Raw genomic sequence first — 57,671 nt, 5'->3', positions numbered from 1 at the left:
GCCCAGCTCAGTCAGCTCAACGTCGACCTCGAGTCGGCTCGGCGGACGGCCCAGACGGCCGATGAGGACTACCTCGTCGCCGCCAACGACCTCAAAAACGCGACCTCGGACGCGGAGACGGCGCAGCAGGCCGTCACCGACGCCGCGGCGGATGTCGCCACGGCGCGTCAGGACCTGAGCGGTGTCGTCGCTCAGACGTACGAGGAGGGCAATACGGGGCCGCTCGACGCCCTGACCCCGTTCCTGACGAGTCAGTCGGTCGGGGACCTCTCCGATGCCACCGTCGCCATGGAGTACATCGGGGCCGGCGTCGACTCCCGCATGCAGACCGTCGAGACGTGCCTGGCCGCGGCTAACACCGCGCAGACGGAGGCCGATCAGAAGGTCGCCGACAAGCAGACGGCGGCCACGCAGGCCGAGGAGGCCAGGAGCACCGCCGAAACCGCTGCGACGAACGCTCAGACGGCCGTCACGAACGCCAGGACGCAGCGGTCCAACCTCATCACGCAGCTGGCCGAGCAGCGCAACACGACCTACGAGCTGGAGGTCAAGCACCAGGATCAGGTCGAGACCGATCGCAAGGCTCGCGAGGAGGCCGCCGCCAGGGCGGCGGTCGGGGCCGCTCCGGCTCCTTCCTCGGCTCCTCAGGATCCGGCCAGCGCTGTGCCGACGGCGTCCGCCTCTCCCACTGCCGAGCCCACGCCGACCGCCGCGCCCTCCGCCGAGCCCACGCGGCCCGCGACGCCGACTGCCGAGCCGCCGACTGCCGAGCCGCCGACCGCCCAGCCCACGCCGACGGCCGAGCCCTCGCAGTCCGCGACGCCGGAGCCCGCGCCCTCCGCGACGCCGACGGCTGAGCCGCCGACGGCTGAGCCGCCGACTGCCGAGCCCACGCCGACGGCCGAGCCCACGCAGACCCCGACGCCCGAGCCCGAGCCGGCTCCTGCCGAGGAGGAGCCCGCGCCCGAGCCGGAGCCGGAGCCTGAGCCGGCTCCTGCCGAGGAGGAGCCCGCGCCCGAGCCGGAGCCGGAGCCCGCGCCCTCCCATGGTGCGGGCGCCGAGGCCGCGATCTCCGCCGCTCAGAGCTATCTCGGCGTGCCCTATGTGTGGGCCGGAGAATCCTACGACGGCGTCGACTGCTCCGGTCTGACGATGCTCGCCTACCAGGCCGCCGGGATCGAGCTGACGCACTCCTCGCGCGTGCAGTACGGAGAGGGGGAGCAAGTCGACCTGGACGACGCTCAGCCCGGCGACCTCATCTTCTGGTCCTCCGACGGCACTCAGGAGGGCATCTACCACGTCGCCATGTACCTGGGCGACGATGAGATGATCGAGGCGCCGACCTTCGGCGTCCCCGTTCAGATCACCTCGGTGCGCTACTCCGACATCATGCCCTACGCCGTGCGTCCCTGACGGGCTCCGGCGGTTCCGACCACTCAGACGGCGGTCGGAACCGCCGGGATCGCATCGAGGGATCGATTGCGAGAGACGTCGCCCCCGGCCTCCGCGCGAGGCCGGGGGCGACGACGCGGGCGCACGAACCGGCTAAAGCCGGCGATCGTCCTCCGCGCGAGGCCGAGGGCGAGGGCGGGACTCCCGCCGGATCAGCGGCCCTCGCGGGCGGCCCGCTCGGCCTCGCGCTCGTAGGAGCGGCGGATCTCCTCCTCGGCCTCCTCGCGGCCGACCCAGTGGGCCCCCTCGACGCTCTTGCCGGGCTCCAGGTCCTTGTAGACCTCGAAGAAGTGCTGGATCTCCAGGCGGTGGAACTCGGAGACGTCCTCGATGTCGGTGCGCCAGGAGGCGCGCTGATCGGCCGACGGCACGCACAGGACCTTGTCATCGCCGCCCTTCTCGTCGCGCATGCGGAACATGCCCAGGGCGCGGCAGCGGATGAGGCATCCGGGGAAGGTGGGCTCCTCCAGGAGCACGAGGGCGTCGAGCGGATCCCCGTCCTCGCCGAGGGTGCCCTCGACGAAGCCGTAGTCGTCCGGGTAGCGCGTCGAGGTGAACAGCATGCGATCCAGCATGATGCGGCCCGTGGCATGATCCACCTCGTACTTGTTGCGGTTGCCCTTGGGGATCTCGATCGTGACGTCGAACTCCACGGGTGTCTCCTTTATCAGTGTCGCAGTGTCGTCGGTGCAGTGTGTCGGCGGCGTTGCTGACGCCGACGTTGTTCGGTCTCGTCCTGGTCGGCCTCAACCGCCCCAATGGCACTAGTGTGGCCCACGACGGCGCTCCCGGCGGGACATCCTGCGGCCCGGTTCCCCGACGGGGCCCGGCCGCTCCCCCCGCGGGCCGTCCAATCACCGGCCGACTCATTGGAGGAGATGTGCGCAAGGCTCAGATCGCGGCGCTCACCGTCGCCACGCTCGCCGTCGCGAGTGCCTACTACGGGCTCGCCGATTCCCTCGACCTCGTTCCGGGGCCGCTGAGCGCAGCCTCGAGCTCCTACCGGCCGCAGCCCTACCCGACGCCGTCGGCCCCGGACGAGGACTCGGGCGTGCCATCGGGGCTCGACGCCGACGCCCCGGCTCCCACGACCTCCGCCCTGAGCTCCTTGGCCACCACCCTCTCCTCGGACCCCATGGTCGGCAAGGCGACCACCACCGTGACCGTGATCGACACCGCCACCGGTGAGACCCTGCTCGATACGGGCGGCGGGAATGCGCTCACGCCCGCCTCCTCCAACAAGGTCCTCACCGCCTGGGCGGCGCTGTCGCAGCTCGGGCCCGAGCACACCCTGACCACCAAGGCGGTCGTGTCGGGCAGCACCGTCACGCTGGTCGGCGGCGGAGACGTGCTGCTGGCGGCCGATGCCGGGGACCCGAACGCCACCGTGGGACGCGCGGGCCTGGGTGACCTCGCCCGCTCCGCCGCCGTCGCCCTGCAGGCCAAGGGCGTCACCAGCGTCAGTGTCGCCCTGGACGACACCCTGTTCACCGGCCCCACCTGGAACAGCGGCTGGGAGGAGGGCAACGAGGCGTGGGTCGCCCCGATCCAGCCGATCATGCTCGACGTGACCGCGCACTCCCACAGCGGCACCTACCCGGCAGACCCCGCCATGGAGGCCGCGAAGGCGTTCTCCGACCAGCTCACGGCCGCGGGCATCGCGGTGACGGGGGACGTCTCCCGGGGCGCCGCCCCCTCCGACTCGACAGAGCTGGCCTCCGTCGAGTCCGCGCCCCTGGCCGACGTGCTGTCGGTGTCCCTGAAGGCCTCCGACAACACCATGACCGAGGTCGAGGGGCGCCTCGTCGCCGCCGATGCGGGGCAGCAGACCTCCTTCGAGGGCGCCACCGCGGCCGTGCTGGCCCGGCTGAGGGATGATGGCTTCGACACCTCGGGCGTCACCGTGCTCGACTGCTCGGGTCTGGCCCTGGGCGACAAGGTTCCCGGCCGGCTGCTCGCGCAGATCATCGCCCGGGCCGCCGGCGCGGACGGCGGCGCCGTCGGACGGACCCTGCTCACCGACCTGCCCGTGGGCGCCCTGGACGGGACCATGGAGGAGCGATTCGTGGGTGTCGGGGGCGCCGGGACCGTGCGCGCCAAGACCGGCTCCCTGGGCACCGTCGCCTCGCTGACGGGCACGGTCGTGACCAAGGACGGGCGGCAGCTGGCCTTCGCGGTGATCGTCGATGGCTTCGAGGACGGCGGCCTGACCTCGGCGCGCACGGCGATCGACAACGACCTCATGACCCCGTTGGCCGACTGCGGCTGCCACGGCTGAGGCTCCGCCCACCGGCTCTCCAGCGGTTCTCCGCCGGCCGCCGCCGACTGTCGTCTCGCCGGCCGTTGGCGGTCGACTGCTGGTCCTCCGCGGCTGCCGCCCGCCTTCTGCTGGCTGCCTTCCGTCTTCCGCCGGCCGACGCCGATGCTCCGGCTCGGTGCCCGCGACGCGGCCGGCCTCGGCTGTCGTGATCGGCGAGTCCGCCCTGGGACAATGAGGCCGTGAGACCGAGCCCCGTTCCCGTATCGACCGCCGCCGATCTCATCGACTGGGACGTTGCCGTGCGCTTGGCGCGCGCCGTCGTCCCCGCCGGCCCGCGCGTGCCGGCCGCGACCCGTCGTGCGACCGTCGCCCTGCTGCGCCGCAGCATTGCCGGCGCCCTGCCCTGGGCCGGTCGTATCTCCGGACTGCCCGACGCCGCCCGGTCCGCGAGTGCGACCGCCGAGATCCTGGTGGTGGACCGGGCGGGCCTCATCACCGCTTCGGCGGCGTGGCTGCGCGAGCTCATGGATGGGTGCGCCGCGCCCGACGGCGGGCTCGGCGCGCGCACGCTCGCCACCGCTCAGGTGGGCGCCGTCCTGGGGTGGTCGTCCGCACGGCTCCTCGGCCAGGTCCTGCCCCGGCTCGATGCCCGCGCCCCTGCCGGTGCCCCGTTCGACGCAGCGGCCCGGCCCGGCGCCCGTCCCGCCGTCGGCGACATCCGGCCCGACGCCCGTGCCGGCGCCTTTCTCAGCAGAGGGTCCCGGCCCGGCGCCCGTCCCGCCGTCGGCGACGCCCGCACCGGAGTACATGCCGAGGCCGACTCCCGCACCGGAGCCCGTCTCCTGCTGGTGGCCCCCAATGTCCTGGAGATCCGGCAGCGCCTCGATCTCGATGTGCTCGACCTGCCCGCCTGGGTCGCCCTCCACGAGGCCACGCACCTGATCCAGTTGAACGCCGCGCCGTGGCTGGCGGGGCACCTGGCCGATCAGTTGCGCGTCGTCGTGGGCGGGCTCGTGGCCGCGAGCCGGAGCGCGGCCGCCGGTGGCCCGGGCCCGTACGCCGGGATCGCCCGAGCCGTCGCGCTGGCGCGGAGCGCGGATGCGAGCCCGACCGAGCCGGTCGAGCTCCTGCTCAACGGATTTCTCGGAGCGCCCGAGCGAGAGCATCTGGCGCGCCTCTCCGCGATCCTGGCGCTCCTCGAGGGGCACGCCGAGGCGGTTCTCGACGCCGTCGATCCCAGCCGGATGCCCTCGGTCCACCGGTTACGGGCTGTGCTGGACCGCACGCGCCGCGCGTCCGGCGGCTCCGGGCCGGGGGCGGGCGCGGGCCCGCTGCTGAATCGCCTGATCGGCATGGAGACCAAGGAGGCCCAGTACGCCGATGGCGCCGCGTTCGTGCGCGCGGTCGTCGAGCGAGTGGGGTGCACCGGCCTCAACACGGTGTGGGGCGGGCCCGCCAACCTGCCGCTGCCGGAGGAGATCCCCCGGCCCGACCGGTGGATCGAGCGCTGCGGACTGTGACGTGATCGGACCGTGAGGGGCGGAGCCGATGACATTGTGGCAGGCTTAGTGGCAGGCTTGGGGCTACCGGCAGTCGTCCATGCGCATGAGAGGAGCTCATATGGATGCCGCGGACATGGGGTCCGACCTCGCACAGGTCCTCATCACCGAGGAGCAGATCGCTCAGCGCCTCGATGAGATGGCCTCCCGGATCGACGCCGACTACGAGGGGCGTGACCTGCTGCTGGTCGGCGTGCTCAAGGGGGCGGTCTACGTGATGGCGGACCTATCACGGCGCCTGCACCGCAGCGCGCCCATGGACTGGATGGCGGTGTCCTCATACGGCTCGGGGACCAAGTCCAGTGGCGTGGTGCGCATTCTGAAGGACCTCGACACCGATCTGATCGGTCGTCATGTGCTCATCGTGGAGGACATCATCGACTCCGGTCTGACGCTCTCGTGGCTGGCGGGCAATCTGTCGAGCCGGGGGGCGGCCAGCGTGGAGATCGCGACGCTTCTGCGCAAGCCGGAGGCGGCCAAGGTGGAGGTGGGCGTGAAGTACGTCGGCTTCGACATCCCCACCGAGTTCGTCGTGGGCTACGGACTGGACTATGCCGAGGACTACCGCAATCTGTCCTTCATCGGCACGCTGCGCCCCGAGGTGTACGGCGGCTGACGCCTCCCCTCGCCGAGATCGGTCGTAATCCGCGTCGAGATCGGTCGAGTCCCGGCTCGAGATCGGTCCAGGGCCGGGCCTGCTGCGTGGGCGGCGCCTTGCGGCGTGGGCGGGGATCTTCGCCGGGCGATGATGGGCGCCGGACGACCCCGGGCGATGACGAGTCCCGAGCAATTCCGGATAGTTCTGCCCAGGTCGCGGTCGCCGTTCGACCGATGGCCTGGAACTGATGAACTCGCACCGTCTTTGATGCGGAGGCACTCTCAGGCGCAGCCCCATTGTCGATCATGTCCACCGCACGCTTGCTCCTCCAGCTCGAGGGCGACGCCATCACCGTGAGCACGCGCTCCCCGCTCGCCTTCGATGCGATCCTCGACGACGACATCCGGCTCGTCGGCAATGCCGGCCTTCTCGCGGGCGGCCTGTTCAACCTCCTGGTCCAGGGTCAGGGGACGGTCGCCGTGTCCTCCGATGGCGCGCCGATGCTCCCCGACTGCTCCCGGCGGCCCACGTTCGTCGACTCGCAGGCCGCGATCTGCTGGTCCGCGAACCTTCGGCCGCAGGTCGAGAGCCCCCTCAGGATCGGCTCCTTCGTCGGCCGCGGCTCGGAGGAGTCCTTCCGGCTGGGCTTCCACGGCGCCGGCTTCGTCGTCGTCCGGCCGAGCGAGGGCCAACCGGTTGTCGGCGCCTCGTCCTGAGGTCGGATGGGTCCCGGGCCGGGCCTCGGCAGAGGGCGCTGGTCGGGGCGGGCGGATGACGATGCCGGATGCGGGGCGACCACCCCGGAGGGGCCCTCGGCGCTCTGCTGAGGCGAATTGCATTGTGATGTTCTTGCGACCTCGGGTAAGGTTGCCCGTGCATGTGGTCCCACCATGGCGTCCCCGAGCGTGATATATGGCGACCGCGACTTCCCGTCCCCGGGCGTTCCCGCTACTGCCTGGAACAACCACGACCGCAAAGGAGAGGCTCTATGATTCGTCATCGCGCTTCCTTCGCTGCGGTACTGGCTGCCCTCGCGCTCATCGGCATCCCCGCGCAGGCCCTCGCCGCCGGGGACGTGCGGGCCGCGGACGCCGACTCCGCGCCGACTGGGGACGTGCAGGCGGCGGGCCCCGGGTCCGCGCAGGGCGACATCGACTCCGCCCAGCCCCCTGCGCAGGCCCCTGCGCAGGCCTCCGTGCGGACCGCGGACGCATGGTCCGCCGATGCGGAGTCCGCGCGCGCCGACTCCGCGCAGGCTGTGCGGGTCGTCGCCGCGGAGGACGACGCGGACGCATTCACCACGTCCTACTCTTACTTCCACCTCGTGCAGGAATTCGATCCGTCCGATTCCGATTCCGGTTCCGGCGCCGATGACGACGGGGCCTCCGAGGCCGACGCCCCCGAGCACCCCGAGGAGACGCCGGATCCCGAGGTGCCGGATCGTCCAGAACCGCAGGAGCCCGCTGAGCCGGAACCGGAGCCGAGTGCGCCGCCGGCGACAGTCGTCCAGCCCCCCCTCGAGTCCCCGAGCGAGCCGATGCCCCTGTCGGGCACCCCCGCGCCGGCTTCGACGACGAACGCCCCCGCGTCCGAGTCTCCTCCGCTTTCGGCCTCCTCCGGTCAGACGTCGTCGGTCGGAGGCTCCTCCGCCTCCTACACCGAGACCCGCGGGTCGGGTTCGCGCAGCGAGAGCGTGTCCTCCTCCGACGACGGCGAGCCCGATCGCACCGCGTCGGCCAGTGCGGCGGTCGTCGCCGCGGAGGACTCCCCGACCCGCACCATTGGCGGTCTGCTGGCCTTCACTGGTGCGGGTGCGGCGCTCATCCTGGCCGCGCTGACCCTCCTGGCTCTCGGGCTGCTCATGCTGTGGCGCAGTCGAGTCGAGGAGCAGTCGTCGCTCTTCTGAGATTCTTCCGCGGGTCGGGGCGCCGCAGCGGCGGTTAAAAGTTCAGTCGTTATCGTTTCGTGATCTGCGGTAGACTAGCCTTGCGTGCAGCCCCCCAACGCCCCGCACGCACGGCGGACGCGACCGACGCCCGCCGTCCTTGCGCTGAAGAGAAGAACTGCTGTGATCACTCGTCATGTTCCCGTCGCCACTGGGCTGACAGCCCTGGCTCTGGTTCTGACGCTCGGCACCCCGGCCGTGGCTCAGGACGTCGGAGTCGCGGCGGTGCAGCCGGTGGTCGCCACGCCGGGAAACGCCTCTCGGCTCGCGACCGTCGACGAGCTCATGGCCGCCTCCGGACTGGAGCAGACGGTGACCACGAGCGGGCACGTCGTCGACGGCGACGGGGCCGGGATGACCTACACCGTCCAGAGTGAGAATGCCTCCGGCATCCTCGGCAATGTCTCGGTGCCCACGGCCGATGGCCGGTGGGCCGTGCCGACCGGTTTCGCCGAGCACCCCTCCACCCAGCCCGATGCGACCGCCGTCGAGGATGAGATCGCTCGCGCCCAGTCCTTCGTCAACGCGGGTACCGGCCTCGTGAGGAGCGAGGAGCGCCCGTCCCCGCTGACCAGTCCCGGGGTCGTGCACGCCGCTCAGGCGGCCCCGTACCCGATCACGGGGGCCTCCTTCGTGGGCATGACCCTTCTGGGCTGGGACTACTCGCACACCACGTACGTCGCGGACGAGAACACGCGCGTCGGCACCTGGGTCGATATCGGGCGGACCCCCGAGTCCGAGCTGGCGCGGGCCCACCAGATCGCGCGCTGGTTCTACGTCCACGGGGACCTGTGGCTCAACACCGGCGACGAGTACCAGCGCGGCGACGTCCTCTTCTTCTCCAGGCAGTCCCCGGAGGGCGCGGGGACCACCGGCGACTACTTCGCGAACGTCTACCACACGGCGATCTACCTGGGCGGCGGCATGATCGCCCACTCCTGGGGCGGTTCCGGGGCCGGCGTCGTCATCGAGCCGCTGCCGGACTCCCTCAGGCAGGATCTCTCCCTGGTCGCGCGCCCGGCCTGGCAGAGCGCCCCGGCCCCGAACGCCTCCGGGACGCCGGCCCCCGAGGCGGACGCGCCCGGCGCCGAGGCGTCCGAGCCGGCGCCGGCGGGCCCGGCGCCCCGTCGTGCCGAGACGCCCGCCGCGCCGGCTCCGGGAAAGGACTCGGGGGACGCGACCGTCGCGATCGAGGACAGTGACCCCGAGGAGTCCGCGTCCTCCGAGTCGAAGGACGTCATCGTCGTGGCGGACCCGCCGCACCGTCGCCATGACGGGCTGCTGGCCTCCACCGGAGCCGGGGGCGTGCTCGGCCTGGTCGCGGTCGCCCTCCTGGGGGCGGGGGCGCTGCTGAGGCTGCACCGTCGCCGCTGCGGCGAGCGCGGATTCTGACGCGGGCCTGCACGCCGGTCGCGAACGGTGATGGTCCTCGCGGCGGAAACCCGCCCTCGTCGGCTAACGTCGGGGGAGTCGGACGCGCGAAAGGGACCAACGCCGATGAAGATACCCGGTCAGACCGGACAGATCCGCCCGAGCAACCGGCCCGAGAAGAGGGGCGACAAGGGCGGCTCCAAGCAGGGGGACAGGAAGCGCCGCAATACGCTCGGCAATCCCCTGCTGTGGGTTGCACCCGTCATCCTGATCGCGCTGCTGGTCTGGGCGCTCGTGTCGGGGCTGGGCGGCTACCGCAGTATCGACACCTCCGAGGGCCTGGCGATCCTCAGGGACAACGCCTCGACCGTCAAGTCGGTCACCGTGATCGACGGGAACCAGCGGGTCGAGCTGGACCTGACCGAGGGGTACACCACGGTGCCCTCTGAGCCCGGCGAGACCGGCAAGCCCGTGGGCAAGAAGGTTCAGTTCAACTACACCGAGGCCCAGGCGAAGCAGGTCGATGACCTCGTCCAGGCGGCCGCCCCGTCGGGCGGCTTCAACTCCGTCGTCCCGACGGCGAGCTGGTGGTCCTCCATGCTCCAGCTGATGCTGCCGATGGCGCTCTTCCTGGGCGTCATGTGGTGGCTGGTGGGCCGCATGAGCGGCGGTCGCGGCGGCGCCATGGGCTTCGGCAGGTCCAAGGCGAAGGTCGGCTCCAAGGAGATGCCCGACGTCACCTTCGACGACGTCGCCGGGGAGGACGAGGCGGTCGAGGAGCTGGAGGAGATCCGCGAGTTCCTCTCCGAGCCCGAGAAGTTCCAGGCCGTCGGCGCCAAGATCCCCAAGGGCGTCCTGCTGTACGGCCCGCCCGGAACCGGCAAGACGCTGCTGGCCAGGGCCGTGGCCGGCGAGGCGGGCGTGCCCTTCTTCTCCATGTCGGGCTCGGAGTTCGTCGAGATGTTCGTCGGCGTGGGCGCCTCGCGCGTGCGCGACCTGTTCGAGCAGGCCAAGGAGAACGCCCCCGCCATCATCTTCGTCGATGAGATCGACGCCGTCGGCCGTCACCGCGGGTCCGGCATGGGCGGAGGGCACGACGAGCGCGAGCAGACCCTCAACCAGCTGCTGGTCGAGATGGACGGATTCGACGCGACGACCAATGTCATCCTCATCGCGGCCACCAACCGCCCCGACGTCCTGGACCCCGCCCTGCTGCGCCCCGGCCGCTTCGACCGGCAGGTGAGCGTCGAGGCCCCCGACATGGTCGGCCGCGCCGCCATCCTGCGCGTGCACGCCAAGGGCAAGCCCATGACCCGCGACGTCGACCTCGACCTGGTCGCCAAGCGCACCCCGGGCTTCACCGGGGCGGACCTCGCCAACGTCCTGAACGAGGCGGCGCTGCTCACCGCCCGCTCCAACGCGCAGCTCATCGACAACCGCGCCCTGGACGAGGCGATCGACCGCGTCATCGCCGGCCCCCAGAAGCGCACTCGGGTCATGAACGACCACGAGAAGGCCGTCACCGCCTACCACGAGGCGGGTCACGCCCTGTGCGCCGCCGCCGGCGCCTACTCCGATCCGGTCACCAAGGTGACGATCCTGCCGCGCGGCAAGGCCCTGGGGTACACCATGGTCATGCCCAGCGACGACAAGTACTCCACGACTCGCAATGAGCTGCTCGACCAGCTCGTCTACGCCATGGGCGGGCGGGCCGCCGAGGAGCTCGTCTTCCGCGACCCCACCACCGGGGCCTCCAACGACATCGAGAAGGCCACGGGCACCGCCCGCAAGATGGTGACCGACTTCGGCATGACCCGCACGGTCGGCGCCGTCAAGCTCGGCACCACCGAGAACGAGACCGTCCTGGGGCTGTCCGCCACCAACCGCGATTTCTCCGAGGACGTCGCCGCGACCGTCGATGCGGAGGTGCGCGCCCTCATGGACGCCGCCCACCGCGAGGCATGGGAGATCCTCACCCGCAACCGGCACGTTCTGGAGGATCTGGCCAGCCAGCTGCTCGAGAAGGAGACGCTGCTGGAGAAGGACCTCGAGCGCATCTTCGCGCCCGTCGTCAAGCAGCCCGAGCGACCACTGTGGCGGGCCGACGACACCCTCGTGGTGGAGGAGGCGGTGGCCGCCTCCGACTTCCCCGCGGCCGCCCAGGCGCTCTCCCGCAACGACGAGGAGCGGGAAGGTGACGAGGAGCGCGCGGCCGAGGGCGGCGTCGCCGATAGCGCCGATAGTGCCGACGGCGCGGATGATGCTGAGGGCCGGGTCGTGACCGGCGGCGACGATGCCGACGACGGCGACAACGCCCGCGGCGCCCGCGACGAGGGCTCCGACGGTGCCGGGGGCTCCGAGGACCGGAATGACTCCGGGGACCCGGCCGGTGCCGGGGGCTCCGAGGACCCGGCCGACGCCGGGGGCTCCGAGGACCCGGCCGACGCCGGGGGCTCCGAGGACCGGAATGACTCCGGGGACCCGGCCGGTGCCGGGGGCTCCGAGGACCGGAATGACTCCGAGGACCCGGCCGACGCCGGGGGCTCCGAGGGCTCCGATGATGCCGGGGATCGGGATGATGCCGCGGGGGACTCCGAGTCGTGACCTACGACGCCGATGCCGTGCGCCGGGCGGTGCGCGACCTGCTGGTCGCCGTGGGGGAGGACCCCGACCGCGAGGGCCTGCGCGAGACGCCGGAGCGGATGGCCCGCGCTTACGCGGAGATGTTCTCCGGGCTCGGCGAGGACCCCGGCACGCACGTCGAGAGGAACTTCGACCTCGGGCACTCCGAGATGGTGCTCGTGCGGGACATCCCCCTGTACTCGGTGTGCGAGCATCATCTCCTGCCCTTTCACGGGTCCGCGCACGTCGCCTACATCCCGGACGAGGACGGACGGGTGACGGGGCTGAGCAAGGTGGCGCGACTCGTGGACGGCTACGCCCGGCGCCCCCAGGTACAGGAGCGGCTGACGGCGCAGGTGGCCGATGCGATGGTCGAGCGCCTGGGCTGCGGGGGAGTGCTCGTCGTGGTCGAGGCCGAGCACCTGTGCATGTCGATGCGCGGTGTGCACAAGCCCGGTGCGAACACCGTGACGAGCGCGGTGCGCGGCATTATGCGCAACGCCGCCACCCGCAGCGAGGCCATGAGCCTCATCCTGGGGCGGAGGCCCTGAGCGGTACGGACAGGACCGCGGTGAATCGCTCGGCATTGGGCCGACCGAGCCGGACTGACCACCGAGTCGCCCGTCACCACGGTCCATGGACCGGTGAACCTGAGCGGCGGCGTCGGCGCCGCCGCACCTCGCTTCAGCGGCGCCGACGACGGCGGTGAATCTCCGGAACATCCGGCTCTGGTACCGCGCGGAGCATGAACGTGTCGAAGTCCGGCACGGTGAAGGCCGCGTATCCGTGCTGAGGCGTGTACAGGAGCCCCATGTCGATCAGTTGCGAGCGGATTGGTGCCACTTGGGACGATTCCCGGCCCATGCGGGCGGCGACGTCGGCGGCTTTCTGGGGCTCGGATCCGAGTTCCGCCATCGCGCGCATGTACGCCGTCTGCAATGGTGTGGCGCGGTCGAGTCGGACTCTGAAGAACGAACTGTCCAGCTTCGCCTCGTAGGCCTCGCGTGCGGCACCGACGTCGTCGCTGTCGATGAGGACTACGATGCCGGTAGTCCTCTCCTTGGCCACCTCGCCGACGGCGAGGAAGACGTCCGTGAGGTCCAGCCCCAGGTCGCCGTGGTCGGCATAGCCTTCCGATGGGGCGACGTCCCATGTGACGGAGAAGGTTCCCTCCCGGTCGACGGACAGGACGAAGGAGCTCAGAACCTCGGCCGCGTGACGAGCTCTCTTACTCCAACGACGCCGGGGGACAGGTGCAGGAGCGCGGCGCGGAACTTGGAGAAAATCGACTGGCGGAAGGCGGTCTCATCATGTTTGGAGGCCTCCAGCTCGACGACCTCCCATCCGATCCGCTCCGCCAGTTCGGCGAACTTGTTGAGCAGAACGGTCTTGCCGACACCGCGAAGACCCGTGATGATCATGGATTGCTCAGTGCGTCCCCTCTTGAGGCGTTCGAGCAGCACCGAGAAGGCCTCGGTCTGTCCGTCACGCCCGATGAGAGCCTCGGGGGTCGCTTCCGCATTGGGTGTGTACGGGTTGTTGATGTTGTCCACGGGACGGGGTTAGAAGTCTTATCCCGTTTTATCCATACGCAATAAAGTCCGGCGTGATCCCGGGCGTTCGCAACGCCGCCACCCGCAGCGAGGCCATGAGCCTCATCCTGGGGCGGCGGCCCTGAGCGGTACGGACAGGACCGCGGTGAATCGCTCGGTCGTACGGGTGACGTCGAAGGTTCCGCTCAGGGCCTCCACCCGTCGCTGCGCGCCCGCCAGGCCGAGCCCGGATGAGATCACGGCGCTGCGCCCCTGCCACTCACCGCGCCGTTCATCCCGATGCTCCGGTCCGGCGGCGTTGGAGGCCATGGCCTCCAGGCTCCGGCCATCGGCCTCGATGAGGAGCCGTGCACTGCCGGGCGCTGCGTGCTTGACCATATTGCTCACCAGCTCGCCGAGCACCCGTACCAGCTGCTGGTGCACTCCAGGCGGTACGGCGGCCGACTCCAGTGCGTCCAGCCCCTCGGTCTCCAGGGTGACCCGGCGGGATGCCAGAACGGCGCGCGCCTCGGCGACGACCTCGCTCAGGGGTCGTGGGGCGGAGGAGGCCAGGACGTCCATGCCGACTCCATCCCCGGCGTCGCTCAAGGTCCGCAGGCTGTTCCGCAGCTGCTCGACGGCGGTGCGCACGGAGGCGGTGAGCGCGCGCAGATCGCCGGCGAGTGCGGCGTCGGGTCGGACGAGCCGGGCCTGCTCGGCGGTCATGACCGCCTGGGTGAGATCGCGCACCACCGTGTCGTGCAGCTCGGAGATGACGAGGAGGCGCTGGCGCTCCAGGTCCGCCCGGTACTGGGCGGCCGCCGCGTCGACCTGCATCCGCGGCTGACGCAGGAGCTCGGCGACGACGAGGCAGGTGGCTCCCATGAACAGGACGGGGAGGTACCCCTGCCACACCGCGAACTCGTTCGGCGGGCTCAACAGGAAGAAGACGAAAGTCGCCATGACGTTCGCGGCCAGCAGGCCGTAGGCGCCGACCCTGCTGAAGCCGCGAGTCAGGAGCACCGCGGTGCACAGCCAGGGCCCCATGGCCGGAAGGACCGGGCTGAGATAGGCGCCGTGGTCGAGTGCCAGGAGGAAGATGCAGGAGGTCAGGAGACTGATCGCGCTGGCCCCCAGCGGCCACACCGAGAGCATCGCGATCCCGATGCCGCTGACCACGACGATGTACGCATCGGTGATCTCGAAGGGCTCGAGAGCCACGACGGAGATCAGGGTGAGCAGGCCGGCGCAGGCCAGGCCCAGCAGGTGGGTGCGCCACCCGGGCGTCCAGGTGGAGAATCGCGTGCGGGCCAGCAGTCCGGTGGTGCTCGCTGCGTCTGCCGCGGGTCTTGCGCCTGCCGTGGGTCCTGGGACCGCTGGGCTCGCCGCGGGTCTTGCGCCTGCTGGGCTCGCCGCGGGTCTTGCGCCTGCTGGGCTCGCCGCGGGTCTTGCGCCTGCCGCGGGTCCTGGGCCCACCGCGCCCACTGCGAGCCCCGCGCCCTCCGCCGCCCCGGTCGGTCCTGCCCCGAGTCTCATGACCACCCCCTGCCTCTCAATGGTTAGCATCCTGCCATGGCTCCCACGAACCCGCCCGGATCCCCGTCGTCGGCGGTCCGGGTCGCGCTCGTCGACGACGACTCCTTCGTCCTGACCGCTCTGCGCAACTACCTGGCCTCCTCGGAGCGGATCGAGGTCGCCTCCGCCTTCAGCCGCGGCCGGGATGCTCTCGCCTTCCTGCGGAGGGTGCCCGTCGACGTCCTGCTCACCGATGTGCGCATGCCCGGCATGGACGGGCTGGAGCTCCTGAGCCGCGTCCGGGCCGAGCATCCGGGGATCGCCGTCGTCGTCCTGACCTCCTTCGATGACGACGAGGCCATGCTCGCCGCCCTGTCGCAGTCGGCCAACGGCTTCCTCCTCAAGGACTCGGCCCCCGAGGAGATCGTGCGGGCCGTCCTCGCCGCGGCCGATGGCGGCACCACCATCTCCCCGGCCACCGCATCCCGGTTGGTGGCCCGCCATCTGCGTCCCGCTCGCCAGGGCGCCCGCCCCGACCTGACCGAGGCCGAGCAGGAGGTTCTCGCCCAGCTGTGCGAGGGCTACTCCAATGCGGAGATCGCGCAGCGCCTCGTCGTCGCCGAGTCCACCGTCAAGACCCACGTCTCCCACCTCATGAGGAAGTACGGGGCGGCCTCCCGCCTCAAGCTCGTCGTCGCCGTGCACCGGGAGCGGGAGGCCGCGCTCTGAGAGGGCCCTCAGTCCGTCGCCAGGGCCGTTACCGGCGTCACCCGGCCCGCGCGCCCGGCCGGTCGCAGTGCGGCTGCGACGCCGACGAGCAGGGTGACGGCGAGGACGCCGGCCAGCGGGAGGTAGGGGATGAAGACGCTGATTCCCCCGTCGCTCAGGACCGCGAGCGTGCCCGCCGCCCCCAGCGCGGTCCCGATGACGACGCCCAGGACACCGCCGATGAGGGCCAGGAGGGAGGCCTCGATGACGATGAGGCGTCTGACCTGCGAGCGGTCGGTGCCGGTGGCTCGCAGCAGGCCGATCTCGCGGGTGCGCTCCAGGACGCTCACGTCCGTGGTGTTGGCCAGCCCGCTCAGGGCGATGATGAGGGCCGCCGCCATGACCAGGCAGATGGTGAACACCGTCCGGTGCATCAGGTCCGTGAACTCGTTGCGTCCCTCCGCGCTTCCCATGACCATGAGATCCTGGCCGCGGGTGGCCTGACGGACGGCATTCTCGACCGATTCCGAGGAACCGGCGCCCGTGGTGCGCACCCACATGATGGCGTCGGTCGGCTCCCCACCGGTCAGGCGCTCGGCGGTGGCGGGGGTGATGGCGGCGCCCCACCCCTCCCTCACGCGGGCGGTCAGCTCGACGTCGCCCGCCGGGCCGGTGAGGGTCACGGCGGTGCCGTCGGGGATGTGGTAGAGCTCCCCGACGATGAGCGTGCGGTCGTCGAGGTCCTCCAGGCCCTTGGTGGAGCGCACGACGGGGGCGACCGCGGAGGCGTCGATGGACAGGACGTCGATGCTGTCGGTCGCGCCGTCCACGGTCTGGGTGAGGTCGAGGCTGGGGACGAGGGTCGTGGACTCCACGCCGTCGGTCGACTCGACGGTGGAGGTGAGCGCGGCGGTGTCGGTCTGCGGGGTCACACCGAAGACCGTGATGTCGGTGGGCGAGCCCTGGTTCACGATGCTCTGGAAGGAGGACTCGAAGGAGAACAGGCCCACGAACAGGACCGAGCCGACCAGGACGCAGACGAGGAGCGTGGCGGCTGTCGCCGCCGAGCGTCCGGGGTTGCGGACCAGGTTGCGGGCGGCCAGGTGGAGGATCGGGTAGCGGCCATCGGAGCCGGCGCGTCCGATGAGACCGACGATGAGGCTCACCAGCAGGGGCAGGGCCGCCAGGAGCCCGAGGACGACGAGGATGGCGCCGCCGGCCACGATGTAGAGGTTGTGCCCGGTCGTCCCCGGGACGACGAGGACGGCGCCGGCCAGGGCGATGATGAGTCCGGTGATGGCGGCCAGCCGCTGCCCGCGTCCGACGCGCTTGGCGCCGACCGTGCTGCCGCTCAGGGCGACGAGCGGGGAGATGCGGGTGGCCCGGTGCGCGGGGCGCAGCACGGCCGCGAGCGTGACCAGCGTGCCGAGCACGACGGCGCCCGCCAGGGAGACGGGGGAGATGGTGAGGTGGGCGTCCAGGTTCTCGATGACTCCCGAGCGGATGAGGAGGGCGGCTCCCGCGGTCCCTGCGATGACGCCGACGACGGACCCGGCCGTTCCGGTGACGACGGCGGTGCGCAGCACGGCGAGCATGATCTGCCTGCGGCTCGCGCCGATGCAGCGCACGAGGCCGATGGTGCGGTTCTGACGTGCCACGAGGGTGGTGAAGGTGGTGGCGATGACGATGCCCGCGACCACCGCGCACACGGGCGTCAGCAGGTTGAGGACCATGGCGACCATCGTGCCGCCCGATTGGGCGGAGGCGGCGCGTTCGGCGACGGCGTCGTCGGCGTCCACCACGAAGGCGCCGGGTCGGACGGCGTGGACGGTCTCGGCGACCTCGTCCACCAGGGCGCCGGTACTGGTCCCCGGGTTCGCCGTCACGTACAGGTGGTTGTAGCTGGTGATCGCGCCCATGGCCTCGAACTGGTCGACCGTGGCGTAGACGGTGCCCCCCGTCCCCTTGTCCAGGCCCGCGTCGGCCCCGGGGGAGACCACGCCCACGATGGTCGGGCTGGTATGGACTATGTCATCCGTGCCGTCGGCGTCGCCGGTGCCGTTGGTGCTGCTGGTGCCGCGGTCGTAGCCGTTCTTGAGGCGGATGGTGTCCCCGACGCCGAGCCCCTGCTGCTCGGCGAGGCGGGTGTCGATGGCGACCTCGCCGGTGCCGATCGGCAGACGCCCGGCCGCCAGGGTGGTGTACTGGCTGAGCACGGGCACGTCCCGAATCATGATCGCGCTGCCCACGGTGCCCGCGAGCTGGCGCGGCAGGTCGAGTCGGAGGATGCCCCAGTGCTCGCCGCGCACGGAGGCGATGCCGTCGAGGTCGGCGAGTCGGGAGACGAGGGCGTCGTCGAGGTGGCCGTCGGTGCTGCTGAGCTGGCGTCCCGAGGCGACGACGATATCGGCGCCGCCGATGGACAGGCGGGCCTCGGCCTGCATCTGGGTGCGGAAGGAGTCGGAGAGGATGAAGGCGAAGGCGATGAGGGCGGCGCTCATGGCCACGGCCACGAAGGCCGCAGCGGCGCGGCGCGCGTCGAGCAGGGAGGGCATCAGCGGGCCTCCCTGCCAGTCGCGGCGGTGTTGGCGGTGGTCCCCGTGCCCGTGGGGGCCGTCGGGCCTGCCGGGGTCGCTGGACCCGCCGGCCCTGCCGGGGCTGCTGGACCCGCCGGCCCTGCCGGGGCTGCTGGACCCGCCGGCCCTGCCGGGGCTGCTGTGCCTGCTGTGCCCGTGGGGGTTGCCGGTCCCGCGGGAGTGACCCAGCCTGCCGGGGCCGCTGCGCCTGCTGTGCCCGTGGGGGTTGCCGGGTCCGTGGGGGTTGCCGGTCCCGCGGGAGTGACCCAGCCTGCCGAGGCTGCTGCGCCTGCTGTGCCTGCCGGGGTTGCTGCGCCCGCCGGCCTCGCCTGAGCCGCCGCGGCGTGCGTGCTGGTCGGGCGGCGCACGGCGTCGTCGCCGATGATCCGTCCGTCGCGCAGGCGGATCACGCGGTTGGTGGCGGCCGCTGCGTTCTCGTCGTGGGTGACCATGACGACGGTCTGACCGAGGTTGTCGCACATGCGGGCCAGCGCCTGCAGGAGGGACGCGGCCGAGGCGGTGTCGAGGGCCCCGGTGGGCTCGTCGGCGAAGACGACCTGGGGGCGGCCGATGAGAGCGCGGGCGATGGCGACTCTCTGCTGCTGGCCGCCGGAGAGCTCAGCGGGGCGGTGGGTGAGACGGTCGCCGATGCCCAGGGCTGCGATGACGGCGTTCTGCCAGTTCGGGTCGGGGGTGCGGTGGGCCAGGCGGGTGGGCAGGAGGATGTTCTCCTCCGCGGTGAGGGTGGGCAGGAGGTTGAAGGCCTGGAAGACGAAGCCGAGCTGGTCGCGGCGCACGGCGGTCAGCTGCTTGTCGTTCATGCCGGCCAGATCGCGGCCGGCGATGAGGACGTGCCCGGATGCGGGGGTGTCCAGGCCGGCCAGGCAGTGCAGGAGGGTGGACTTGCCCGAGCCCGACGGGCCCATGACGGCGACGAACTGGCCGCGGCTCACGGTCAGGCTCACGCCGTCCAGGGCGGCCACCCGCGCCTCGCCGGAGCCGTAGACCTTGGTGAGGTCCCGGGCCTCGACCACGACGTCGGTGGGCGGGGTGGTGGGGCCCGGCGCCGGTTGGGGGGACCGGTGCGGGAGGGATGGGGCGTGAGGCATGACCGTCTCCTTCGAGGTGACTGGGATGTCCGAGATGACCGAGACCCGGGCAGGTCCCGGATGATGCCTCAAGGCTAGGAATCGGCGTCATGGCGCTGGAATGCGTCGAAGGAGCCGACATGACCGGGATATCCGACGAAAGGGGGAGGCGTGCCTGCGGGGCGGCCGGGTTCGTGCGGGTGGGGCGACTCCCGGACCCGGCCCGTCTTCTTCGCCGAGATCGGTTCAGTTCCGCACCGAGATCGGTTCAGTTCCGCATCGAGATCGGTCCGGTGGGGTCGCGCCCGGCTGCCGGGGTCACGAGACGGGCATCTCTGCACGAGACCGGCATTTCCGCGCGAGTCCAACGGGGCCGTCGTCGGACTCGCGCAGAAATGTCGAGTTCGATGTGCCGAGGCGGTGCGCCAGTGGGGCTGTTCCTCCGCGGACGCGGGACCGGGCTCCTCGGTCAACGCCCGCCATGTCTCACTGCGCTGTTCCTCCGCGGACGCGGGACCGGGCCCGCTCCTGGCCCCCGGCGCCGTCGTCGGACTCGAACAGGAATGCTCACGTCTGCGGGGCTACCAGTGGCAGATCCTGGAGGAGGCGGAGGACACGCTCGGAATGCCCGCGTCGGCCAGACCACCAGTGCGGGCGGGACGACCCCGCCCCCGACAGGCTCATCGCCCGGGGCGAGGGCCGCATCCTTATGCTCGACCGCTCCCGGTCCTCGGAACACGTTCTCGCTCATCGTGAACATCCCCGACCGCCGACGGCCTGCGCGTCGTCAACGCTCTCGGGACGAGGGTCCGCGGGTCGGAACCGATCTCGAGCCGGAACTGAACCGATCTCGGCGAGGGGAGGAGGAGTGTGGAGGGCGTCGTCCACGCCCGGACCCGGCCGCCTCCGCTATCGGCCCACGAGCAGGCGCACGCGGCCGTCGACGTCGGCGCGGCGGGCGCTCACGCCGTAGACCTCCTCGACGGCGCGGGCCGTCAGCACCTCGGCCGGCGCGCCGTCCGCCACGACGCGCCCCCGGCTCATGAGCACGACCCGCTCGCAGTAGGCGGCCGCCACGTCGAGGTCGTGCAGGGCCATGAGCGCGGTGCGCCCGGAGTCGGCCACCCGCGCGGCCACCTCGTGCTGATGGCGCAGGTCCAGGTGGTTCGTCGGCTCGTCGAGGATGACGACGGGGGTGCCCTGGGCGAAGGTCCGGGCCAGGAGCACGCGCTTGCGCTCCCCGCCGGACATGTCCTGCAGGGTGCGGTCGAGCAGCCCGGTCAGCTCCCACTGCTGCGCCAGCGCCTCGACGGCCTCGTGGTCCGCCCGTCGGTAGGGGCGCCAGTCGCTCAGACCGACGCCGCGGGCGAGCAGCAGGACGTCGCGCGCGGTGAAGGGCAGGTCGGTGTGCTCCTCCTGCGCCAGGAAGGCCAGCATCTGCGCACGTCGTCCGTCCGGGATCTCGCGCAGGTCCCGCCCCCGGAGGGTCGCGCACCCGCTCGTGGGCGGCGCGATGCCCGCCAGGACCCTCAGCAGAGTGGTCTTGCCCGATCCGTTGGGGCCGAGCAGGGCCACCTTCTCGCCCTCCTCGACGCGCAGGCTCACCCCGTCCAGGACCGGGGCGCCGCCGAGGCGGACGCGCAGGTCCGCGGCCCGCAGGACGGTGCTCACCGGCTCACTCCGCGGTGGCGGAGACCAGCTGCTCCAGCCCGGCCACCGCCGTAGGGCTGGAGGACGAGGCTCCGGCGGGCAGGAGCACGATCCGGCCGGCGGAGACGGCCTCGAGCGCCTCCACGCCGGGCTCGGCGAGGAACGCGGCCCGGGCCTCCTCCGCGCTCTCCCCGTACAGGCCGTAGCCCAGCACGATCCAGTGGGGCTGGTGCTCCAGAAGGCTCTCGACCGAGACGTTCAGGTAGGCGTCGTGAGTCCCGGCGTAGACATTGGTCAGGCCGGCGTCCTCGAGCACGGATGCGGGCAGCCCCCCGCCCCCGTAGGCGGACAGCGGGTCCTGCGACGAGAAGTAGTAGACCCAGGCGGCGGTGCGGCCCGTGCCGCCGCCGGAAGTCGTGTCGCGGCGCGCGTCGCTCACCCGCTGGTCGAGGGCGTCGGCGGCGGCGTCGGCCGTCGATGAGGTGGAGAAGACGGTGCCGAGACGGCGGACGTCATCGCTCACCGTCGACAGCGTCGCGGGGGAGGCGGAGGAGCCGCCGTCGTGGCCGCACTCGGCCTGAACGTTCAGCAGGGCGATGCCGGTGTCGGCGAGCTGCTGGGCGTCGGCGTTGAACAGGCCGTACCCCAGGACGAGATCGGGTTCGGCGGCGATGATCTCCTCGGTCGTGGGATCCGAGGGATCGGTGATGAGGTCGTCCGACGGCGGGTTCTTCAGGTCCGCGGGAAGCGGTGCGCCGAACTCCCCGGTGCGGGCCACGACGCGGTCGCTCGCACCGGTGGCGTCGAGCAGCTCGACGGCGGCCGTGCCGATCGTGAGGACCCGCTGGGGCGCCGAGTCGATCGTGACGTCCCGGCCGCAGTCGGCGACCGTGAGCGGGTAGCCGGCCGAGGCCGGGGCCCCGGCGGTGGTGGTGGCGCCGCAGCCCGTCAGGGTCAGGCCGAGGGTCGCCGCCGCAGCAGCGGCCAGGGTGCGGAGGGAGGGTCGGTGCATGGGAGCTCCTTGAATCGTATCGGGTGCGTTCGGGTGCATCGGGCGCGCGGGGGCGGCCGGCAACGGCGTCTCAGCGCGGCTGCGGACGGTGGCGGCGCATCATCCACATGAGCAGCGGTGTGCCGACCAGGGCCGTGAGAATGCCCAGGGGGATCTCCCTGGGGGCCAGGACGGTGCGGGCCAGGGCGTCCGCGGCGACGAGCACGAGCGCGCCGAGCAGGGCGGCGGCGGGCAGGAGCGCGCGGTGCGCGGCGCCGACCAGACGCCGTGCCAGGTGCGGCACGACGAGTCCGACGAAGCCGATGGCCCCGCTCACGGCGACGGCGGCGGCCACGCCCAGGGCGGCGACCGCCGTCGTCGAGCGGCGCAGGCGGAAGGGGTCCACTCCCATGGAGCGGGCGACGTCGTCCCCCAGGCCGATGGCGTCCAGCGCGCGGGCCCGTAGGACGAGGTATCCCAGGGTCAGCGCCGTGGCGCAGGCCAGGACCGGCACGTCCGTCCACGATGAGCGCCCCAGCGACCCGAGCATCCAGAAGGTGATGGCGCGCACGGCATCGCGGCTGTCGGATAGGACGACGACGAGATTGGTGATCGCGGACAGGAAGTAGCCCGCGGTGAGCCCGGCCAGGACGAGGCGCGAACCCGACAGGCGCCTGCTTCCCCCGGCGAGCGCCATGACCAGGGCGAGTGCCGCGAGGGCGCCGAGGAACGCCCCGCCGGTCGCCGTCAGCGCACCGCCGGCCGCCATCAGTCGACTGCCGACCGCACCGGCGGAACCGCCCGCGCCGCCCGCGCCCCCGGCGATGACGAGGGCGGCTCCGAGGGACGCGCCGGAGGAGACTCCCAGGAGGTAGGGGTCGGCCAGGTCGTTGCGCACGACGGCCTGGAGGCAGGCGCCGCCGACCGACAGGACGGCCCCCGCGCACAGGCCCACCAGGATTCGCGGCAGGCGCAGCTGCCGGACGACGGTCTCCAGGGCCGGGTCGACGTCCGCGCCGCCCGTGCCGTCGAGGCTGTGGAGGAGCGCCCGCACCACCTCGGCGGGGGAGGCGTCCAGCTGGCCCGCGCCCACGGAGAGCACGGCGACCAACGGCACGGCGGCGCCGAGCAGCGTCAGGGCGAGCGTCGCCGGCTTGACTCGCGGGGGGCGCGTTCGTATGCTCACGACGCAGATGATAATCATTTGCATCAAGTGATGGGCAAATCGTCGTCCCGTCCCGTCGCACGTCCCTGTCGCACCGCCGGATGCCCGGTACCCGGCGCGCCCGCATGAGATCCGTGAGGAGGAGCCGTCCCCATGCAGCACCTGCGCCTGCTCGGGCTCTGGAGGGATCACCGGGGCATGCTCGCCGCCCTCGTCCTGGCCGGCACCGCCGTCGCCGCCACCTGGACGGGCCAGGCCCTGCTCACGTCGCGCGTGTTCGCCGCCCTGATCTCCGGATCGTCCTTCCGCGACCCCGACCTGCTCGCCCCGGCCGTCGCGCTCGCCGGGGTCCTCCTGGCCCGTCCCCTCCTGGTCCTGGTGCGCCAGCTCCTCGCCCAGCACGCCATGAGCCGCGTCAAGGCATCCTTGCGGGCGCGGGCGCTGACCGCATTCGTCGGCCGCAGTGCGCTCGACCCCGCGGCCGGGCGCACGGGCCGGGATCACGCCGTCGTCGTCGACGGCATCGAGAACCTCGACGCCTACCTGTCGGGGTACCTCCCGCAGATCGGCGTGACCGTCGCCGTCGTCGCCACGGTGGGCGGCATGATGACCGTCATCGACCCCGCGACCGGGGGCGTCGCCGTTGCGACCACCCTTGTGGTGCCCGTCCTGCCCCGGCTGTGGGACAGGGCTCTCGCCGCCAGGGGCGCCGATCACTGGGACGCCTACGAGGATCTTCACGCCGAGTTCGTCGACTCCATGCAGGGCATGACCACTCTCGTCGCCTTCGGCGCCGACGGGCGGCGGGAGGCCCAACTCGCCCGGGCCTCCCGCCGCCTCCTGGAGCGGACCATGGGCCAGCTTCGCGTGTCCCTGATCGAGTCCGGCCTGTCCGGCTTCGCCCTCGCAGCGGTCCCGGCCCTCGTCCTGGTCGTGGTCGCCGTGCGGCGCCACGAGCTGAGCGCCCTGGAGATCTTCACCCTCGTCCTGCTCGCGGCCGAGCTCGTGCGTCCGCTGCGGGATCTCGCCGCCCTGTGGCACGCCGGCTACCTCGGCACCTTCTCGGGGCCGCGCGTCATGGATCTTCTCGATCGGGACCGCCCGGGGGGCGGGGCTGCCCTCCCCTCCGGCGGGGCTCGCGGGGCCGGCCGATCCCCGGGCGTCGCGGTGCGGGGTGATGACGAGCGGGCGGACGCGCCGGCCGGCTGCGGCCGTCCCCCGGGCATCGCGGTACGAGGGCTGAGCGCCCGCTACCCGCGGGCCGAGGAGCCCGCCCTGCGCGGCATCGACCTCGATCTCCGCTCCGGGCTGACGGCCGTCGTCGGCGCCACCGGATCGGGCAAGTCCACCCTCGCTTGCGCGCTCGTCGGACTCCTGGCCCCCGAGCGGGGGGCGATCGAGCTCGATGGCGTCGCCCGCGATCCCGTCGAGCTCCTCGCCCGTGTCGCGCTCGTGCCCCAGGACCCCGTGCTGCTGGCCCCCACCGTGCGCGAGGACATCGCCCTGGGGCTGCCCGAGGAGTCCGGAGGTCCGATCGGTTCCGAGCGGGTTGCCGGGGTGGTCGGGGGCGCCGGACCCGGAGAGCGCGGTGAGTCCGCCGGGGCCGACGCGTCCGTCGAGTCGGCTGCGCGTACCTGCGGCATCGGCGACGACGCCTCCTTCACGTTGGACAGCGCCTCGGGCGAGGGCGGGGCGCAGCTGTCCGGGGGGCAGCGGCAGCGGGTCGCCATCGCCCGCGGCCTGGTGCAGGACCGGCGCGTCCTCATACTCGACGAGGCCACCTCCGCCCTCGACCCGGCCGCCGAGGCACGCCTGGTGGAGCGGCTGCGCGGCGCCTCCGACCGCCTCGTCATCGCCATCACCCACCGCCTGGCCCTCGCGCGGATCGCCGACCACGTCGTCGTCATGGGCGACGGGCGCGTCCTCGAGCAGGGGCCTCCCGACGAGCTCCTGGCCCGCGACGGCGCCCTGCGGGCCCTCGTCGAGGCCGAGGACGGGCGCCCCGAGACCGTGGAGGCGGTGCGATGACCGCTGAGGCGACCGCGGGGGCGCCCGCTGAGGCGACCACCGAGCTGAGTCCTGGGACGACCCCCGGTGCGACCGTCGACGGCGCGCCCGCGGGCGCCACCGGTCTGACCGGGATCGTGGGCCCGGTCCTGGCCATGGCCGGGCACTTGCGGGGGCAGGGCCCGTTGTTCGCCGCCGTGGCCGTGACCATCTGGCTCGGCATCGCGCTGGCAGTCGTCGCCACCGTGCTCTCCGTGGCGACGGCCTCGGCCCTGGCCGTGGACGCCGTCGCGCCATCCGGCGCAGGGGCGCCCACGGGTCTTCTCGCCGGTCTGTGCGCGGCGGTGGTCGGTCTCGGGGTCGTCTCCTGGCTCGAGCAGTGGTTCTCCCACGTCCTGGCCTACCGGGTCATCGACGTCATCCGCCTCAAGGTGCACCGGGCGATCGCCCGCATCGCCCCGCTGGGGCTGGCGCACCGCCGCTCGGGGGACACGGTCGCCGCCGCCATGGCCGACGTCGAGAGCATGGAGTGGTTCTACGCGCACACGGCCGCCCAGGTCGTCGCGGGGCTGACCGCCTGCCTCGTCCTGTCCGCCGCGGCGGTGGCGTGGCTGGGACCCCTCGCACTGGCAGTACCGGCCGCCCAGGCGGTCGTCATCACCGTGCCCCTGGTGCTGCTCCCCCTCGCCACCCGGCAGGGCGCGCGCCTGCGCGCGGCGCTGACGGGGCTGTCGTCCGAGGCGCTCGCGGCACGCTCCTGCGCCCGGGAGACCGTGCTCCTGGGGCGCCTGAAGGAGGTCGCGGGGAAGGTGGCGCGCTCCACCGTCGAGGTCCAGGCGGCCCGTCGCGCGCTGGCGGTGCGCACGGCCGTCGAGCAGGCCCTCATCGAGGCGACCTCGGTCGTCCTCGTCCTGGGGGCCGTTCTCCTGGCGGGTCGCGCGGCCGCGGACTCGCGGATCGGGGCCGGACTCGTGCCGGTCGTCGTGGCCCTGGCCGGGACGGCTCTGTCCCCGGCCCTGGCGGTGACGGGCGCGCTCGGCAGGCTCGGGGAGACCTCGGGGGCGGCGCGGCGCGTCGACGCTCTCATCGCCGTCCCCGGCTACCGCCCCGCCGCGCCGGCCGGGACCGCCGGGCGACGCGGTGCCGCCGGTGCCGGTGCCGGTGCCGACGCCGACGCTGCTACCGGTGGTGCCGGTTCGGTGCGGGTGACCGGGCTGCGGGTGCGCTATCCGGGCGGCTCGGCCCCGGTGCTCGACGGCCTCGACCTCGAGGTGCCCGACGGGCGGTCGTGCGCCGTCGTCGGGGCCAGTGGCGAGGGCAAGACGACGCTGGCCCTGGCCCTGGCGCGGCTCGTCGCCCAGGAGGAGGGCCGCATCCTCGTCGGCGGGATCGACACCGCCGCCGAGGCCCCCGAGCGGACTCGCGAGCGACTCGTGCTGGTCTGCCAGCACACGCACGTCTTCAGGGCCACCGTCCGCGACAACCTGCTGACTCCCGATGCGGACGAGGACGAGACGTGGACGGCCCTCGAGCGGGCCCGCCTCGCCGACCGCGTGCGCGCCCTTCCCGAGGGGCTGGACGAGGTGCTCGCGGAGCGCGGGGCGGCGTGGTCCGGCGGCGAGAGACAGCGCCTCGGGCTCGCCCGGGGCCTGCTGCGCGACCCCGACGTCCTCGTGCTCGACGAGCCCACCGCCGGACTGGACACCTGCACCGAGGCGGAGTTCCTCGATGCCCTCCTGACCTCCAGGAAGGGTCGTACCACCATCATCATCACCCACCGCGTCGCGGTCATGAGCTCCTGCGACCGGGTCGCCCTGCTGCGGGCCGGACGGGTCGACGCCGTCGGCCCGCACGACGTCCTGCGCCGGACGAGTCCCGTCTACCGCGCCGTGCTCGACGCCGCCGAGCCGGCCCCCGAGGTCACTGTCCCCGAGAGCGAGCCGGCCCCCGAGGCCGCCGCCGAGCCGGCCCCCGGGACCTCCGTCCCCGGAAGTTCCGCTGACGACTATCAGGAGAGGAGGTGAACCCATGCCCGAGATCACGATCGTCGAGGTCGAGGAGCGTCGCGCCGCGGAGACGGTGCTGGCGCCCAACTCGAACCACCATGGACACGTCGCGACGTCCTTCAGTTGGACCGGCTGACGCACCGGCGCGGGGAGCCGGCGCCTCCGGCTCCCCGCGCCCCGGGTCCGCCCCCTTTCCCCGCCCGAACCCGTCGAGAAGGACCAGATGAGCCCCACACCCCCGCCCCGCAGCGCGTCCCCTCCGATCCTCGCCTCCGCGCAGGCGTCGACCATCGGCGCGGAGATCCGTCCGCTGGAGCCGGAACGATGCGTCCTCAGCATCGAGGACAGGCACTTCACGATCGACGTTCCCGCGGAGGTCGCCCAGACGCTCCTGCTCCTGTGGCGCTGCGGGAGGGGGGACCTGATCGGTGAGGACCTCGCGCGGGCGGCCGAGCCCCTGCGCAGACTCGTCGTGGATGCCGTCCGCCCCTCCGGGGCGGACGGCGGGACCGGCGAGGCCGCTGAGATCGGCGAGACCGTCGTTGGGGCCGTTGAGCGCACTGAGACCATCGGGCGCCCGGCCCCCTCCCGCCCCGGGCTGCGGGCGGTCATGACCGGGGACCAGGGGATGGTCCGCGCCCTGACCCGGCGTCACCGCCCGGAGGGCTCCGTCCTGGAGCTCCCCTGGGAGGGCGCCAGGGCCGCGGTCAACCGGGCCTTCGAGCTGGGACTGCCCCTCGTCATCGCCCTGCGCGGCGCACGTGAGGACGACCTCATCGACATGGACCGCATCTGCCACGACATGAGGGTCCCCTGGATCCCCGTCGAGCTCGGCCGAGGGCGGCTGTGGGTGGGGCCCCTCGTCACTCCCGGCGTCGGCGCCTCCTACGAGGATGCCGCCGCCCGTCGCCTGGCCGCCGCGCGCGAGCCGCGCGTCCACCGGCTGCTGCGGCGCTTCCCGCCCGGGGGCGACCAGGGGCCCGCGCCGGAGCGCCTGCCGGCACTGCTCGACGCCGGCCTGGACGTGCTCGCGGACGCCTGCGAGAGCCTCGACTCGTCGGCGGGCCCGGAAGCGGCCCACGGTGACGTGCTCCATGAGATCGTCCCGGGCGCCGACGGCGTCGAGCACCTGCGGCATCCGGTGCTGCCCATGCCGGGGCGGCGGACCCGGTACCGGGACCACTCCCGGGAGCACCTGATCGATGAACGGACCGGAATAGTGCTGCGGGTGCGCGAGGTGGACCACCACCCCCGTGCGCCCCGGTCGCTGATGACGCGGCAGGCCGACGTCGCGGACATCCGCGCCGTCACCCCCTGGGCGAACAACATCCTGTGCCAGGGCTCAGCCTTCTCCGACGCCGCCGGCGCGCGCCTGGCGGCCCTGGGGGAGTCGGTCGAGCGCTACTGCGGCAACGTCCTGGACACGCTCCCGGTCACCTGGGGCTCCTACGACGAGCTGCGGCGCCGGGGGCTGCCCGTGCTCGACCCCCGCGAGCTCGTCCTGTACAGCGAGGAGCAGTACGCGGCCCCCGGTTTCCCGTTCGTGCCCCTGAGCCGGGACCTGCGGGTCCACTGGGTCCACGGCCGGTGGATCGCGGACGACTCGCCGGTCCTCGTCCCCGCCTCCCTCGTCTACGTCAACTGGTACTCCGCGGGCCTGGCGGCCGCGCCTCCCACGAACTTCTGCTCCTTCGCGGGGATCGCCGCGGGGCCCGACGAGGCCTTCGCCGTGCGCAGCGCCCTGGAGGAGATCATCGAACGGCACGCCACGATGGTCTGGTGGCTGAACGCTCACCCCCTGCCCGCGGTGACCGGTCTCGGGGGCCCGGTCATCGAGCCGCCGTGCCGTGCGACGTACCTCAACCTCGACAACGAGTTCGGTGTGCCCGTCGCGGCCGCGATCGTGCACGATGATGACGCCCGGCTGGTCAACATCGGGTTCTCCGCCAGGCCCCGCTTCCGCCAGGGAGCGGTCAAGGCGCTGACGGAGGCCTTCACCCTCCAGGAGGGGTCGCGCGATCTGCTGCGCTCCGACGGGCTGCACTGGAAGGTGATGGCGGCCGGAGAGCTCAACGGGCGCGCCTTCAAGCCGTGGCGCCGGGACCGCCGCTACCTCGACGACTTCCGGTCGGACATGCACGACTGCGACGACCTGATGGTGCAGCAGCAGGTCTACCTCGATCCGCGCGCGGGACGGGCGATGAGCTCCCTGCTCGAGCCCTCGACCCACCGGGATCGGGCGACCGTGCCCGACATCGCCGGCGACCCCGCGGACCACTACCGCTGCGCGCTCGAACGCCACGGCATCGGCGCGATCGTCGTCGACATCACCACCCCCGACGTCGCCAGCACCGGCATGCGGGTCGTGCGCGTCATCGCCCCCGGCACCGTCGGCAACGCCCCGGCCGCCTTCCCCTACCTCGGGCGGCGTCGCGTCCAGGATCTGGCCGTCGAGCTCGGGTGGCGGGAGCGCGCTTTGGACGAGGACCGGCTCAACTACTTCCCGCTGCCCCATGCCTGAGGGCGCCGGCGGCCGTCCCGCGCCCCCGGCGGCCGGACCGGGGCGCCTCTCAGCCGTCAGGCTCCGCCACGATGCCCCCTTCCCGCCCGACTTCCGTCACTACCAGTTGAGCATGCCGCCGGCGCCGGGGGTCGATGAACGAGCCGTCGCCGTCACCATCGCGGATGAGGGGGATGCGGACGATATCGCGCTCCTGCGCGCCACGGCGGCGCGCCACTGGTGGTCGGCCGATCACGGGCGGCTGCCCGTGCGGATCGCCTCGCCGCGGGAGCTGATCGACGGCGGCGAGCAGATCCTCGAGGTCCCGTCCCTGGGCCTGCTCGACCCCTCCCTGCTCGAGGAGCCCGGATGCCCGATCGAACGTGTGGATCCGACCAGGCCCCATGCCTGGGTGCCCGCCCGCCGCCTGGGGGACCGGCCGGCGGACGGCTGGGTCCCCTACTCCCTCGCCTTCGCGCGCCCCCACGACACCCGCCCCGACGAGCCCCGCACCCACCCGCCCCTGCTCGCGGGACTGGGAGCGGGGGCGTCCCGTCGTCGGGCACGCAGCGCCGCCTGGGCGTCCCTGTGCGCCGAGGACGCGCTGTGGACCTGGTGGTCCGATCCGAGCGCCCCGCCTCCCGCGCCTCTGGACTCCGCCGGGGCCCAGCAGGACGCGCGGGCCTGGGGCGCCGACGGGCTATCGGTGGGGCTCGGGATCCTTCCGGGAGGGCTCGCCTCCCGGGTGTGCCTGGCCGTCATCGACGACGGCGGGATCACGGCCCTGGGCGCGGCCTCGGGGATCGATCGCGGGGGACGACGACAGGCGTGCGCCAGGGCGCTGTGGCAGCTGGTCGTCGCCAGGGCGCTCGATGATCCGGACGACCCCCTGCACCGCACGGCCGGCCACGTCCTGGGCGTCCTCAGCCCGCACCGGGAGGACCGCCGCTACCTCGACGCCTTCGGTCCGCTGCATCGGCGCCTCCTCGATCCCCTGTGCCACGTCCAGCTCCTCCTGGACCCCCGGATGAGAGCGGAGATCCGCCGTCGGACCGGGACCGTCGCGGCGGGGCCGGTGGCCGGTGCGGGTCGGGCCACCGGGCGGCCGGTGCGGACAGCGCGGATAACGCGGCCGGTGCCACCGGCGCGGCCGGCACGAATGGCGCGGCCGGCACGAATGGCGCGGCCGGCACGAATGGCGCAGCCGGTGCCACCGGCGCGGCCGGCGGGGTGCTTCCCACGAGGATGCGCATGGGAGGTTCTTCTCTCGGAGGGGTCCGCGCCGCAGGGGGATGTCTGCGTCCGCCTGCTCGTTCCCGGTGCCTCCACGCTGCCGCTGGGCGCCTTCCCGCCCGACCCCGAGGTGGCGCGGTCCGCTCGTCGGCGCCTCGGCCGGCGGACCGACGGGGAGGGGCGGGCGGGCGTTCCGCCGCGGACGAGCCTCTGGCCGTACCCCGGGTGGTGAGCACGGGCGCCGCCGATCATCGCCGTCGCCGCACCGAACCGGTCCTCCGGCCGGTCTTCCGGCTCCGCTCCGCTCTGCGCCCCGCTTTCCCGTCGCATTGCGGTGCCACTCATCCGCACCATCCACTCCAGCACGCCTGCGCCCCGCTTTCCCGTCGCATTGCGGTTCCCCCTCAGCCTCGGCTCGACCGCACCCGGCCTCCGGAACACGTTCTCACTCATCGTGAACATCCCCGACCGCCGACGGCCTGCGCGTCGTCGACGCCCTCGGGACGAGGGCTCACGGGACGGAACCGATCTCGAGCCGGAACTGAACCGATCTCGACGCGGAATACGACCGATCTCGGCGAAGGGACGGGTCGGGGAGGCGAAGGAGCGGGAACGCGGGGAGACTCCCGTGGAGCGCCCCGGTCGGCTGCGGGCGGACTCGCCGTCCGACCGCCTGCGCCTCGCCGCTCCCGAAGAAATTCGCGTGCACCGTTACCCTGGGAGGGTGACTGATGTCCTGCACCCCGCACCGGTGCCTCTGCCGTCCCCTCTCGCGGAGGCCTCGGCGGCCGGTCGGACCCTGGTGATGGGCATCATCAACGTTACTCCGGACTCATTCTCCGACGGCGGCCGTTGGGAGACCGCGGACCTCGCCGTCGCCCACGGCCGTCAGCTTCTCGCCCAGGGCGCCGACATCGTCGACGTCGGCGGCGAGTCCACCCGTCCTGGCGCCGTTCGCGTCACCCCCGAGGTCGAGCAGGCGCGCGTCATCCCCGTTGTGCGCGCGCTCGCGGACGATGGCGCGGCCGTCTCCGTCGACACCATTCACGCCGCCACCGCCGAGGCGGCCGTCGAGGCCGGTGCCGTCGTCGTCAACGACGTCTCCGGGGGCCTGGCCGACGCCGATATGCACCAGGTGATCGCCAAGACCGGTGCCGTCTACGTCTGCCAGCACTGGCGCGGCGACCCCGAGACCATGGATCGCCTGACCGACTACAGCGCCCACGGCGACGTCGTGTCCGGGGTCGAGACCGAGTTGCGCGAGCGCCTGAACGAGCTCGACGCCGCCGGGGTCGATCGTCGTCAGGTGGTCGTTGATCCCGGCCTCGGCTTCGCCAAGACCCATCAGCAGTCGTGGCAGCTCCTGGCCGCCACCGAGCGTCTGCGCCGGGAGCTGGGCCTGCCCGTCCTCATCGGCTCCTCGCGCAAGCGCTTCCTGTCCCTGAGCCTGCCCGAGTCCGCGGCGGCCGACCCGATCGCCCGAGACGCCGCCACCGCCGCCACCACGGCCCTCGTCGCCCTCGCCGGTGCCTGGGCAGTGCGAGTCCATGAGGTCCCGGCCAACCGGGACGCCGTCCGAACCGCCTCCCTCTGGAAGGAACACCGATGACCACCACCACGCCCGATCAGATCCGGCTGTCGGGCCTGTCCGCCCGCGGGTACCACGGCGTCCTCCCCTTCGAACGCACCGAGGGCCAGCTCTTCACCGCCGATGTCACCCTCGACCTGGGCGAGCGCGGCACCGCGGTCGCCTCCGTCACCGACGCGGTCAAGGACGCCGTCGACTACTCCGAGGTCGCCCGGGCGGTCGTCGCCGTCATCGAGGGGGAGCCGGTGAGTCTCATCGAGACCCTCGCCGCCCGTGTCGGCGAGGCCGTGCTGGCCTTCCCGCGCGTGACCGCCGTCGAGGTCACCATCCACAAGCCGCAGGCGCCCCTGGACGTCGCCTTCGAGGACGTCTCGGTGACGATCCATCGCACCGGCGGCGAGGGCGGTCATCCACTCTCCGGTCATGCGTCGGACCAGGCCGTCGTCCCCGACTCGGCGTCCGGCCAGTGGCCGGCCCAGGCCCCCGGGACCGCCGGCGGCCCTGTCGGGAGCCCGGCCGCCGCGGCGGGCGTCGGGGGGATGGCCTCCGCGGCCGGCGACGGGCAGGACGCCGATGAGAGCCGGGCGCCCGAGGGCGCCCCGGGCCTCGGGGGCGCCGAGCCGTGGTCGGGCTCGCCGGCGGACGGCGCCGGTGGCCCGGCGGAGGCGAACGTGCCGTGGGGGAGCGAGCCCGCGGTTGACGCCGTCGCCTCCGATGAGATGGCTCAGCCGTGGCAGGGCGCATCGCTGGACGGCGGCGCCGGCGATCCCGGGACGGGCGTCGGGGTGTCCGGTGAGTTGGCTCAGCCGTGGCAGGGCGCGTCGCTGGACGGCGGCGCCGGCGATCCCGGGACGGGCGTCGGGCTGCCCGGCGAGTCGGCTCAGCCGTGGCAGGGCGCGTCGTTGGACGGCGGCGCCGGCGATCCCGGGGCGGGCGTCGGGCTGCCCGGCGAGTCGGCTCAGCCGTGGCAGGGCGCGCCCGCTGGAGATGCCGGGGACGCGGCCGCGCCCGCTCCCGCGGCCCCCGTGCCGGCACCGGTCGATGTCCTGGGGCGACGTCCGGACCATCCGGTCGAGGTGGTTCTCGCGCTGGGCGGGAACGTCGGCGGGGTGGTTCCCGCTCTGCGCGCCGCGGTCCGCACCCTGCGGGAGATCGACGGCATCGAGGTCGCCAACGTCGCGCCGTTGGCCCGAACGGCCGCCATCGTCGAGCCCGGCGGCCCGGAGCAGCCCGACTACCTCAACACCGTCGTGCTGGCGACGACGACGCTCGCGCCTCGCGAGGTCCTCTCCGTCTGCCAGGGCCTGGAGGCCGACGCCGGACGCGTGCGCACCGAGCCCCGGGGGCCGCGCACACTGGATGTGGACATCATCACCTACGAGGGAGTCACCTCCGACGACGCCGAGCTGGTCCTGCCGCACCCGCGCGCCGCCCAGCGCGCCTTCGTCCTGGTGCCCTGGGCGCAGGCCGATCCCTTCGCCGAGATCGGCAACCAGTACGTCGCCTCTCTCGCCGAGAACGCTCCCGATCGCGACGGCGTGCGCTGGCTGGCTCTCGACTGGCTGGACTCCGACCACCTCCCTGCGCTGCCGACCGGCCAGTACGTGGCGCCCCCCGAGGTCGGGGACGACCAGTTCGGGGCGATGATGGGCGGATCCGAGCCCGGAGGACTCGGCGAGGAGAGCTCGGGCGCTCCGGTGGGCGGCGGCTCGAGCGCAGAGGCCGCCGGGCCGGTCGAGGGCCTCCGCCCGGACGGCCCGGCCATGGATGCGGCGCCCGGCCAGGCCGGCGGCCCGGTGGCGAATGCGGCGCCCGGCCAGGCCGGCGGCCCGATTGCGGACGCGGGGCCCGTTCAGGCCGGCGGCTCGGTGATGGATGACGGGGCCGCCGGGGGCGATATGGCCAGTGCGCCCGGTCGGGCGCAGGGCGACGCCGGTCGTGCTCCCGGAACGGGCGCGATGCCCGGTGAGCAGCAGATTCCGCAGGACCCGGCGCACCCGCCGATGCCCCGGACGGGATCCGCGTCTCAGGCCGGCGGGTCGCAGGACGAGGCCTGGGCCTCCCCTCTGGACTGGGGCGACGTCATCGGTAGGAACGGACAGGGTCTCTGATGTTCCGCACGCGCTGGGCCACGGTCCTCGCGTGCCTCATCGCACCCGCGGTCGTCACCTGGGTCGTCTCCGATCTCTCACTGCGGCATTGCGGGTGGGTGCCGTCGTTGACGCCCTGGGGAGCCGTCGTCGCGCTGGTGATCGCCGTGGTCGTGCTCGTCGCCGGGCTCGCCGTGCGGCGCCTGCGCGCCCACGAGTCCACGTGGATGACGCCGACCGGCGCGGCCACGACCGCCGTCGCCGCCCAGGCCTCGGCGATCGTCGGTGCTCTTATCGGAGGGGTCTACGCCGGTGAGCTCGCCACGGCCCTCCTCACCCCGCCCTCGCCGGCCATGAGCTCGCTGGCGTGGTCCGCGGGGGCCTGCCTGGTGTCATGCCTCCTGTGGTGCGGCGTCGGCGTGCTCGTGGAGCACTGGTGCGCCATCGACGCCGATGACGACGACGATCACGGCGGGCACGGCTCGGAGTCATCGCTGCCCGATGGCAGCGCTCCCGCCTGAGGGGAGGCCTCATCCTGAGCTTTTGGCAGCGGTGCCGGCGATCGCAGTAGCGCTCCCGCCTGAGGGGAGGCCTCCGCCCCCGGGGCTCATCGCCCTACCGCAGACCGTGGTGTCCGCAGGGCTCCCGCCTGAGGGGCGTTCTCGTCAACGTGGCGGCGGGATCCCCCGCTGGTCGAGGACCGTCGCAGATGGTGGGCGCGCGACCCGTCCTCGTGAGATCGTGTTGCCGGCACCCGTCACGGCGCTTCGCTCCGTCCCGGCCGCGGGCGCCGTCCGCAACCAGTTCACGGTACAACCCGGTCGAGGAGCATCGATGAGCACTGTCAATGAACCCGCCGCCACGCCCTCCACGGGCCGCGGCCCGGCGCCCGGCGCCCCCGCGGGCGGGGCGGGACGGGCAGGAGATCCCGCGGGCTGGACGGGAGGCCCGGCGGGCGGCCTCTTCGGCTCTGCGGGCGGCTCCTTCAAACCGATGGGCGGTCCCTTCGGCTCGGTGGGCGATCCCTTCAGCCCGGCCGGTGTTGTCTTCCGCCCCGTCTCGGCCAGGCTCATCACCGTCCGTCTCGTGGGCGCTCTGGTCGGAGTCGGAGCACCTGCCGCGGTCCTCGCGGTTGGCGCGATCATGTGGAGCCCATGGATATGGACCGGCGTCATGGTGATGGCGGTCCTCGCGGCATGGGTCGCCTGGTTCGTCCCGCGCCAGGTGCGCGCCATGGGCTACGCCCTGACCGACGACCACCTTCTGTGGCGCAAGGGCATCATGTTCCGCCGCATCTGCGTGGTCCCGTACGGGCGGATGCAGTACGTCGACACCTCTCAGGGGCCGCTCGCCGCCTGGCTGGGGATCGCCGAGGTCCGGCTCCACACGGCTGCGGCGGCCACGGACGCCACCATCAACGGGCTGCCGGTCGAGGAGGCCGAGCACCTGCGCCGCCTCCTCGCCGATCGCGGCGAGCAGAGAATGGCCGGGCTATGAGCGCGGGCGCCGGACGCCGCATCGCCGTGCCGGATGGCATCGACTGGCGGCGCATGCATCCCGTCTCACCGCTCCTGGAGGGATGGAAGATCGTCACTGCCTTCATCGCGATCATCGCCGTCCGCAATGTCGATAACCTGGCCGACGCCTACCGGTACGCCACCGCCCACGGCTTCGATCTCGCCCACGGCGTCGTGCGCTGGGCCCTGCTGGGGGGTTTGGCCGTGATCGTCGTCGTGGTCTCCTTCCTCTTCCTGCAATGGTGGGCCAAGACCTACGCCGTGGATCGCGATGGCGTGTATCTGCGCAGCGGCATCGTCATCAGGCAGCTGCGGGTCGCCCGACTGCCGCGCATCCAGGCCGTCGACGTCGTCCATCCCCTGCTGGGGAGGATCTTCGGCCTGGGCATGCTGACGGTGGAGGTCGCGGGCGGGTCGGACTCGCGCGTCGTCATCGGATATCTGAGCACCGCCCGACTCGAGGCGCTGCGCGACCTCATCCTCGATCTGGCAGCCGGCGACGCCGAGGACCCCGCCCGGACGGCCGATAGCAGTGCACGGGCCGTCTCAACCGCTGCGCCCGGCTCGGCTGGCTCGTCCGGCTCGTCCGGCCCGGCTGGTCCGGCCGCGCTCGGCGCACCCAACCCCACTGACCCGGCCGCGTCCGGCTCGGCTGGTCCGGCCGCGCCCGGCCCCCCGAGCGAGGTCGGCCGTGTCAGCGGGTCCGCTCCTCTCGGGTTCGAGGGCGCTGTCGACGCGGCGCCACTGCGCTCCGCCGGCAAACGCGAGGAGCATCCGCTGTACATCGTCGGTCCCGGAATTCTCATCGGTTCGATCCTCCGGTCGGCCATGACCCTATGGGCCGCCGTCCTGGTCATCGTCGTCGTCATCGGAGTAGTCATGGCCGTGATCGGCGACGATGGCGCGGGCCTCGGCGTTCTGCTGCCGGGTATCGCGGGTCCCATCGCGATCGTCGGGGCCGTGTGGAACCGATTCAACCGCGGCTGGGGGTTCCAGGCCGCCGCGACACCGGCGGGTATCCGCATGCGATTCGGGTTCACCTCCGAGATCTCATCGACTCTTCCACCGGGGCGGGTCCATGCGGTGAGCATCGAGCAGGGACTCCTGTGGCGCCGCGAGGACTGGTGGCGGGTGAGGGTCGGTGTCGCCGGACGGGAGGGGAGTCGTTCGTCCGACTCCTCGTCGTCCCGGACGTCCGAGGAGCGCACTGGCGATGTGCTGCTGCCCGTGGGGAGGCGGGACACGGCCCTGCGCGCCCTGTGGCTGGTGGTTCCCGACCTGGGGGTCCCCGATCCCGGTGGTTTCCTCGCCGCGGCCCTGTCCGGGGCGGACGACGACGGCGCAGGACGGCGGGAGGCGCCGGCGGGCTCGCCGTCGCGGGGATTCATTCGCATCTCGCCGCGAGGCAGGATCTTCTCTCCGCTGGCCTGGCGGCGCGAGGCGATCGCCCTGACCGACACGTGCGTCGTCCTGCGCTTCGGACGCTGGACGCGACGCGTGAGTGTGGTGCCCTACGAGCGCATCCAATCGACGCGGGTGCTCCAGGGGCCGTTCGCCCGGAGCCGGGGGCTGGCCACGATCCATCTGGACATGGTGGGTCGCGCGGTGGGCACGAGCCTGAGCAATCTCGATATCGCCGATGCGGCCGCCATCCAGCGAGTCGTCTCCGAGAGGGCCCCGCGCCGTCGTCGTGCTGAGAGGCTCGACCGCTGGCTCGCCCGGGCCGCGGATGACGGCTCTGCTGCTCCGACCGGGACGGCGTGAGACGATCGGCGGCATGTCCGAGATCCCCTCGACCCCCTCCGCCGGCTCGCGTCCCGGCCGCCTCGGTGTCGGCATCATCTCCGCCGGACGCGTGGGTGCGGTGCTGGGCAGCGCTCTGCGGGCCGTCGATCACCGCATCATCGGCGTGCACGCGGTCTCCGAGGCCAGTCGTGAGCGCGCCGAGCTTCTTCTGCCGGGCGTTCCGGTGCTCCGGATCGATGAGATCGTCGAGCGCGCCGAGCTCGTGCTGCTCGCCGTTCCGGACGACGCCCTCGCCCCGCTCGTCCGCGGCCTGGCCGACCTGGATCGGTGGCAGCCCGGTCAGCTGGTCGTCCACACCTCGGGGCGCTACGGCATCGGGATCCTCGATCCCGCTCGACGGCTCGGCGCCATCCCGCTCGCCCTCCACCCGGCCATGACTTTCGGCGGTTTCTCCACCGATGTCGCCCGGCTGACCGGCTGCCCCATGGCCGTCACCGCCCCCGACGCCGTTCTGCCCATCGCCCAGGCCCTGGCCGTCGAACTCGGCGGCGAGCCCTTCGTCCTGCCCGAGGCCTCTCGCCCCGCCTACCACGCGGCGCTGGCCCACGGGGCCAACCACCTGGTCACGCTCGTCGGGCAGGCGGTGCGCATCCTGGCGGCCGCCGGCGTCGACGACGGCGCCGCCACCCTCGGCCCGCTGCTCACCGCCGCGCTGGATCGAGCCCTGACCGAGGGCGCCGATTCCGCGTTGAGCGGCCCGGTATCGCGCGGCGACGCCGGCACCGTCCGCTCCCACGTCGAGGCGCTGGGAGCCCTGCTCGATGACGAGGGCCGCCCGCTCGACGACGTCGTGGACGCCTACCGGGCACTCGCACGAGCCACGACGCGGCGAGCCGAGGACGCTGGGCGGATCACCGGGCGCCAGGCCGAGGAAGTGCGCGGGGCGCTCGCCTCGGACGGCGACGCGGACGACGCGGGGTGATCCGGGCCGTTCCGGGCGGGTCGTGCGGTGCCCGGGTTCCGGGTGCGGTGAAGGACGGCGATCCTCAATGACAGTGTTGACGTCATGGTCACCGCTGAGTCCCGGGCGTGGGGAAGGACACAAGGTTCTGGCCTTCATCGTCGTTCCCGCACCGCTGAGTCCCGGGCGTGAGGAAGGACGGCGACAGCGACCGGCTGGCCGCCTGCCGGCGCTCGTCCGGGCCGATGGCGTAGTGCCGGGGTCTGCCCGTCGGCGGTGCCCCGGGCGCCGGGCCTGCTGACGCTTGCCCTGTGCCTGCTGGTCCCCGCCCGCCGGCGGTGCCCCGGGCGCCGGGCCTGCTGACGCTTGCCCTGTGGCTGCTGGTCCCCGCCCGCCGGCGGTGCCCCGGGCGCCGGGCATTGTTAAGGGCTGCGGTTTCGTGTCGTACCCAGGAGATACTGTGTACATATGTTCGATGAGCGGAGCGCTGCCGGGGAGCCTGCCGGATCGACCGCGGGCGCGGCCGCGGCTACCTCCGATCGGGTTGAGAGCGTCCTGATGCGTTTCGCGGGGATGGTGCCGGGCGCCGGGTTGGCCGACGTGATCGAGCGGTTGGTGTCGCCTCTGCTCGTCCGGGCCCCCGGTGCGGACGACGCGTCCAGGGCCCCCGGCCCCGGACTGTTCGACGGTGTGGTGGAACCGAGTGAGCGGATGCTGACCGAGGCCGCGGGGGCGCTGATGATCGATGGCGAGCGGGGCGTCGGAGCACTGGTGGAGCTGGGCGCGGATGGCCTGAGCGAGCTGATGGCGGCCTGCGGGCGTCTGGCCGGATGGGCGCAATGGGCGCAGGCTGTGGCGGCCGCGTGTCTGGCCCTCTGCCCGGAGATGCGCGGCCTCCCCTCCCCGCCCCCGCGGTGGGAGCGGGACGAGGATCGCGAGGAGGACGGCGAGCAGGATCGGGCCGAGCAGGGCGGGGCCGTTCGAGAGGCGGCGTCGCCCGGTGACATGATGGCGGGGCGCTGGAACGCCACTGGCGAGGTCGCATGCCGTCTGGGTGTCTCGCGCACGCGAGCCTCGCAACTGGTGGACCGCGGCCTCGGGCTGCTCGATGGGCGGCTGGCGCCGATCGAGGGCCTGCACCGGGTGGGTCTGCTGGACGAGTCCAAGACGACTCTGCTGGTGCGACGGCTCGAGGGCGAGCCCGCCCGCGTGGCGGAGGCGGTGCAGGCCAGAGTGCTGGGCAGGGCCGCGCACCGCACGCGCGCCCAGCTGGGCCGGGACGTGGACCGGGCGCTCACCTCGCTGGACCCCGAGGGAGTGAGTCGACGAACTCGGCGCAACACCGCGCAACGTCATGTGTCCCGGCCGCGCCAGGCGGGCACGGGAGTGTGCGAGATGCGCATGCTCATGCCCCGCTCCGACGCCTTCCTGGTGGATGCGACCCTGGACGCCATCGCCGCCTCGGCGCGAGCCGTGGGCGACCAGCGCTCCCTGGGGCAGCTGCGAGCCGACGCCTTGGTCGCCATGAGCCTGCATACCCTGAGGAGCAGCCGATACCGTGCGACGACTCCGCGGACCGCTGGGACGAGTGGGGGTGGGGGCGAGCCCGCTGCCGTGCGCCCGATCGGGCCGGCGGACGCCGCGGAAGCGGTCCCGACGGCCCCGCCCGACCCTCGTGGTTCGGCGGGTCCGGTCGGTGCTGCGGGCCTGGTCGGTGCTGCGGGCTCGGTCGGCGCAGGGGCGGGATCGGAGGCCTCGGCGGATGCCGCGGACGCGGCTGCTCCGGCGGAGCCGGTGCGTCCGATGGACGATGGACCGATCGCGGCGAGTCCGATGCCCGATGGGGTCCCTCTTGAAGGGTTGCTGACCGCGCTCAGCGATCTGGTCGACCGGACGGGTCCATGGTGGATGCCGTCGGGCGCCGATCCGGTGCCGCTGCCCCCGGGGCTGAAGGTCAACGTGGATGTCATCGTCCCCCTGGACCACCTCACCGACGTCCTCGAACCTCGATCGTCCAGAGGCGGTCCGCCCCGCACCACCGGAATCTCCGACGCCGGTCCTCCCGGCAACGGAGCGCTCGACGCACGACCCGGTATCGCCGATCCGGTCGGCGTCGCTGCTGGACCTCCCGGAGCCGCGTCGTCCGACGCCGATCGTCCTGGAGGAGGTCCATCCGTTCACGGCGCGCCCGATGCGAATCTCATATCCGGCGTGGACCTTCTGCCCGGCCGGGCCGAGGTCCCGGGGGCGAGCATGGGCACGGCCGGCAGGAGCGCGCCCGTGCCGGCCGCTGTGGCTCGGGCGCTGGCGGCGGGCGGGACCTGGCGGCGCCTGGTCACCGACCCGCTCTCGGGCGCCGTGGTGGATGCGGGTCGTTCCCGCTACCGGCCGCCCGCGGCCATGGCCGATCTCGTCCGCGTTCGCGACAGCACATGCACTCACCCCGGGTGCGATGCACCCGCACGCGCATGCGATCTGGACCACATTGTGCCCTGGGTCAGTGGCGGCACCACGTCGTTGGACAATCTGACCTGTCTGTGCCGGGCTCACCACCGTCTCAAGCACACCCCCGGCTGGTCCCTGACTCGCGCCCGTGACGGCGCCCTGGTGTGGCGCACTCCCACCGGCGCCCGGTATCGCCGCGCATCGGACGGGAGCATCACCATGCTGCCCCGCCGCACTGGACCGCGTCAGGAGGCCCGCCCGGCGGCCCGCGTGCCCGACGTCCTCGCCCGGGCCGTCACTCCCGCCGTCCTGAATCGCCTTCGCAAGGGGCTCGCCGACGCCGCCCTGAGCCGCATGGCGACCTCTGGCATTCACGACGACTCCGGGCGCAGTCCTGACCGCGCTCCCGTCGTCGCCACCCGTGGTCCCCTCCCCGGTCATAATCCCGGTGACTTCGAATCCGCCCCCTACCCGCAGCCCCTCCACGCACTCGGCCTGGCCCCGCTGCTCGATGCCATCCCTCCCTTCTGACGACGGCCGGGACCAGCCGGTCGGGTCGGGCTCCGGTTCCCAAGTCGGTCCCCGGTCTTGCGGGCGGGGCGGACGGGTGGCTCTCCTGCTGCGTCCGTCAGGTGGGCGCAGTCCCGGTCTCGCGGGCGGAGTGGACGGACCTGCGGCTCTGCGCGCCGCATTCCCGCGACCCTGCGCGCCGCAGGTTCCGCGCGCTTCCGTCTCCGCGCGCCCCGGCGCCCAGCGGCGGTCGTCCACCCCCGTGTCGTCGGTCGTCTAGCGTGGGATCATGACTCGTCCCGCTTCCCCCGCTCCAGCCGCGCCCGGTCCTCGCTCTGGTCGGGTGACCCTGGTCCGCAGCCGCGACGACCTCGCCGCCGCCCTCGCCGTTGACGATCGCACGGGCGCTCCCCGCGCCGTCGCAATGACGATGGGGGCTCTCCACCAGGGCCACTTCGACCTCGTGACCGAGGCCGCTCGCCTGGTCGGACCGGGGGGCACCGTCGTCGTCACCATCTTCGTCAACCCTCTCCAGTTCGCCGCCGGGGAGGACCTGGAGGCCTATCCGCGCACCCTGGAGGCCGATGTCGAGGGCCTGGTCTCCATCCTGCGCGCTCCCGATGGCGAGGACGCACTCATCGTCGGACGGCTCATCGTCTTCGCGCCCACGCCCGAGGTCATGTATCCCGACGGCGACCCGGCCGTGCGGGTCGATCCCGGCCCGATCGCCACCGTCCTGGAGGGGGCCACCAGACCCACCCATTTCGCCGGCGTGCTGCAGGTGGTGCTGACTCTCATGCATCTCACCCGCCCGCGGTGGGCGCTGTTCGGTCGCAAGGACGCCCAGCAACTGGCGATCGTGCGCGCCATGGTCCGCGACCTCGCTGTGCCGGTCGAGATCGTACCGGTCGAGATCCGCCGCGAGGCCGACGGCCTGGCCATGAGCTCGCGCAACGCCTACCTGACCGCGCAGGAGCGCGAGCAAGCCTTGGCCTTGTGCCATGCCCTCGACGCGGGGCGGGAGGCGGCGCGGGCCGGGGCGAGCGCCGCCGGGGTGAGGACCGCGGCGCTCCGGGTGCTGACGCGCGCGCCGGGTGTCGAGGTGGACTACGTGGCCGTGGTCGCCCCGGACAGTTTCGTCGACATGACAGGCGCTGGTCCCGGCCTGCCGTGCGCAGGGGTCGGCGCGGGTGCCGGTCTGCCCGCGTCCCGCGGGCCCGTCGGGGCGGAGCGGACGGATCGGCCCGCGGAGCCGGCCCTGCTGGCGCTGGCCGCGAAGGTGGGCACGACCAGGCTCATCGACAACGCCCTCATCACCTGCGGCGGTCCGGTGGCTTGACGGCCCGGGCTGCTCCCGGCAGTCCTGCAGCGACCCTGGTGGTCGGCGGCCCGGCGAGCGACCCACGACGGTGTCCGGCAACCCTCGACGATCCCCGATCCGGCCTGTCGAGTCGGTCACCATCGAGGCCCGCGCTTTGGTATGACGCATCGTCCCACCTACCCTTGCCGCGATGACTTCACGCCTGCGGACGATGATGACGTCCAAGATCCATCGCGCCACGGTGACTCAGTCCGACCTCGACTACGTCGGGTCCATCACCGTGGATGCGGACCTCCTTGATGCCGCTGATCTTCTCCCGGGAGAGCGCGTCGACATCTGCGATTGCACCAACGGCAACCGGCTGTCCACCTACGTCATCCCCGGCGAGCGCGGAACAGGGCAGGTCTGCGTGAATGGTGCCGCCGCGCACCTTGTGAGCCCCGGTGACCTCGTTATCCTCATCGCCTACTCCCAGTTGGACGAGAGCAGGGCTCGCACCTACCTGCCGCACGTCGTCTTCGTCGATGGGAGCAATCGCATCGTGGAGCGGAGCCGCGAGCCCGGACAGGTTCCCGCCGACTCCGACGCCGCTCGCCTTCAGGGGCTGGCATCCTCCGGCACCGCCTTCGCCGCGGCCCGGGGCTGAACCCGCCTCCTCCACCCAGATGGAGACGTGGCGGCTCGCCCCGCTCGCGGCCGAGCGGCGTTCCGGTCCCGCGTCCCGGCCTCGTCCGCGGCCGAGCGGTGCCCCGGTCCCGTCCCGGTCCCGCTCGCGGCCGCGCCGTTGCGGGCACGCCCGCCCCCGATAGGGTGGAGAGCATGCAGAGCCAGGAATCCCCCGAACTCTACGAACTCTACACGCGTCGTGAACTGACGCTGCGCGATGCGCGCGAGGCGGCCCCCGACCTCGCCGTCGAGGGGAACGACGGCGACGGGACGAGCATCCGTCTCCGCGACGGTGCGCGCACGGTCCTGGAACTGGACGAGGGCTCCCTCGACGTATCCCTCGATTTCGTCGACTTCGTCAAGGATGTGTCGGGGCACGACGAGCTCCCCTTCTGCTACCACCTCCGATGGCCGGGCGGCCTGCGCTCCGCCCCCGCCGGGGACCGCGGCCTCACGATCGCCGAGACCCTGGCGCATCGGTGCGAGGGCATTATCGCCTCCTTCTTCGAGCGCGTGGTCTGGCCGGTGGGCGACCGGCCGCTCCCCGAGTTCGACCCCGATCTCTATGACATTCCGGAGGAGACCTTCCCGGTGGTCCACCTGCGGTGGTTCGTGCGCGAGTCGGTGCGCCCCGACCCGGTCGCCGCCTGGATGCGGGCCGTTGAACGAGTCGCGCCGGAATGGCTGCCCACCGAGTACACCGGTCGGGCGCGGATGCTGGCGCTGTCCGACGCGACGATCGGGGCGGCCGATGACAGGAGGCGCGTCGATGACCACGGGGTGTATCTGACCGGTCCCGAGCCGATCGGCACCGTGGCGCTACTCCCATGCGCGCCGGAGGAACCGCACGGCATGTACCGAGTGGCATGCGCGGCCGAGCTCGACGCACTCGACGAGACCTCGCTCGACCGGCTTCACGAGGTGTTCGTCGCGGTCGCCGACGAGCTGGGGGCCGAACTGGCGCTGGCCGAGGTCCTGGAGAAGTGGGACCGTTCGTACGACGGGAGCACCATGCCCGGACCGCGCGCGCAGAACCCGCAGGGGCTCGGCGTGGGCGACGCGCTTCTCGCGGGTCTGCCGATGCGACCGGTGCCGTGGTGCTATCTCGGTCCCGCCTACGAACGGCTGCTCGCCGACTTCCTGGCCGACGCCCCGGCGACGTGGGGGCGCCGGCGCACGGCGCGCGGTCTGGACGTGCGCCTCAGCAGGAGTCCGGTCGGCGAGGAGGATCTTCCGTCGGACTGGTTCCCCGCTGAGTTCTGCCTGTCGTTGCAACCGCGGTGGTTCCACAACAGCGTCCTGCACGGCGCCGCCACCGCACCGGACTGGACCTGACCGCCCGACCCGGTGCCGGGGGCAGGGCCGAGCCGGGGCATGATGCGTGGTCGATGTCTCGCGCCCGAGCGGCGAGACGGAGATCATCCACAAGACTGAGGTGCGAGGCCCGCGATGCCTGATGCCCGGACTCCGACAGCGCCGCCGGCCCGGTCGGGACGTGCGAGGCCCGCGATGCCTCGTGCCCGGGCGGGGCGGCTCGACCCTACTGCGAGCCGCTCAGGCTGGAGTACTGCTCCTCGTGCCCGGGCCGCGGGGCGACTCGGGCGGACGGGGTCGCCGGCGTCAGGCTCGGCGCCTGGTGCCCGGGCCGCGGGGCGCTCGCGGTCGGTGACCCGGGATTCCGCCGAGCCGAACCTCGTGCCCGGGCCGCGGGGCGACTCTCCCGACCGCTAGACTCGCGCGCGTGACTGATGCGACCGAGCAGAACACCCTTCCCGAATCCGACGGCGCCCAGGCCCCCACCGCGACTCCCGAGCGGGTCGATGAGTCCGGACGATCCGAGCAGTCGGGACGGGGCAAGCAGGATCCGGGCCCCGGCGAGCAGTTCGAGGTTCGTGCCGGCAAGCGCGAGCGCCTCCGCGGCGAGGGCTGGGACCCCTACCCGGTCCGACTCCCCATCACCACCACGATCGCCGCGGTCCGCGAGCGCTACGGGCATCTTCAGGCCGGCGAGGAGACCCAGGACGTCGTGGGCCTGGCGGGACGCGTCGTCTTCCTGCGCAATACCGGCAGGCTCTGCTTCGTCACCCTCGCCGACGGCGCCGGCACCACGCTCCAGGCCATGCTGTCGGCCAAGGCCCTGCCCGCAGAGGGCCACACCTGTCTGGCCGCCTTCAAGTCCGACGTGGACCTGGGCGACCATCTCTTCGTCCACGGCCGGGTCATCTCCTCGCGTCGCGGCGAGCTGTCCGTCATGGCCGAGCCGGTGCTGCACGAGGGCGCCGACGGCGCCGGGCCGGGCGGGGCGGCCGGGCTGGGGGACGACGACGTCGCCGTCCCCGCGTGGCGCATCGCCTCCAAGGCCCTGCGCCCGCTGCCCAAGGTCTGGACCAACCAGGAGGGCGAGGAGGTCAGCCTGAGCGAGGACAACCGGGCGCGTCGCCGCGAGCTCGACCTGCTCATCCGCCCCGCCGCGCGCGACATGGTGCGCACCCGCGCCGCCGTCGTGCGCTCCCTGCGCGAGAACTTCCACCGCCGCGACTACCTCGAGCTGGAGACCCCCATGCTCCAGGTCGTTCACGGCGGCGCCGCCGCGAGGCCGTTCATCACCCACATGAACGCCTTCGACATGGATCTCTACCTGCGCATCGCCACGGAGATCTACCTCAAGCGCGCCGTGGTCGGCGGCGTCGACCGCGTCTTCGAGATCAACCGCAACTTCCGCAACGAGGGCGCCGACTCCTCCCACTCGCCGGAGTTCACGGCCCTGGAGGCCTATGAAGCCTACTCCGACTACGACGGCATGGCGGACCTGACCCGCGACCTCGTCCAGCAGGCGGCGCGCGACGCCTTCGACCTGCCCGAGGGCGGCGAGGTCGTCACGCTGGCCGACGGCACCGAGTACGACCTGTCGGGCCAGTGGGACACGATCGACCTCTACACCTCCGTCTCCGAGGCCCTCGGCGAGGAGGTCACCGTCGAGACCCCGCGCGAGCAGCTCGTCGCCCACGCCGAGAGGATCGACCTGGAGGTCGACGACTACGCCGTGGCCGGCAAGATCGTCGAGGACATCTTCGAGGAGCTCGTCGGCAACAAGCTGTGGGCGCCCACCTTCGTCTACGACTTCCCCGAGGACACCTCGCCGCTGACCCGCTACCACCGCAGCAAGCCGGGCCTGACCGAGAAGTGGGACCTGTACGTGCGCGGTTTCGAGACCGCCACCGCCTACTCCGAGCTGGCGGACCCCGTGGTCCAGCGCGAGCGCTTCGAGGCCCAGGCGCTCGCGGCCGCCAAGGGCGACCCCGAGGCCATGGTCCTGGATGAGGACTTCCTGGTGGCCATGGAGCAGGGCTTCCCGCCGTCGGGCGGCATGGGCATGGGCATCGACCGTCTCCTCATGGTGCTCACCGGCCAGGGGATTCGCGAGACCATCACCTTCCCCCTGGTCCGGCGCGTCTGAGGGCGGGTCCCGTCTTCCGGGGCCGTGGGGGACGCGTACGGAGCATGTCGTGCTCGCTTCCGGGGCAGGGGGGGGGACGCGTGCAGTTCCGGTTCGCGCCCCCCACGGGCTTCGACGGCGGGACCCGTCGTGACCGGGCCCTCGTCGCCCGGCTCGCTCCTCCGCCGCGGGGTGCGACTCGCCGACGGCGATCGTCCCGGCGCAGTCGCGTCAGCGGGGACTGCGGGACTCGTAGGCCTTCAGCACTTCCGCGATCTCGTCCAGGAACTCGTCGACCTCGTCCTGCTCGTAGCCCTCCTGGCGGAACTTGGCGGGGTTGAACTTTTTGTTCAGCAGGTCGGAGGACGTCTGCACCCCGTGGGGCGGCGGGCCGCCGGCCGCTGCGCTCGCCTCCCAGGCGCGAAGAGCTGCGACGGCCTCCTGCACGCAGGCGTGGATCTCCTCCAGGTTGTAGGCCTCCTTCCACGTCGCCCGCTTCAGGGTCTTGCGCGAGGCCTGATCCGCTGTCATCCCCGTCGCGATCGTCCTGGCCGCCCAGGGCTGGTCGGGCGGACCTCCGTTGAGGCCGCCGTCGGGCGCCCCGACGGGGCCGACGATGCCGTAGCCGCCGGCGCCGGAACGGGCCTCATACGCCCGCAGCGTGTTCATGACGTGGTCCAGGAACTCGTCGACCTCGTCCTGCTCGTAGCCCTCGCGGAGCTTGGTGGCCTGGAACTTCTTGTTGCGCACGTCGGAGGACGTCTGCACCCCGTGGGGCGGCGGGCCGCCGATCGCCGCGCTCGCTTCCCACGCGCGCAGGGTCGCGACGAGCTCATCCAGGTATTCGTCGATCTCGTCCTGCTCGTAGCCCTCGCGGAACTTGGTGGCCTGGAACTTCATATCCTGAACCCAGTCCGCGGTCGCCATCCTCATGGTCTGCCCGGCCTCGACGGTCTGGCCGGAGGGACCCTCGCCGTCGGGATCCCCGACGATGCCGTAGCCGCCGGGTCCTACGGCGCCGTAGCCGCGGGCGCGGGTCTCGTGGTCCTGCAGTGTCCTGACGGCCTCATCCATAAACAGGTCGATCGCGCCCTGCTCGTAGCCCTCGCGAAGGCTGGTGGCGCTGAACCGCTTGCTCGACACGTCGTCGGACGTCAAGATCCTGTAGGGCGGGCCGGAGACGGGGCCGGTCTCCCACGCGCGCAGGGCCGCGGCGATGCCCTCGATGAAGACGTCGACCTCCTCCAGGTCGTAGCCCGCCTTGAATCTGGTCGTCACGAAGGCGGCGTGCGAGGCCTGGTCGGCTGTCAGCGTCATAACGGGCTCCTTGATTCGTGCAGGGGTGGCGGGCGGAGGGTGCGCAGGGGCGAGTGAGGTCGTCGTGAACGGCGACGTCGCGCCCTGTCGACTTGCCGGCGGTTCTGGCTCACGCCGGCGGTTCCACCATACGGCGGGCAGGTCTCGTTCGTGCCCCTCTCGTCGCCTCCGTTGCGGGGAGGGCTGCCCATGGAGAACTGCCCGCGCGGGGTTTGCGGGGCCTCCCCATCACCGAGCCGGATCCGGTGCGCCTGGAGAACCGCCCGCGCGGGGCTGCGGGGAGAGGAGGGGCTTGTCCTGCTCGTCCTGCCGCTCGCCTCGGGATGCCGTCCGCCGGTGATGCGCGTGGCCCCGGGTGGGGAGGGGCCTGTTCCGCTACTCGTTCTGGGGTGCTGCCCGCCGGTGGTCTGGGATGCCGTCCGCCGGTGGCGCGTGTGGCCCCGGGGAGAGGTCTGTTCTGCTACTCGTTCTGGGATGCCGCGTCGACGTCGGCCATCTGACGCTGCGTCCAGGGGGCGACCACGAACAGGACGACGGCCGCCGCGACCGTCACCACCCCCAGGCCGTAGTAGTAGGTCGAGTTGGCGATGCCCTCCGTCTTCGAGATGACGAAACCGGCGAGCCCCTGCCCGGTGGCGGTTGTCAGCAGCCACAGGCTCATCGCCTGGGAGGCGAAGCTCTTGGGCGCCAGGGCCGACGTCGTGGACAGGCCCACCGGGGAGAGGAACAGCTCGCCGACCGTCTGGATGATGAACACCACGGCCAGGAACCACCCTGGAGCCAGGCTGTCGCCGCCGGTCCAGATCTGGAACCCGTAGCCGAGGAGGAAGGCGGATGCGCCGGTGATGAGCACCGAGATCGCGAACTTCATGATGGTGGAGGGGAACCGGCCCGCGCGCCGAGTGAAGAACCATCCGACCAGCGGAGCCAGGATGACGATCGTGGCCGGGTTGATCGTCTGGTAGGCCTCCGGGCTGATGATCCAGCCCAGCAGCGGGATGCGGCCGTCGGTGTTGTCCTTGGCGAAGGTCGCCATCTTGCCCGCCGCCTGCTCGGAGATCATGAAGAACAGCACCGCTCCGATCCACAGGGGGATGTAGGCGCGCAGGTGCGTGCGCTCGCGGTGGGTGACCTTCGGCGAGCGGAACATCAGGACGAAGTAGCCCACGGCTGCTCCGGTCGGAATGATGAGCATCGTGGTGGAGATGGCGTCGAGCGGGCTGCCGGTCGTGCCGGTCAGAACCGCTACGAGTGCGGCCGTGCCCGCCAGGGTCGCCACTGATACGAGGAGGATCCGCCGACGCTCCTCGGGGCGGATGGGGTTGGGAACGGTGAAGGCGAAGGCCGAGAGCTTGTGCCGGCCGTAGATGAAGGCGACGAGTGCGAGCGCCATGCCGACGGCGGCCGAGAAGAAGCCGGCGTGGTACCCGTAGTGCTCCCGCAGCCAGCCGGTGACCAGGGGGGAGGCGAAGGAGCCGACGTTGACCGACATGTAGAACAACTGGAAGCCGGCATCGCGGCGCGGGTCGTCGTCATCGTACAGGCCGCCGACGATCGTCGAGAGATTCGGCTTGATGAAGCCGGTGCCGACGGCGACCAGGACGATGCCCAGCCAGGAGGAGGCCTCCACGGGGATCGACAGGCAGATGTGCCCCGCCATGATGACGAGCCCCCCGTAGAGGGTCGACAGCCAGGGGCCGATGATGCGGTCGGCGAAGATTCCGCCGGGTATCGCCAGCAGGTACACGGCCGCGCTGTAGGAGGCCAGAATGACCTGACCGCTGTTATCGCTGAGGCCCAGGCCGCCGTTGGCCGCGGTGTCGGTGATGAAGTACAGCAGGATGGCGCGCATGCCGTAGTAGGAGAAGCGCTCCCACATCTCGACGTTGAGCATCCAGGGCAGGCCCCTGGGGTGGCCGAACAGCCCGCGATCCTCCCGGGACGGCGTGGAGCGCAGTGTGGACGGCCTCCAGCGGCTGGCGGACATGCGTTCAGCGCTGGCGTCGTCCTCGACCGCAGTCGGGGAGATGGCCGGGGAGGGTGACATGAGAATTGTTCCTTCCTGCGGGCGGATGCTGTGCCGAGTCGGACCACGACCGTTCTGAGACCGTCTGATGCCTGATCCGGGTGACAGGTGCCCGTGCAGCCTACAGTGTTGGAGGGGAGAGCGGTCGGCGTGCGCGGCGGTCGCTCGCCCGCGGTGCCGCTGGCGTCGGACCGTCTCCGGAGGCGGCGCCGATCGTCAGTGGGAGATCCTCGCGGGAGGAGGACCCGGTGCCCTCTCGCAGGCCACCGACGCGACGGACGAGGGGGCTCTTCACCGCGGAGGGCTCGGGAGATCCGGGAGAACGGGCCTTCAGCGCTCCACGGCGTCGGCGGCGGCCCGCACCTGCGGGCGCACCGGGACGAGCCTGGTCAGCTGGGTGACGTGGCGAGGCTCGAGCTCCTCGATGCTGGAGACGCCCAGGAGCTTCATCGTGCGCACGACCTCCTCCGACAGGATCTCGATGACCCGGTCGACGCCGGCGCGGCCGCCCGCCATGAGACCGTAGAGGTAGGCGCGGCCGACGATGGTGAAGTCGGCGCCCAGCGCGATGGAGGCCACGATGTCCGCGCCGTTCATGATGCCGGTGTCGATCATGACGGTGGCATCCGAGCCGATCTCGCGGACGAGCTCGGGCAGGAGTCGGAAGGGGACGGGGGCGCGGTCGAGCTGCCGCCCGCCGTGGTTGGACAGGATGATGCCGTCGACGCCGTGATCGAGCAGCCGCTTGGCGTCGGGGATGTTCTGCACCCCCTTGACGACGATCCTCCCGGACCACATGGAGCGGATGACCTCGAGGTCCTCGTAGCTGATCGTCGGGTCCATGGCGGCGTCGAGCAGCTGGCCGACGGTGCCGCCGGTGCTCTTCAGGGAGGCGAACTCGAGTTTCGGGGTGGTCAGAAAGTCGAACCACCACCACGGACGGGGGATCGCATTGAGAACCGTTCCCATGGTGATCTGAGGCGGAATGGAGAATCCATTGCGCCTGTCGCGCAGGCGAGCCCCCGCCACCGGGGTGTCCACGGTGAACATGAGGGTGTCGAAGCCGGCGGCGTCGGCGCGCTTCACCAGCCCGTAGGAGATCTCCCGTTGGCACATGACGTAGAGCTGGAACCAGTTCCGCCCGCGCGGGTTGGCGGCCTTGACGTCCTCGATGGAGGCGGTCCCGAGAGTGGAGAGGGTGAAGGGGATGCCCGCGGCGCCCGCGGCGCCGGCGCCCGCGATCTCGCCCTCGGTCTGCATGAGGCGGGTGAAACCGGTGGGGGCGATGCCGAAGGGCATGGCGGAGGGGCCGCCGAGGATCTTGCACGAGGTGTCGACGGAGGGCGCCGGCCGCAGGATGTCGGGGTGGAACTCGACGTCGCGGAAGGCCTGACGGGCCCGACGCAGGGAGATCTCGCCCTCGGCGGCGCCGTCGGTGTAGTCGAAGGCGGCCGCGGGCGTGCGTCGCCTGGCGATCGTGCGCAGGTCCCAGACGGTTTGAGCCGACTGGAGTCGCCGGTGCCTGGCGTTCAGATCGAGTTTCTTGAAGTGGAGCAGGTCGAAGATCTCGTTCGGGTTGGGGATCTGGCGCTTGACCATGGCGGTATCGGACCTCGTCATCGAGTTGACAGGACAGTGCTGCGGACGCGCATGGTTGCCACCGCGCCGACGGCCATGCGATCCTAGCGGGACGAACGGCCTATGAGCAAGGAATGCCTCACCTGTCTCGCGCCTGCCGGTCGCTCCAATCGACTCGGCCGCCCTGGTCAATCGGGTTCCGGCTCGAGATCGGTCGGGTTCCGCGTCGAGATCGGTCCGGTTCGACGGAGCCGGCGGCCCGCCTCGGGGCGCGAGAGAGCCCCTGTCTCAGGGAGAGTCAGGGCGGAGGCATGCCGTCGTCAAAGTCCCGGCACAGGACGGTGGCCGAGGCTCGTCCTGCGCGCTGCCGCCCGGCGGCGTCGAGTCGTCGCGAGGAGCGCATGTGGACGCCATCAGCAGGATCGTCGATCTCATCGGCACCGTCTCCGACGCCGGGGCGTTGCTCATGGCCCTGGGTCCCCGGCTACTGGCCGGCATGGCCGTCATCGTCTTCGTCGAGTCGGGTGTCCTGTTCCCTTCCTGCCCGGCGACTCGCTGCTGGTCATGGCAGTCGTCCTCCACACATCGCTGGGGCCGGGTTTGTGGCGGGTCGTGAGTGTGTGCCTGGCGGCGGCGATCGCCGGGGACCAGGCGGGTTACTGGCTCGGCTCGCGCTGCGGGCGCGGACTGTTCCGCGACGATGCTCGTGTCCTGCGCACCGACCGCCTGGAGGCGGCCGAGGCCTTCTTCGCCCGTTACGGGCGTCTCGCCCTCGTACTGGGGCGCTTCGTGCCGGTGGTGCGCACCTATGAGCCCTTCGCGGCCGGGACTGCGCGGATGCCCTATCGGCGCTTCGTCACCTGGAACATCATCGGAGCGATCGCGTGGGTCGGCTCCATGACGGCGATCGGCGTGCTTCTGTCGGGCATCCCCGGTATCGCGGATTCGATCGAGGGCGTTGTGCTCGTCATCGTCGCCATCTCCGTGCTGCCGGTCGTCATCCCGGCCGCGCACCGGTGGTGGGGACGACGGCCCACTGGTCGCGACACGGGAGGGGTGTCATCCCGGCCGCGCGCACCAGCCGGTGGGGACGGTCGAACCGGGACGGCCGGCTCGACGACGGTACGACGGCGGGCCGGTAGCGGGACGACCTCGACGTTCTCGCGCGAGTCCGACGACGGCGCCGTCGGACTTGGGCTGGAAGGCCCGACTCGTGCCGGCATGCCCGCCTCGACAGGGGCGCGGGGCGCGGTGGCGGACCTGGGCACGGGCTCGCCCTGATGCCGTCGGGCCCGATGGGCCGCGGGCGCTCGGCGCATCCCTACAGCACTCGCAGACCCGTGTGGGCGGCCAGCGCCGGTGCGAGCGCGGCGAGCTGGGCGCTTGAGACCGTCGCCCTGCGCAGGCCCCCGGCGTCGTCGATGCTCTCCAGGACCTCCAGGCGCAGCCCCCGCAGATCCGTGTCACTCATGCGCGCCCGTCGCACGTTGAGCACGCCCACCCGGCAGTCCTCGAACGCGACTCGGCTCAGCACGGCTGCGGTCAGATCGAGGGTGTCGATGACGCAGTCGCGCACGACGACGTCGAGCAGGTTCGCACCCCCGAGATTCAGAAAACTGATCTTGCAGCCCTCCACCGCAACACTGCGCCACTGGGTGTCGTGCATGATCAGTGCGCCGACCCGGGATGACGCCAGCGTCGCCTCCCGCCACGAGGAGCGCTGGGCGGTCAGCTCGGAGGCGCTCAGGCGCTCGATCCGCGTGCTGGTGACACGCCATGCGACCAATCGCGCGCTGTCGGCTCGCATATCGACCAGCTCGCACTCGTTCAGTTCGAGGCCGGCCAGGTCCGCGCCGCTGATGTCGATGCCGGTCAGGCGGGTCAGGTCCACGTAGCCGCCGGCGCGCAGCATTCCGGCGGCGCCCGGTTCGAGGTCGGCGAGCCGGAGGGGCGGGACGACCGGTGAACGCGGCTCACTGCGCGTGGCGTAACGGGCCATGACTCCTTTGTACCCCGGGCCTGCGTCGCGCGCAGGCCCTGCGCGGTCGTGCTCGGGCCTGCGCGGTCGTGCCCGGCCCCGCGCGGTCGTGCTCGGGCCTGCGCGGTCGTGCCCGGCCCCGCGCGGTCGTGCTCTTGTGCGCCGGGTCGAACCTTAGAGCGCCCGGGAGGGACGAACGCGAGCCCGGAGGTACGACCGCGCGGCACAAGGTACGACCATGCGCCGCCGGGTACGACCGCGAGCCCGCTCCCCGAGGACAGTCCTGTGAACAAGCGGTCCGGACGTCGTCGCCCGGCCAGGGCGGTGCCCCGTGGTCGGTGCGACTCGCAGTGCCCGTACCGCTGGTGCCGACGTCCTGGCCGGCCCGTGCCCCGTGGTCGGCAGGCCGCCCGTGGGCATGCACGCCGCGTCGCCCCGCCCGGGCGGTGCCTCCGCGCGCTACGACTCGGGAGGGACGTCCGACGCCCGCTCAGACATCCGCCACGAGCGCCCGCATGCGGGCCCGCGCCCCCTGGGAGCGCAGTGCCGCGAGCTCCTCGAGGTAGGTGGTGCGGAAGCGCTCATTGTCCGCGAGGTCCCCGAAGATCTCCTCGTCGGCGATGAACGCGGTCTCGTCCCCGGCCTCCTGCCGCTCGGCCAGGGGGCGCAGGTCGTCGACCCGGGGGATCGGCCGGCCGTTCTCATCCGTGCCGAGCACACCCAGCGACCAGGCGGCGCACAGGGCGGCGCCGAGTCGGATCGACCCGCCGGCGGCGAGGTTGTCACGCACCGTCGGCAGAACGAACTTGGGCATGCCGCTGGGGCCGAAGAAGGCCAGCCGCTCCAGCGTGTCGGCGATGGAGGCGTTGGTGAAGCGCTCGAAGAGCGTGTCCACGTACTCCGCCAGGTCGATGCCCGGCACCGGCAGGAGGCGCGGCAGTGCCTCGCGCTCCAGGTAGGTCCGCACCCAGGTGGCGATGTCGTCGTCGGCGGCGGCCTCGTGCCCGTAGGTCATGCCGAGCAGACGTCCCCAGTGGCCCAGCCCCTGGTGGGAGGCGTTGAGCAGGCGCAGCTTCATCAGCTCGTAGGGCACGACGTCGTCGACCATCTGCACCCCGACCTCCTCGTACGGCGGGCGGCCAGCGGGGAAGTCGTCCTCGAGCACCCACTGGGTGAAGGGCTCGCACACCACCGGCCACGCGTCCTCGATGCCCAGCTCGGAGCGGACCTCGGCGATGTCCTCCGGGGTGGTCTGGGGCGTGATCCGGTCGACCATGCAGTTGGGGAAGGAGACGTGCTCGTCGATCCACGTCGCCAGGGCCGGGTCGCTCATGGCGGCCTGCCCGACGACGGCGGTGCGGGCGATCCTGCCGTTGCCGGGCAGGTTGTCGCAGCTCATGACCGTGAAGGGGATGATGCCGGCCTCTCGACGACGGCGAAGCGCCTCGACGATGTAGCCGAAGGCGGTCGAGGGCTCGTGCGGGTGGGCGGCGTCGTGACGGGCGCCGTCCGACTCGGCGCGGAAGGCGCCGGTCGCGTCGTCGATGTTGTAGCCGCCCTCGGTCACCGTCAGGGAGACGATCCGCGTGGCGGGTGCGGCCATGAGGCGCAGGACGGCCTCGGGGTCGTCGGGGGCGAAGAGGTAGTCGTGGATCGAGCCGATGACGGTGGACTCGTGGTGCCCGTCGGGGTGCTTGAGGGTGAGGGTGTAGGTGTGGTCCTGGGAGGCGAGCGCGTCGCGCATGCGGGCGTCGCCCGGCAGGAGGCCGACTCCGCAGATGCCCCAATCCAGGCAGGTGCCCGGGGCGCCGGGCCCGGTGCTGCCCGGGGCGCCGGACTTGAGGCCCTCCCGCATGAGGCGGTCGATGTACATGGCCTGGTGGGCGCGGTGGAAGCCGCCGACGCCGATGTGGACGATCCCGGTTGTGATCGCGGAGCGGTCGTAGTCGGGGGCGAGGGTGCTGAGGGCGGGGGTGGTGGGCATGATCGGGGTCCCTTTCTGATGTGCGCGATGTGTCTGCTGTGTCTTCTGCGGTTGGCCGGTGGTGCGGGTCGAGGGGGTGGTGCGCGTTGAGTGCGGGGTCGGTCTCAGTCTGCGGTTGGCCGGTGGTGCGGGTCGAAGGGGTCTGATGGGTCTTGGAGCTGGAAGGGCTCTGAGGCCGAATGGGCCCCGCGAGCGGTCAGGCGCTGGTGGGCGCTGCGGGCGCCGTCTCATCGTCGGAGATGGCGGGAGCGGTGTCGAGCACCCGGGCATTGCCCGGAAGCTTGAGGGTGAAGCAGAGGAGGAAGGAGATGACGTACAGACCGGCGAGCGCCATCGCGACGGCGAAGTACCCGGAGGCGGTGTTCTCGTCGCCGAGGAGTGCGGAGACGATGGCGGGGCCCACGAAGGCGCCCAGGCCGGCGCCGAGGTTGAGGATCGCCAGCGCGTTGCCGGTCTCCCCGTGCGCGTGGGCGGTGATCAGCGGCGTGGTGGGCACGTGGGCGCTCAGGCCGATGCCGACGGCCGAGGTGCCCAGCGCGATGAGGAGGAAGTTCGGACCCGCGATGAGCGGAATGACGTAGATGTAGACCAGGGCGATCGCCGTGATCGGGGTGGCCGCCCACTGCAGGGTGTTGCGCCAGCCGATGCGGTCGCCCATGACGCCCCAGAAGATGTCTCCGACGATGGCGACGAACCCGAAGATGGAGAACTCCAGGATCGCCTGGGACTCCGGCATGCCGAAGACCTTGTGCAGGTAGACGACGTAATAGGCCTGCATGCCGTACTGGCCGGACAGGTTGATGATCTTGACGATCCCGTTGATGGAGACCTTCGGGTAGCGCCACAGGACGGAGACGGCCGAGCCGATCGACTCCAGGACCGACCGGTTCCGGGTCAGGGCCGATGACGGGTGGAGGCGCAGGAAGAGCATGCCGGCCGCCCCGCCGACGGCGGCCAGCGACCACCCGGCCCACAGGGTCGGGACGTGGCCGATGACGGGCAGGGCGAGGCTGGACAGGTAGGAGCCGAGCAGCTGCATGCCCAGGGAGAAGGCGAACCAGAACCACCCGGAGACCGAGGACTGGCGGGCCGGGGGCGTCACCATCATGGTCCAGGTGAGGAACCCGTAGGCGAACATGGGGTAGCCGAAGCCTCGCATCCCGTAGAAGAGCAGGAGGAGATGCATGCTGTGGCTGGGCAGGCCGACGGCGATGAACAGGGCGTCGAAGACCAGGAACGAGACCAGGCCGATGAGCATGACCTTGCGGCAGCCCAGGGCGTCGCACAGCGCGCCGGACAGGAAGGCGGCGATCGCGACGATGACGCCGTAGGAGGTGACGATCGAGGAGGCCTGCGAGACGGTGAAGCCGACGTCGGCGCTGGACAGGTAGGTGGTGATCCACACGGCCTCGATGCCGTCTCCGATGACGAAGACGATGACGGCGAGGAATCCGACGGTGAGGTCGGTGGGGAAGCCGGTGCGTTGCACCGCGGCTATGAAACGGTTGGAACTGGGCATCGGAGGACCTTCGTTGGTGGATGACGGCGTTGTCGCGGCCCCGAGGACCGTTGATCCGAGTCTGCGACCGCGGCTCGGCCCGTGAGATGACCGGTTTCGACCGATGCGTGACCGGTCGTCGTTCATCGGGGCACTCGTCATCGCCGCGAGCCGGTGCCGGCGCGCGCCGTGCATCGTCGTCGTGATTCGGCCTCCGTCATGCGATTCTTGC

General features: G+C 72.4%; 41 protein-coding genes and 2 pseudogenes (1 of these 43 only partly in view). 27 read left to right on the top strand and 16 right to left on the bottom strand.

Annotation, left to right across the window (positions count from 1 at the left end; translation table 11 throughout):
* On the top strand, positions 1 to 1,413 hold the 3' portion of the coding sequence (locus tag G448_RS0107415; RefSeq protein WP_034494698.1) for a C40 family peptidase. Its footprint begins 219 nt before the window's first position; 1,413 of the gene's 1,632 nt are visible here — the last part of the coding sequence; its start codon lies off the left edge, out of view; the stop codon is at positions 1,411 to 1,413.
* 191 nt (positions 1,414 to 1,604) lie between these two features.
* Here the strand turns inward: G448_RS0107415 and G448_RS0107410 are convergent, their stop codons facing one another.
* Positions 1,605 to 2,105: an inorganic diphosphatase gene (locus G448_RS0107410; RefSeq protein ID WP_026407473.1), complete on the bottom strand. Its 501-nt coding sequence runs from the start codon at positions 2,103 to 2,105 to the stop codon at positions 1,605 to 1,607.
* 227 nt (positions 2,106 to 2,332) lie between these two features.
* Here G448_RS0107410 and dacB point away from each other — a divergent pair, with 227 nt between their 5' ends.
* The 8 genes and pseudogenes from dacB to folE all read left to right on the top strand — a co-directional run bounded on the left by dacB (position 2,333) and on the right by folE (position 12,358).
* On the top strand, positions 2,333 to 3,730 hold the full coding sequence (gene dacB, locus G448_RS0107405) for a D-alanyl-D-alanine carboxypeptidase/D-alanyl-D-alanine endopeptidase (protein WP_026407472.1): 1,398 nt from the start codon (positions 2,333 to 2,335) through the stop codon (positions 3,728 to 3,730).
* A gap of 221 nt (positions 3,731 to 3,951) precedes the next feature.
* Positions 3,952 to 5,232: a zinc-dependent metalloprotease gene (locus tag G448_RS0107400; protein WP_026407471.1), complete on the top strand. Its 1,281-nt coding sequence runs from the start codon at positions 3,952 to 3,954 to the stop codon at positions 5,230 to 5,232.
* Between the two features lie 100 nt (positions 5,233 to 5,332).
* Positions 5,333 to 5,887, top strand: a complete 555-nt coding sequence (gene hpt, locus G448_RS0107395) for a hypoxanthine phosphoribosyltransferase (RefSeq protein ID WP_026407470.1) — start codon at positions 5,333 to 5,335, stop codon at positions 5,885 to 5,887.
* 287 nt (positions 5,888 to 6,174) lie between these two features.
* On the top strand, positions 6,175 to 6,585 hold the full coding sequence (locus tag G448_RS15610; protein WP_084436469.1) for an AIM24 family protein: 411 nt from the start codon (positions 6,175 to 6,177) through the stop codon (positions 6,583 to 6,585).
* Between the two features lie 272 nt (positions 6,586 to 6,857).
* Positions 6,858 to 7,775, top strand: coding sequence for a hypothetical protein (locus G448_RS0107385; protein ID WP_026407469.1), 918 nt, complete (start codon positions 6,858 to 6,860; stop codon positions 7,773 to 7,775).
* Between the two features lie 162 nt (positions 7,776 to 7,937).
* On the top strand, positions 7,938 to 9,206 hold the full coding sequence (locus G448_RS0107380; RefSeq protein ID WP_026407468.1) for an NlpC/P60 family protein: 1,269 nt from the start codon (positions 7,938 to 7,940) through the stop codon (positions 9,204 to 9,206).
* 105 nt (positions 9,207 to 9,311) lie between these two features.
* Positions 9,312 to 11,330: pseudogene (gene ftsH / locus G448_RS0107375) on the top strand (ATP-dependent zinc metalloprotease FtsH); the annotation flags it as partial.
* Between the two features lie 455 nt (positions 11,331 to 11,785).
* Positions 11,786 to 12,358, top strand: a complete 573-nt coding sequence (gene folE / locus G448_RS0107370) for a GTP cyclohydrolase I FolE (RefSeq protein WP_026407466.1) — start codon at positions 11,786 to 11,788, stop codon at positions 12,356 to 12,358.
* A gap of 133 nt (positions 12,359 to 12,491) precedes the next feature.
* Here the strand turns inward: folE and G448_RS18785 are convergent, their stop codons facing one another.
* From G448_RS18785 to G448_RS0107355, 3 genes are all read right to left on the bottom strand, one after another.
* The gene (locus G448_RS18785; protein WP_245572239.1) at positions 12,492 to 12,875 is read right to left on the bottom strand and encodes a hypothetical protein; all 384 of its coding nucleotides are present in this window, start codon (positions 12,873 to 12,875) and stop codon (positions 12,492 to 12,494) included.
* Positions 12,876 to 13,006: 131 nt separating this feature from the next.
* Positions 13,007 to 13,360 (bottom strand): ATP-binding protein, encoded by a 354-nt coding sequence (locus G448_RS18780; protein ID WP_026407465.1) that lies wholly within the window; start codon positions 13,358 to 13,360, stop codon positions 13,007 to 13,009.
* Positions 13,361 to 13,462: 102 nt separating this feature from the next.
* Positions 13,463 to 14,875: a sensor histidine kinase gene (locus G448_RS0107355; protein WP_245572238.1), complete on the bottom strand. Its 1,413-nt coding sequence runs from the start codon at positions 14,873 to 14,875 to the stop codon at positions 13,463 to 13,465.
* Between the two features lie 36 nt (positions 14,876 to 14,911).
* Here G448_RS0107355 and G448_RS0107350 point away from each other — a divergent pair, with 36 nt between their 5' ends.
* Entirely contained in the window at positions 14,912 to 15,583 is a 672-nt protein-coding gene (locus tag G448_RS0107350) for a response regulator (protein WP_026407463.1), read from the top strand.
* An 8-nt stretch (positions 15,584 to 15,591) separates the two neighbouring features.
* On the opposite strand, the gene G448_RS0107345 is transcribed toward G448_RS0107350, so the two are convergent.
* The 5 genes from G448_RS0107345 to G448_RS0107325 all read right to left on the bottom strand — a co-directional run bounded on the left by G448_RS0107345 (position 15,592) and on the right by G448_RS0107325 (position 23,053).
* On the bottom strand, positions 15,592 to 18,117 hold the full coding sequence (locus G448_RS0107345) for an FtsX-like permease family protein (RefSeq protein WP_026407462.1): 2,526 nt from the start codon (positions 18,115 to 18,117) through the stop codon (positions 15,592 to 15,594).
* The gene (locus G448_RS19110; protein ID WP_026407461.1) at positions 18,117 to 19,247 is read right to left on the bottom strand and encodes an ATP-binding cassette domain-containing protein; all 1,131 of its coding nucleotides are present in this window, start codon (positions 19,245 to 19,247) and stop codon (positions 18,117 to 18,119) included. Before G448_RS19110 ends, G448_RS0107345 begins: the two co-directional genes overlap by 1 nt.
* An 888-nt stretch (positions 19,248 to 20,135) precedes the next feature.
* Positions 20,136 to 20,897, bottom strand: coding sequence for an ABC transporter ATP-binding protein (locus G448_RS15600; RefSeq protein ID WP_034494695.1), 762 nt, complete (start codon positions 20,895 to 20,897; stop codon positions 20,136 to 20,138).
* A gap of 4 nt (positions 20,898 to 20,901) precedes the next feature.
* Positions 20,902 to 21,888: an ABC transporter substrate-binding protein gene (locus tag G448_RS15595; RefSeq protein WP_034494693.1), complete on the bottom strand. Its 987-nt coding sequence runs from the start codon at positions 21,886 to 21,888 to the stop codon at positions 20,902 to 20,904.
* Between the two features lie 70 nt (positions 21,889 to 21,958).
* Complete coding sequence (locus tag G448_RS0107325; protein WP_169720831.1) at positions 21,959 to 23,053, bottom strand: FecCD family ABC transporter permease; 1,095 nt, start codon at positions 23,051 to 23,053, stop codon at positions 21,959 to 21,961.
* Between the two features lie 132 nt (positions 23,054 to 23,185).
* Here G448_RS0107325 and G448_RS0107320 point away from each other — a divergent pair, with 132 nt between their 5' ends.
* The 15 genes from G448_RS0107320 (at position 23,186) to G448_RS0107245 (ending at position 47,079) form a co-directional block, all read left to right on the top strand.
* Positions 23,186 to 25,060, top strand: a complete 1,875-nt coding sequence (locus tag G448_RS0107320) for an ABC transporter ATP-binding protein/permease (protein WP_026407459.1) — start codon at positions 23,186 to 23,188, stop codon at positions 25,058 to 25,060.
* Positions 25,057 to 27,063, top strand: coding sequence for an amino acid ABC transporter ATP-binding/permease protein (locus G448_RS0107315; RefSeq protein ID WP_026407458.1), 2,007 nt, complete (start codon positions 25,057 to 25,059; stop codon positions 27,061 to 27,063). The genes G448_RS0107320 and G448_RS0107315 overlap by 4 nt, the downstream gene beginning before the upstream one ends.
* Before the next feature lie 205 nt (positions 27,064 to 27,268).
* Complete coding sequence (locus tag G448_RS17025; RefSeq protein WP_051268721.1) at positions 27,269 to 29,566, top strand: YcaO-like family protein; 2,298 nt, start codon at positions 27,269 to 27,271, stop codon at positions 29,564 to 29,566.
* A 112-nt stretch (positions 29,567 to 29,678) separates the two neighbouring features.
* Entirely contained in the window at positions 29,679 to 31,010 is a 1,332-nt protein-coding gene (locus G448_RS0107300) for a YcaO-like family protein (protein WP_169720830.1), read from the top strand.
* A 492-nt stretch (positions 31,011 to 31,502) separates the two neighbouring features.
* The gene (folP, locus tag G448_RS0107295; protein WP_026407456.1) at positions 31,503 to 32,387 is read left to right on the top strand and encodes a dihydropteroate synthase; all 885 of its coding nucleotides are present in this window, start codon (positions 31,503 to 31,505) and stop codon (positions 32,385 to 32,387) included.
* Positions 32,384 to 34,477, top strand: coding sequence for a 2-amino-4-hydroxy-6-hydroxymethyldihydropteridine diphosphokinase (gene folK, locus G448_RS0107290; RefSeq protein WP_026407455.1), 2,094 nt, complete (start codon positions 32,384 to 32,386; stop codon positions 34,475 to 34,477). Before folP ends, folK begins: the two co-directional genes overlap by 4 nt.
* Positions 34,477 to 34,977 carry a DUF3180 family protein gene (locus G448_RS0107285; protein ID WP_026407454.1) on the top strand — a complete coding sequence of 167 codons (501 nt, stop codon included), beginning with the start codon at positions 34,477 to 34,479 and terminating at the stop codon, positions 34,975 to 34,977. The genes folK and G448_RS0107285 overlap by 1 nt, the downstream gene beginning before the upstream one ends.
* Positions 34,978 to 35,290: 313 nt before the next feature.
* Complete coding sequence (locus G448_RS0107280; RefSeq protein ID WP_390882945.1) at positions 35,291 to 35,953, top strand: PH domain-containing protein; 663 nt, start codon at positions 35,291 to 35,293, stop codon at positions 35,951 to 35,953.
* Entirely contained in the window at positions 35,950 to 37,737 is a 1,788-nt protein-coding gene (locus G448_RS15585; protein WP_051268719.1) for a PH domain-containing protein, read from the top strand. The genes G448_RS0107280 and G448_RS15585 overlap by 4 nt, the downstream gene beginning before the upstream one ends.
* 13 nt (positions 37,738 to 37,750) lie before the next feature.
* Positions 37,751 to 38,701 (top strand): Rossmann-like and DUF2520 domain-containing protein, encoded by a 951-nt coding sequence (locus G448_RS0107270; protein WP_026407452.1) that lies wholly within the window; start codon positions 37,751 to 37,753, stop codon positions 38,699 to 38,701.
* A gap of 447 nt (positions 38,702 to 39,148) precedes the next feature.
* Positions 39,149 to 41,656 (top strand): HNH endonuclease signature motif containing protein, encoded by a 2,508-nt coding sequence (locus tag G448_RS0107265; protein WP_084436464.1) that lies wholly within the window; start codon positions 39,149 to 39,151, stop codon positions 41,654 to 41,656.
* A 268-nt stretch (positions 41,657 to 41,924) separates the two neighbouring features.
* Positions 41,925 to 42,974, top strand: coding sequence for a 4-phosphopantoate--beta-alanine ligase (locus G448_RS0107260; RefSeq protein WP_026407450.1), 1,050 nt, complete (start codon positions 41,925 to 41,927; stop codon positions 42,972 to 42,974).
* 172 nt (positions 42,975 to 43,146) lie between these two features.
* Entirely contained in the window at positions 43,147 to 43,602 is a 456-nt protein-coding gene (panD, locus tag G448_RS0107255; RefSeq protein ID WP_026407449.1) for an aspartate 1-decarboxylase, read from the top strand.
* 173 nt (positions 43,603 to 43,775) lie between these two features.
* Entirely contained in the window at positions 43,776 to 44,957 is a 1,182-nt protein-coding gene (locus G448_RS0107250; RefSeq protein WP_026407448.1) for a hypothetical protein, read from the top strand.
* 406 nt (positions 44,958 to 45,363) lie between these two features.
* On the top strand, positions 45,364 to 47,079 hold the full coding sequence (locus tag G448_RS0107245) for a lysine--tRNA ligase (RefSeq protein WP_026407447.1): 1,716 nt from the start codon (positions 45,364 to 45,366) through the stop codon (positions 47,077 to 47,079).
* Between the two features lie 210 nt (positions 47,080 to 47,289).
* Here the strand turns inward: G448_RS0107245 and G448_RS18530 are convergent, their stop codons facing one another.
* The 4 genes and pseudogenes from G448_RS18530 to G448_RS0107230 form a co-directional block, all read right to left on the bottom strand.
* Positions 47,290 to 47,676 (bottom strand): DivIVA domain-containing protein, encoded by a 387-nt coding sequence (locus tag G448_RS18530; protein WP_342663536.1) that lies wholly within the window; start codon positions 47,674 to 47,676, stop codon positions 47,290 to 47,292.
* An 18-nt stretch (positions 47,677 to 47,694) separates the two neighbouring features.
* Positions 47,695 to 47,826: pseudogene (locus tag G448_RS18770) on the bottom strand (DivIVA domain-containing protein); the annotation flags it as partial.
* Between the two features lie 1,009 nt (positions 47,827 to 48,835).
* Positions 48,836 to 50,422, bottom strand: coding sequence for a peptide MFS transporter (locus G448_RS0107235; protein ID WP_026407446.1), 1,587 nt, complete (start codon positions 50,420 to 50,422; stop codon positions 48,836 to 48,838).
* Between the two features lie 309 nt (positions 50,423 to 50,731).
* On the bottom strand, positions 50,732 to 52,000 hold the full coding sequence (locus tag G448_RS0107230) for an alpha-hydroxy acid oxidase (protein WP_026407445.1): 1,269 nt from the start codon (positions 51,998 to 52,000) through the stop codon (positions 50,732 to 50,734).
* Between the two features lie 382 nt (positions 52,001 to 52,382).
* Between G448_RS0107230 and G448_RS18760 the strand changes: the two genes are divergently transcribed.
* Together G448_RS18760 and G448_RS18755 are read left to right on the top strand one after the other, a co-directional pair.
* The gene (locus tag G448_RS18760; RefSeq protein ID WP_245572237.1) at positions 52,383 to 52,595 is read left to right on the top strand and encodes a hypothetical protein; all 213 of its coding nucleotides are present in this window, start codon (positions 52,383 to 52,385) and stop codon (positions 52,593 to 52,595) included.
* Complete coding sequence (locus tag G448_RS18755) at positions 52,544 to 53,260, top strand: DedA family protein (protein WP_245572236.1); 717 nt, start codon at positions 52,544 to 52,546, stop codon at positions 53,258 to 53,260. The genes G448_RS18760 and G448_RS18755 overlap by 52 nt, the downstream gene beginning before the upstream one ends.
* A 40-nt stretch (positions 53,261 to 53,300) precedes the next feature.
* On the opposite strand, the gene G448_RS0107220 is transcribed toward G448_RS18755, so the two are convergent.
* From G448_RS0107220 to G448_RS15570, 3 genes are all read right to left on the bottom strand, one after another.
* Positions 53,301 to 53,978 carry a pentapeptide repeat-containing protein gene (locus G448_RS0107220; RefSeq protein WP_026407444.1) on the bottom strand — a complete coding sequence of 226 codons (678 nt, stop codon included), beginning with the start codon at positions 53,976 to 53,978 and terminating at the stop codon, positions 53,301 to 53,303.
* A 469-nt stretch (positions 53,979 to 54,447) separates the two neighbouring features.
* Positions 54,448 to 55,941 carry a mannitol dehydrogenase family protein gene (locus G448_RS0107215; protein ID WP_026407443.1) on the bottom strand — a complete coding sequence of 498 codons (1,494 nt, stop codon included), beginning with the start codon at positions 55,939 to 55,941 and terminating at the stop codon, positions 54,448 to 54,450.
* Between the two features lie 196 nt (positions 55,942 to 56,137).
* Positions 56,138 to 57,460: an RbtT/DalT/CsbX family MFS transporter gene (locus tag G448_RS15570; protein WP_034494690.1), complete on the bottom strand. Its 1,323-nt coding sequence runs from the start codon at positions 57,458 to 57,460 to the stop codon at positions 56,138 to 56,140.
* Positions 57,461 to 57,671 lie beyond the last annotated feature (211 nt).

The sequence above is a fragment of the Actinomyces gerencseriae DSM 6844 genome, from assembly GCF_000429265.1.
GTDB lineage: Bacteria > Actinomycetota > Actinomycetes > Actinomycetales > Actinomycetaceae > Actinomyces > Actinomyces gerencseriae.
This window is presented reverse-complemented; position numbering and strand designations above follow the sequence as displayed.

Excerpts from the sequence above, each read along its gene's own strand:
- hpt (WP_026407470.1), top strand. The coding sequence starts at position 5,333 with ATGGATGCCGCGGACATGGGGTCCGACCTCGCACAGGTCCTCATCACC.
- G448_RS15585 (WP_051268719.1), top strand. The coding sequence starts at position 35,950 with ATGAGCGCGGGCGCCGGACGCCGCATCGCCGTGCCGGATGGCATCGAC.
- G448_RS15570 (WP_034494690.1), bottom strand. The coding sequence starts at position 57,460 with ATGCCCAGTTCCAACCGTTTCATAGCCGCGGTGCAACGCACCGGCTTC.
- G448_RS0107300 (WP_169720830.1), top strand. The coding sequence starts at position 29,679 with ATGCCGCCGGCGCCGGGGGTCGATGAACGAGCCGTCGCCGTCACCATC.
- G448_RS0107385 (WP_026407469.1), top strand. The coding sequence starts at position 6,858 with ATGATTCGTCATCGCGCTTCCTTCGCTGCGGTACTGGCTGCCCTCGCG.
- G448_RS0107235 (WP_026407446.1), bottom strand. The coding sequence starts at position 50,422 with ATGTCACCCTCCCCGGCCATCTCCCCGACTGCGGTCGAGGACGACGCC.
- G448_RS19110 (WP_026407461.1), bottom strand. The coding sequence starts at position 19,247 with ATGCCTCACGCCCCATCCCTCCCGCACCGGTCCCCCCAACCGGCGCCG.
- G448_RS0107350 (WP_026407463.1), top strand. The coding sequence starts at position 14,912 with ATGGCTCCCACGAACCCGCCCGGATCCCCGTCGTCGGCGGTCCGGGTC.
- G448_RS0107220 (WP_026407444.1), bottom strand. The coding sequence starts at position 53,978 with ATGGCCCGTTACGCCACGCGCAGTGAGCCGCGTTCACCGGTCGTCCCG.
- G448_RS0107260 (WP_026407450.1), top strand. The coding sequence starts at position 41,925 with ATGACTCGTCCCGCTTCCCCCGCTCCAGCCGCGCCCGGTCCTCGCTCT.
- G448_RS0107345 (WP_026407462.1), bottom strand. The coding sequence starts at position 18,117 with ATGCCCTCCCTGCTCGACGCGCGCCGCGCCGCTGCGGCCTTCGTGGCC.
- G448_RS0107355 (WP_245572238.1), bottom strand. The coding sequence starts at position 14,875 with ATGAGACTCGGGGCAGGACCGACCGGGGCGGCGGAGGGCGCGGGGCTC.
- G448_RS15610 (WP_084436469.1), top strand. The coding sequence starts at position 6,175 with ATGTCCACCGCACGCTTGCTCCTCCAGCTCGAGGGCGACGCCATCACC.
- G448_RS0107280 (WP_390882945.1), top strand. The coding sequence starts at position 35,291 with ATGAGCACTGTCAATGAACCCGCCGCCACGCCCTCCACGGGCCGCGGC.
- G448_RS0107285 (WP_026407454.1), top strand. The coding sequence starts at position 34,477 with ATGTTCCGCACGCGCTGGGCCACGGTCCTCGCGTGCCTCATCGCACCC.
- G448_RS0107215 (WP_026407443.1), bottom strand. The coding sequence starts at position 55,941 with ATGCCCACCACCCCCGCCCTCAGCACCCTCGCCCCCGACTACGACCGC.
- G448_RS0107320 (WP_026407459.1), top strand. The coding sequence starts at position 23,186 with ATGCAGCACCTGCGCCTGCTCGGGCTCTGGAGGGATCACCGGGGCATG.
- G448_RS0107315 (WP_026407458.1), top strand. The coding sequence starts at position 25,057 with ATGACCGCTGAGGCGACCGCGGGGGCGCCCGCTGAGGCGACCACCGAG.
- G448_RS0107265 (WP_084436464.1), top strand. The coding sequence starts at position 39,149 with ATGTTCGATGAGCGGAGCGCTGCCGGGGAGCCTGCCGGATCGACCGCG.
- G448_RS0107270 (WP_026407452.1), top strand. The coding sequence starts at position 37,751 with ATGTCCGAGATCCCCTCGACCCCCTCCGCCGGCTCGCGTCCCGGCCGC.
- G448_RS15595 (WP_034494693.1), bottom strand. The coding sequence starts at position 21,888 with ATGCACCGACCCTCCCTCCGCACCCTGGCCGCTGCTGCGGCGGCGACC.
- G448_RS0107250 (WP_026407448.1), top strand. The coding sequence starts at position 43,776 with ATGCAGAGCCAGGAATCCCCCGAACTCTACGAACTCTACACGCGTCGT.
- G448_RS18755 (WP_245572236.1), top strand. The coding sequence starts at position 52,544 with ATGGCAGTCGTCCTCCACACATCGCTGGGGCCGGGTTTGTGGCGGGTC.
- G448_RS17025 (WP_051268721.1), top strand. The coding sequence starts at position 27,269 with ATGAGCCCCACACCCCCGCCCCGCAGCGCGTCCCCTCCGATCCTCGCC.
- panD (WP_026407449.1), top strand. The coding sequence starts at position 43,147 with ATGACTTCACGCCTGCGGACGATGATGACGTCCAAGATCCATCGCGCC.
- folK (WP_026407455.1), top strand. The coding sequence starts at position 32,384 with ATGACCACCACCACGCCCGATCAGATCCGGCTGTCGGGCCTGTCCGCC.
- G448_RS0107230 (WP_026407445.1), bottom strand. The coding sequence starts at position 52,000 with ATGGTCAAGCGCCAGATCCCCAACCCGAACGAGATCTTCGACCTGCTC.